This is a genomic window from Streptomyces sp. SID13666 (assembly GCF_010548325.1).
Lineage (GTDB): Bacteria > Actinomycetota > Actinomycetes > Streptomycetales > Streptomycetaceae > Actinacidiphila > Actinacidiphila fildesensis.
Window position 1 is genome coordinate 113,988 of sequence record NZ_JAAGLX010000015.1, and the last position, 57,671, is coordinate 171,658.

Genomic DNA, 57,671 nt, shown 5'->3' on the forward strand with positions numbered 1-57,671 from the left:
TGCGTTACGACCGCCGCCCTCGGCGTCACACTGTCGGAGCCGCCGTCGGCACCAGCCGCACGCCTCGGAAACGGTCCCAGGGCGCGGGCCTGGGGCGTCCGCGGATCAGATGACGATGCGGTCCAGGTTGGGGCCGGTGCCCGCCGTGTTGACGATGGCGATGGAGTTGGTGCCGGCCTTCAGGGGTACCTGGACCCTAAGGGTGACGACGGTGTTGTAGTCCCGCGTTGCCGGGAAGTTCACTGTCTGGGTGGCGCCGTTGACGGTCACGGTCGCGGTGTGGACGCTGCCGACGCTCATGAAGTAGATGGTCATCGGGTAGGTGCCGGCGGCGGGTGCGGTCACCGAGTAGGTGCTGCTGCCCAGGAAGCTGATCTTCTTACCGCCGGAGCAGTGTGCACAGTTGGTGACCGTGGTGCCGGTGCCCAGGGTCGCCTTCTCCGCCTCGTAGGACTTGCCGGGGGAAGGGGTGGTCGTCGGCGTCGTGGTCGGTGTATCCGTGGGCGTGGGCGTGGGCGTGGGCGTGTCCGTCGGGGTCGGGGTGGGCGTGCCTGTGGGTGGGATCACCGGGCCCACTGTCTTGAGGAAGAGCGACTGACCGGTGTCGGTCCGGGACGCGTCGACGCCGTGGCCGCCGGTGTAGTCCTTCTGCTCGTTCTTTGCCCAGTCGGCAATCGGCGTGCCGCCCACGTCGAGCGGGTGGTAGGCGCCGCCGGACGGGCCGGCCACGCCGAACTGGTAGATCGTGTTCTTCAGCGGGTAGTACGGCTGGTACGGACCGCCGGTGGACAGCTGCTTGGTCATCGTGTTGTCGAAGAAGACGTTCTGAGGTCCGGTTGCACCCGACCACTTGACGCCCTTCTGACCTGCGGTCCAGTAGATCGGGTACCAGTTCGAGGTGTCGGGTGTCGTGTTGGCGCCGCCGTCGTCACCGCAGTTGGACTGGCAGTTGCCGGCGCGGTGGTCGTACGGCACGGCCTGCGTGTTGAGCTCGATCAGGTTCCGGCGCTCGTACCCGCCGTGCAGGTTGAAGTCGGAGTCGATGTCGTTGCCGATCGCCACGTTGTCCGACGCCGACCACTGGAACGTAAAGTGCCGCAGGTTGCGGGTGACGTTGTTGGCGTAGAGCGAGTCCCAGACCCGTGAGCCGCGGAAGTAGCCCCGGCCGCCGGCGCCCTTGTTCCACGAACCGTCCAGGAAGTTGTCCTGGATCTGAACGTTCTTGGCCTCTTCGGTGACGATCGGGTGCGAGCCGGTCATGTAGGTCCGGACCCCCCGGACCCAGTCGTTCACCGCCCACTTGAGAACGATGCCGTTCATCTCGGCGTGCGGGTCCATGTTGCCGTAGTTCTGGACCGAGGCGGCCTGGTTGAGGTTCGACATCGGCTGGGTCATGTAGAAGTTCTCCAGGCCGACTCCGACGACCGGCTCGACCAGCGGCGATGCCTTGCTGGCGTAGACGGCGCCGTCTATCGGTGCCGAGCCGTCGGAGGTGGAGTCGATCGGCATGTCGTACTCGAGCTGCTTGTCGACCGTGACCGTGTGGTTGGTGGCGTCGACCGCACTGATCGTGAAGATCTGCTGCCGCATCTGCAGGTTCTCTTCGGGGAACGTCGCGCTGACCGCGTCCATCGACTGGTAGAACTTCTGTGAGTTGGCGGCCATCATATTCACGAATCCGCCGACCTTGAAACCGGTCATCTTGGCGCTGGTCGCCAGGTAGACGACCGTGTCGCCCTGCCGAGCGGCGAACGTGGTCTCGCCCGGCTTGGCCCGCAGTTTGGCGCCGGCCTTCCATTGCTGGTTGATGGAGCCGAGGAAGATCTCCTTGCGGTTCGCCGGCGCGGCGTTGTACTCCGCCTGGTAGGAGGGGTCGACCGTACGGGAACTGACCCGGAACAGGCCGGTGCCGGGCCACGCCCAGCCCATCTTGCCGTCGCCCGAGGTCATGTTGTCGCCGTCGGAGTCAGTGCCGTCCGAGGTGAGGGTGTCGTACAGAGTGTTGGCATCCGGCCGGTACTCGAAGGACGTACCGGTCGTCGGATCGCTGCCGGCGCCCCGCAGGATGGTGTAGTTGGCGTCCACTGCGATCTCGTGGGAGACGTTGAGGACGCCGGCCGGGAACGAGATCAGCGACAGCTTGGTGTACGAGCCGGTCGGCGAACACGTGCTCTTCAGCTTGTCGATCGCGGCCTGGATGCCGTTCGTATCATCCTTGCTGTCACTCGGCACCACACCGTAGCCGGACGCCAGTTGGGACGGTGTGATCTGGCAGGACGTCGACGGGTTGATCTCGGAGGCGCCGGGCAGTGGCTGGCCGCCGAGGTAACCGGCTTTACTCCAGTCGGGCATGCCCGGCAGCGGGGCGCGGCGGTTGGCAGCCGACAGGTCGAGTGCCCGCTGCACGGGCACGGGGGTGACGCCGGGGGACACGGCGGATGCACCGGCGGTGCCGGCAGTGACGCCGGTCCAGCCGGCCGCCGCGACGCCGGCGGCCAACAGGGCCAGGGTTCCGCCGAATGCTAGTCGGCGCTTTCTGTTCGATGGCATGGGGGCGTCCCAACGCGAGGGGGCGGAAGTAGGGGTCGGGCACCGCACGGCTGGATGCGGTGCCAGGCGCGCGGGCGGGCTGTTTCGACAGCTGCGGGACCTGCGTGTCGAGGTGGGTCCCGCCGTGTTCCGGCGGCTGAAGCAGGGGTGGAGCCGCCCGTGCCACGTGCCGATCGACCGCGCAAACGCGAGCGCTTGATGGATGGTAAGGAAACTTTCCTAACTGGTATGTCGCCCAGAGTCTTCCCGGGCCCTGCGGTAGTCAAGAGGTTGAACATATTTCATCCACATGAACGCCTTCCCTCCGAAGCAACCGCCTCGGCCGTGGATGCGGATTCCGTCGGCGGTTCCACGGCGGAATGCCGGGCGTCCGCCGATGTTGATGCGAGGCGGGAGGCCGAGCGCCTCGGTGAGGCGTCGAAACGCCCATGAAGGCAGTTGCTCGTCCGCCCCGGTCCACCCCGGGACCCAGTGGCGGTTAATTATTAGGAAACTTTCCTTCCCAACTTCTTGACGAGCGCTGCCCGGGAGGGATTGACTGCGCGCCGCGGGGTCAACTCCACAACACCCGGCCCCGCGCCGTTTCCTCCCCACTCGTCAGCTCGACTCAGCTCAAGGCGCTCTCCCGAGCTGCGCCCGCAAGCCCAACGGTTCCGTCGAGGCACCAGATATCGCAGCTCCCCCTCGCCGGGACACCGTGCTCCGTCGGCTCTCTCGGAGCATCCGCACGGCACACGTTCCGGTCCCGCGACGCCGACCGGGAGCCCGACCCCCTTGGGGGACGCCCCGTCTCGACCTCACCTGGAGGACATCCGTGACATGGTCACGACTCACCAAGGGGCTTATCGCCACCGCGCTGCCGGTGGCAGCGGTGGCCATGGGCATCAACGCGACCGCCAACGCCGGCCCCCAGGCGATGAGCACGTTCCCGGCCCACTACGCCGCGCCCTACCTGGAGCTCGCCGGCGACACAGCCGGCGACATGGCAGCTGACATGAGGGCTACAGGGCTGAAGAGCTACACCCTGGCCTTCCTGATTCCCAAGTCCGGTTGTACTCCGCAGTGGGAGGCCGGCAACAGCGCACTGGGCGCCTTCACCTCCCAGGTCAACGACCTCAAGGCCGCCGGCGGCAACGTCATCATCTCCTTCGGCGGCGCCGAGGGCGGGGAACTGGCGCAGACCTGCACCTCGGTCTCCTCACTGACCGCCGCCTACGCCAACGTCGCCAGCACTTACGGCATCACCCGCCTCGACTTCGACATCGAAGGCAGCACCCTGGGCAACACCGCGGTCAACACCCGCCGCAACCAGGCCCTGGCCGCCCTCCAGGCCCAAAACCCCAACATCGAGGTCGACTACACCCTGGCCGTGGACCCCTCCGGCCTCGAATCCGACACCCTCAACCTCCTCAAGGACGCCAAGAGCAAGGGCGTCAAGATCAACCTCGTCAACATCATGACCATGGACTTCGGCGACGGCGAGAACGCCCTCAACGACTCCCTGTCCGCAGCCAAGGGCACCGCCGCACAACTCGCAAGCCTCTACGGCATCACCACCGCACAGGCATACGGACGCATGGGCCTCACCCCCATCGCCGGCAAGAACGACGACAACGAGAACTTCACCCAGGCCGACGCCGCCACGCTGGAAGCCTTCGCTGCCACCAACGGCGTCCAGGAACTGTCCTTCTGGGAAGTCCACAGTTACGACAAGGCCAGCGGCTACGCCTACTCCCGGATCTTCAACAAGATCACCGGTGGCGGCACGCCGCCGACCGACCCGCCGACTGACCCGCCGGCCGGTGGGAACGGCTCGTACGAGGCTGAGGCGTCGACTCTGGCCGGTGGCACGACGATCACCAGCTGCGCGCACTGCTCGGGTGGGAAGAAGCTCAGCTACCTGGGCAGCGGTGGCACCGCGACGTTCAACAACGTCGCCGAGTCGGCTGCGGGTAGCTACACGATGAGTGTCTCCTTCATGAGTGTCGGCCAGTCCCGCTCCGCGGTCGTGACCGTCAACGGCGTCAACCAGACCGTCAGTTTCCCGGCGACACCCGACTACAACACCGTGGTCACCAAGGACGTCACCGTCCAGCTCAAGGCCGGAAACAACACCATCAAGTTCTCCAACCCCTCCGCCGGGGCACCCAACCTCGACCGCATCGTCGTCTGACAGCTCTACGGGAGCCGGAGCCAGGATCACCACCGCGGCCGGCGCAGGATCCATGCGAGGACCGACTCAGCTCAAGATCGCGAGTTGGTTGTCCCTCGGAAGTATCGATCTGGCATAGCCGATTGATGAGGCGAGGCAAATGCGCGACGAGAGTCGCACATGCATTGACTCGTCAAGAGGCTTTGCTGCCAAACAATGGAGGTCCCACACCGCTATGTCATCGATCCGTACGCGCCTCGTTGTGGCAGCCGCCGCAGCCACCGCGCTCACCATCCCCCTTGTCGTCGGCCATGCCGACGCCGCCACGACATCCGCAACGGTCAAGGCGGCCCCGGCTGCCGCACCGGCCGCGACCTCCTACACCGCCGCCCAGGTGCTGGCCGGCATCCAGCAGAACTCGACGGCCGCCAACAAGGTCAACACCAAGCCTCACATCAACACCATGACCCACTCCGACGTGAACGTCTTCCAGGTCGCGCCGGGAATCTACACCTACAGCTCCGGCATGGCCATCGACACCGACGGCAGTGACCCCGACCCCGACCCCGACCACCAGGGCGAGACGACCTGGGAGGACAGCAACGGCCAGGCACTGGGCGCCCACAAGGTCCCCTTCTACGTCCTCGGCGACGACTGCTGGGACCGCAAGACCCCCTGTCCGCACTTCTACTTCAAGGAACACGGCATGTCAGGGCGTCAGTTCGCGCTGATGTTCTACAACGGCAAGGTCATCGGATCGATCTTCGGCGACACCCAGACCGCCAACGGCCAGGACACCTCCGACAACGACTCCCGTGAACTCGGCGAGGCGTCCGTCAAGGCAGCCCAGCTGCTCGGCATACCCAGCAGCGGCACCACCGGTGGCGTCGACAACGGCGTGACCCTGGCGATGTTCTCGGGTCCGTCCTGGGTCGTCAATGGCACCAACGCCAACCTCAACACCAACGCCCAGGCCCTGGTCCAAAAGGCCCTGGACACCCTCGGCTCCAGCATGAACGGCGGCACGCCGCCGACCGACCCGCCGACTGACCCGCCGCCCGGTGGGAACAGCTCGTACGAGGCTGAGGCGTCGACTCTGGCCGGTGGCACGACGATCACCAGCTGCGCGCACTGCTCGGGTGGGAAGAAGCTCAGCTACCTGGGCAGCGGTGGCACCGCGACGTTCAACAACGTGGCCAAGGCGGCTGCGGGTAGCTACACGATGAGTGTCTCCTTCATGAGTGTCGGCCAGTCCCGCTCCGCGGTCGTGACCGTCAACGGCGTCAACCAGACCGTCAGTTTCCCCGCGACACCCGACTACAACACTGTGGTCACCAAGGACGTCACCGTCCAGCTCAAGGCCGGAAACAACACCATCAAGTTCTCCAACCCCTCCGCCGGGGCACCCAACCTCGACCGCATCGTCGTCTGAGGACCCACTGCCAGGTCATGACCGGCGGCAGTGCTGGCCGCCGGCCATGACCGTCACCACAGAGGTGCCGAAACCAGGTCCCGACGTCGCGGGCTGCACCCGAGGAAGAAGCACGGTGCCATCACCCTCGGCATCGGCGGTGACATCAGCATCGGCGCGGGCGCCGTGGTTCCACCTTGTTCGCCGCGTTCGATGTCTCCACCGGTCAGGTCATCAGCGCCCCGCACCGCAGACATCGGGCGGCGGAGTTCAAGAAGTTCCTGATCCGCATCGACAAGGAGGTGCCCGCGCACCTGCAGGTGCACCTGATCGTCGACAACTACGGCACGCACAAAACTCCGGCGATCAGGACGTGGCTCGGCAAACACCCCCGGTTCCAGATGCACTTCACCCCGACCGGATCCTCGTGGATCAACCAGGTCGAGCGATGGTTCGGGTTCCTGGCCGACCAGATGATCCGTCGGGGTGCCCAGAAGAACGTCCAAAACCTCGAAGCCGACATCCGCGCCTGGGTGAAGAATTGGAACGAGGACCCCAAGCCGTTCATCTGGACCAAGACAGCGGAAGAGATCCTTGACTCACCCGCCCGTTTCTGCCGACGGATCTCCGGCGCAGGACACTAGCAATCCGCGGACGCATCAAACGCTGACCCACCCAGCGCCGTGGACGTCGGTCACGCAGAGGTTCCTCCTGTTGTGGATCTTCGGTTGTCGGGCGGTGGTCACGTCTTCAGGCGGCTGCTGAAAGCGCCGTCATCGAGGGCGGTCAGCCGAAGAGGAGGTGCCGCAGTGTCCGGGTGAGGTGGTCGGTGAGCTGGTCGGGCGGCATCGAGGCGAGGGGCTCGGTCCGTGCGATGTACCTGCTGAACGCCACGCCCATCATCTGCGCCCCTACCAGCGCGACGCGGGTGTCCAAGTCGTCGTCGGGCTCGGTGGACGTACCGGGTGCAAGGACGGAGCGGTAGACGGCGGCGCTGTGCTCCTGCATCGCGTCGAGGAGGTGGGCTGCAGCGCCTTCATTGGATGCGGCACTGCGCAGCAGGATGATCAGCGGGTCGTTGACGGCATCGGTCTCCAGTCGGCGCACGAAGGCGTGGGCGATCCGGTCGGGCAACGTCGCCGCGTCACCGGCCGCGACACTCTGCAGGTCGCGATTGCCGGGCACGGCCTGGATGAAGAGTCGTTCCTTGGACCCGAAGTGACGTGTGATCAGGCCGTGCGTGACTCCGGCCCGGCGCGCGATTTCGCGCAGCGTCGTACGGGCGTAGCCGCGCTCGGCGAAGGTGTGGCGGGCCGCCTCGAGAATGGCCGCCCGGTGCCCTTCCGGATCCCGTCGCCGCCTGCGCGGCGGTTCCCCGGCCTGCTCTGTGTCGTCCACGGGACCTCCTTCATGTGATCACTCTACGGCGGCCGCAGCGCATCATCCGGACTCTGCTACGTTAATATCCACTTGGATATTAACGAACTGGGGGAGAAGCCTGTGATGAGCGTTGAAGAGCCGGAGTGCGCGGCGATCCTCGAGACCCGACTGCTGCACAAGATGCACAGGGCAGCGACGTCCCTGCTGGCGCAAGCCGCGCAGAGCCCCACCGCGCCGCCGATTGCGCTCAAGGAGTTGCGTGACTTCCTGGTGGCGGCGCTGCGGCACCACCACGAGAGCGAGGACGACGTGCTCTGGCCGCAGTTGACTGCCGCAGGTCCCACGGCACCCGACGATCTGGCCGGGCTCCACGCTGAGCACGACGCACTGGACACGGCGCTGCACGCACTGGCCGGCGCTCCCGTAGAGGACGGCCACGACCGTCCGATGCTGATCGCCGCGGCGGTGGCGGTACGCGATCTGGTGCACACGCACCTCGGCCATGAGGAAATCGTGCTCTTCCCGGCGCTGGCGTCGCAGATGTCCGACGAAGCCTGGTCGCAGTTCTCTCGCGCCGTGATCGCCTCGGCCCCTCCGGTGGGCGCCCATCTCAACATCGGATTCTTCGAGCAGGTGGGTACCTCCGCCGAACTCGCGGTGGTCGCGGCGAACCTGCCGCACGCCGCCCTGAATCTCCTTCCTGCTATGCGCCAGCAGGCCGAGGCCACCCTCAGCAGCCTGCAGGCGGCCACCGACCACACAAGGAGCGTCTCCGCATGACCAACTCCCTCATCGTCGGCGGCAGCGGCGGCCTGGGCGGCGTCATCGCCCAGCACTTCGCGAGCCGCGGCGACGACGTCATCATCACCAGCAGGGACCAGGCACGCGCCGAGGCCGTCGCCGCCCGGATCGGCAACGGCACCCGCGGACTGGCCCTCGACCTGGCCCGGCCCGAGACGATCAGCGCCTCGCTGGCGGGTGTGACCGGTGTCGACAACCTCGTGATCACGGCTGTCGGCCAGGCAGCCAACACCTTGGCGCAGTTCAGCATCACGGACGCCGTCTCCGCGGTGACCATGAAACTCGTCGGCTACGCAGAGACGGTCCGCGTACTGCACGACCGGTTCACCCCGGATGCCTCCGTGGTCCTCTTCGGCGGGCTCGCCAAGGAACGCCCCTACCCGGGTTCGACCATCGTCAGCACCTTCAACGCCGGCATCACCGGCCTGGTGAAGACGCTCGCGGTGGAAATCGCCCCGCACCGCGTCAACGCCCTTCACCCGGGCCTGATCGGCGACAGCCCCAAATGGCGCGACGTCCCCAACCCACCGCACTCGGCCCAGACACCCATCGGACGACTGGTGACCATGGCCGAAATCGCCGACGCCACCGACTTCCTGCTCCGCAACACTGGTATAAATGCCCACGACCTCCACATCGACGGCGGCCTACTGGCCACCTGACCCTGACCAGCAACCGTTTGCCCCGTGCGTGGCACCCCCGGCGCGGCCAGGGTTCTCCGCGTCAAGGGCGGACTTCATGGACGCAACCTGTAACTGCTCGGTGGTGGGGGGTGGTTCCAGTCAAGGCATTGGGCCTGAGCCGGGGCGTGGCGCGTTGACAAAGATGGCGGACGATCACTTCACGGCGCACCATAGCTGTCCGAACGCGGCATGCGGGACGGCCGATCTCACAGCAGTTGGGCGGTAGGTCTTCCAGCCGGGGCCGACGCCTCAGGAGACAGGCGCCTGCGGCGGCCACCGCCGAACCGGGGATGGGAACCACTCTGCGCCGGGGCGCCTGGCCCGCCACACTCAGTGCCAGCACGGGCGTCGTGACCTGGATTGTGGGAATGTCGCGCGAACGGCGCGGGAAACGATCTTCACGCGCACTCCGCTCGGCCTGATCAGGGCTCTTCGTCGGTGCCCCGATGGACCCGGCACCACCTGGCAAGTGATCTGGGCGTACAACTGCTCCCCCCCGCGCGGGGATGGACCCTCCGTGGTGAAGGGCTCGTGCCGCAAGATCGGTGTGAGCGGACACCGGCACTTCCCTTTCCCACGGACAGCTCGATCCCGCTCCACGGACAACGTGTCGACTGGTCCGTTCAGGTGATAGCCACGCTGCCGCCGGCGCCTGGCGTCCGCGAAGGTGGCCCAGTAGGTCACAGTCTTGCGACGAGGGGACCTGCGCGCCAAGAAGACCTTCGGCGTTTCACTGGACAGTCCATCCGGGGATCGTCGGAAGAACCTTCTCAGCGATGCCGAGGAGAGCGCGGTCGTCGGGGAGAGCTCCGGACTTGCTCCACACGGTGACTTCGCAGTAGCCGCCTCGGTCCGTCCGGTCGAGGGCCACCGCCAGATTCCTGGACGGGGGGCCTTGTGTGACCGGTCCGCTGGACCTGCCACCGCCGAGACTGATCTCGAGCTGCATGGTGTGATCCGAGTACAAGACCGCGGGCCGGCCAAGAACCGTGAGCGTCTTGATGTCCTGCTCGTCGCCGAACTGCATCAGCTTCACGTACTGGGCGGTCGACAGCTCGTTGTAGGCGGCCGAGACATTCACGGTGTAGGCGCCGAACCTGACTTCGGCCTCCGGCTGGGCGACCTTCTTGTTGGGCGAGATGTTGTTGCTACCGGAGGCCGTGGTCACGATCTCTCCAGGTGTGCCGAGCAGCTGGGCCAGGTCGGGCCGGTTGAGCGCCTTGCACAGCTCGTCACCGGTCATCGGCCGGGGCGTGGCCTGGTATGCCGTCGGCAGCTCTTTGTGCTCTCCGTCCGGACACGAGGCGGCCTGCGACTGCGTGCCCCCATCGGACGGCAGTACGCGTGGACCAACCCACAGCGCCGCCGCGAGTGCCCCGATCACGGCCACGGCCGCGATGGCCTGGCCCCACTCGTTGGGCCCCTTCTGCGGAACGTCCGGGCCGGGACGCGGCCCGGCTCCACCCTGGGCTTGGGCGCTGCCTTCGACCGCCGCCTCCTCCACGGGGGCCGCCGGACCCGGATTCCGGCGTAGGCGCAGGGCACGGAGCACCACCCAGACGCGTATCGCGGTGAACACGAGGAACACCACGCCGAGACCAGCCGCAACCCGGTCGTGATCGGTGACGGCGAGATACATGATGCGTATGCCGAGAGCAGACCCAATTGCGATGAGTAGCGGCTCGCGGACCCAGAACGGCAGGAGACGAATGAGGAAACCGAGCATCCGGTGATCTCACCATGACAAGATCACGTCCGCCGTGATGGAAGTCACAGTTCCAGGAACGTACAGGGCCTTGCCATGAAGGCCGTCGCTCAGCCTCTCGTCATCCCAGTCCTTGACACCCAGCCGAGTCCGCAGTCTGCCCTTGGCCGGGCCCGTACACCAGCAGGGGTGTGGCGAACCGGGCCCTTCCCATGGATCTCACCGAGACCGGCGGTGCCGCCGGTACGTCCGAAGGATTCGAACCCTTACCGGGGATCAGGCCGCGACGAGCTCCTGCTCGCGGTCCAGCGTCTTGACCTTGGGCTTCTTGTTCGGCAGTGAGAGCCGGAAGACCTTGTGCCACGCGGAGAACACCTGCTTGGGCAGCGGCCCGGTGACGTACTTCAGCTCGTACTTCTCGAACAACGCGCGCACCTTCACCGCGACCTCGGCGTACCGGTTGCTCGGCAGGTCCGGGAACAGGTGGTGCTCGATCTGGTGCGACAGGTTGCCGGACATGAAGTGCATGGCCTTGCTGCCGCTGATGTTCGCCGAGCCCATCATCTGGCGCAGGTACCACTGGCCGCGCGTTTCGCCCTTGATCGACCGGCGCTCGAAGACCTGCACACCCTCGGGGAAGTGCCCGCACATGATCACCGAGTGGGTCCAGATGTTGCGGACCAGGTTCGCGGTGAACGTGGCTGCCAGCGTGGTGAGGAACGACGGGCCCGACAGCAGCGGGTGGATCACGTAGTCCTTGAGCACCTGCTTGCGGATCTTGCGGCCCACGGCCTTGGCCCGCGCGCGGAACTCAGGGGTGTTGCGGCGGCGCTTGTGCAGGTTCTTGCCGAGTTCCAGGTCGTACGCCGCGATGCCGTACTCGAAGAAGCAGGCGTTGATGAAGTTCCACAGCGGCTGGCCGAGGTGGAGCGGGTGCCACTTCTGGTCCTCGTCGACGCGCATGATGCCGTAACCGAGGTCGTTGTCCTTGCCGATCACGTTGGTGTACGTGTGGTGCAGCTCGTTGTGCGAGTGCTTCCACTGCTCGGCCGGCGAGACGTGATCCCAGTCCCAGGTGGTGGAGTGGATCTTCGGGTCCCGCATCCAGTCCCACTGGCCGTGCAGGATGTTGTGGCCGATCTCCATGTTGTCCATGATCTTCGCCACGGACAGGCCGGCGGTGCCGATCAGCCACGCGGGCGGGAAGATCGAGAACAGCAGGACGCCCCTGCTGACCAGTTCGAGTTTGCGCTGTGCCGAGATGACCTTGCGGATGTAGGCGGCGTCCTTCTCGCCGCGGCCGGCGATCACCTCGTCGCGGATCGCATCCAGCTCGCGACCGAGCTCCTCGATCTGCTCCGCGGTCAGGTGGGCGGTGGGGTCGATGGCGGTCAAGGTGCTCCTAGCGTTCGATGTCGCAGGGGCCCGCCGCGGCGGACACGCAGGTTTGGATGAGGACGCCCGGCTCGGCCTCGGTGATCTCGCCGGTGCGCAGGTCGCGGACGGCGCCCGCCGTGAGCGGCGTGACGCAGCCGAAGCAGATGCCCATGCGGCACCCGGACGGCATGAGCACACCGGCCTCCTCGCCGACGTCCAGCAACGGCGTGGCGCCGTCCGCGTCGACGGTCTTGCCGGTGATGCCGAACGTGACCTCGCCACCGTCGCCGGCGACGACGATGCTGGGGCGGAAGCGTTCGGTGTGCAGGCGCTCTGGGACGCCGTGCCCGGTCCAGTGCTCCTCGGCGGCGTCGAGCAGGCCCGCGGGCCCGCAAGCCCAGGTCTCGCGCTCGGCCCAGTCGGGCACGAGTTCGTCGAGACGGGCGATGTCGAGCATGCCGTCCATGTCGGTGTGCAGCTCGGTGAGCCGCAGCTTCTTGTCCGCGACCAGGTCGTGCAGGTCGCTGCGGAAGATCACGTCGTGCGGCTGTGGTGCGGAGTGGACCATGACGACGTCGTCGAACTCGATGTCGCGCAGCATGCCCATCACCGGCGTGATGCCGCTGCCGGCCGTCAGGTAGAGCACCTTGGCGGGCTTGGCCTCCGGCAGCACGAAGTCACCGGTCGCCTGGTCGAGCTGGATCAGCGTGCCCGGTTTCGCCCTGCGGACCAGGTGATTGCTGACCTTGCCGTCCGGGATCGCCTTCACGGTGATCGTGATCCGGCCGTCCCGGCGGTCCGTCGGCGAGGTGACCGAGTAGGCACGCCACAGGCGCACCCCGTCGACGTCGACCCCGATCCGCACGTACTGACCGGCTGTGTGACCGCGCCAGCCCCGTCCCGGCCTGATCACGACGGTCGCGGCGTCACTTGTCTCGGGGTGCACGGCCTCGATGCGCCCCCGCAGGTCGGCACCCGCACGCAGCGGGCTGACCAGGTCGAGGTAGTCCGACGGCAGCAGCGGCGTCGTGAGCATCTCCAGCAGTTTCCACGCCCTACTGCGGAGGGCTGCACTCGTCATGACCCCAGCTTGATGCGCTCCTGGGGGTAAAGTCCTGTCCGTAGGATGTGAATCTGGTCGGCTGAATTGTTCGTAGGGAACAAAAACGTGAGCCATGCAATCCGGAAGGCCAGCGAACTGGTCCTGGACGAGACGACGGTCACCGCGCTTCGGGCCGCGCTGAGGACCACCGCCGACGAGGTCGTCCAGGCGATCATCGACGAGGTCCCTCCCTACGCCAACGCCCTTGCGGGCCGCATGGGCTCCACCATCCGCCGAGCCGTCCGCACCGCCCTGGGCCACTACCTGGACCTCGCGAGCGGCAACACCACGGGCGGCGACGCCAGCGACGCAGCCTACGAGCTGGGCCGCGGCGAGGTCCGCGACGGCCGTTCGATGGACGCCCTGCTCAGCGCCTACCGGGTCGGCGCCCGCGTGGCCTGGCGAGGACTGGCCGCAGGTGCCGTACCCGCAGGTCTGCCCGCCGCCGAGGTCGCCAAGTTCGCCGAGCTGACCTTCGCCTACATCGACGAGCTCTCCGCCGCGAGCGCCGCGGGCCACGCCGACGAACTGGCCGCCCGGGGCCGGGCCCACGAGCGCCACCTGGAACAACTGGCCCGCGACCTCCTCGCCGGCGCGAGCCCGGACGTGCTCCTTGCTGCTGCTCAACGGGCCGGGTGGCAGCCGCCGGTTTCGCTGACCGCAGTCCTGCTGCCCGCCGCCCAGGCCCGGCCCGCCCACCGCGCGCTCGACCCGAACACCCTCGTCCTCGACGATCTGCCGGACGCCTCCGGCGTACTGCTCGTCCCCGATGCCAACCGGGCACATCTCCTGAGGCAGCTGCCCGACCGCACCGCCGTGGTCGGCCCGGCCCGGCCATGGACGCGTGCGTCCGCCTCGTACGCACGAGCCGTACGCGCGCGCTCCCTCTCCTCCGACATCCGCGACACCGAGGACCACCTGCCCGAGCTGGTACTGAGCGCCGACGCGGAAGCGTTCGCAGACCTGCGTGCCCGAGCCCTCGCACCGTTGCTGACCTTGCCTGCCGCGACCGCGCGGCGCCTTGAGGAGACGTTGCGGGCGTGGCTGCTGCACCAGGGCAGGCGGGACGAGGCGGCGGCGGCGCTGTTCGTCCATCCCCAGACCGTCCGGTACCGGATGTCACAGCTGCGGGAGCTGTTTCCGGATCTCGGGTCCCCGCACCGGGTCCTCGAACTGACGCTGGCGGTCGGTCTTCGGGCTGGCTGACGGGCTCTTCGAGCGTCCACGACCGCGTCCTCGAACGGTCCGGGAATCGTGCCCGCCCTCGGTGTGATCAGCCGGCTCATGCGGCCCGGAGAAGAGCCGTATGAGCCGGCTGAGACTGTGTCCAATTATCGGCTCTGTCTCGCATTCGGTGGCGACGGAGCGGAGTGGTGTTATCCGAGGAGGCTGCGATGGCGGAGCAGAGTGAAGCCTGCTCGTCGGTGCATGTGGCGGGCCATGCGCTTGGTCTTGGTGTTGACCCCCTCGGTCGGGCTGTTGCTGTAGGGAAGTGTGATCGCGGCGACTCCGCTTCGCGGTACCCGCACGGCCTCCGCGGGCGAGGCCTCCCCACGTCCCAGCATGCGCCCGCGGTCGCGACGGGCGCATCCTGGGAGAAAGGTCTAGGCCCGCGTCCACCTCACGTCCAGGAGCCGCCATGAGCGTCGACCACCCGTCGATCCGGACCCGGCTGGAGGACGGCGTCCTGTTCGCCACTCTCGACGCCGGCCCCCTGAACCTCCTCGGTATCGACCTGGTCCGTGATCTGGTCTCCCTTGTCGACACGCTGTACACGGACCCTGGTGACGTGCGTGTCGTTGTCATCGACAGTGCTTCGCCGGACTATTTCTCCGCGCATGTGGACCTCACGGCGGTCCCGCAGTACACCGCGGAGGCCGCGAAGGCGGGTGGCCCTGGCGATGCGTCGCTCGGCATGTTCCTGTACAAGCTGGCGCGGGTTCCGGTGATCACCGTCGCCAAGGTGCGCGGGCGGGCCCGCGGCGGCGGCAACGAACTCGCCCTGGCATGCGACATGATCTTCGCCTCGCGCGAGAAGGCCGTCTTTGGGCAGTTCGAGTCCGGCACCGGCGCATTGCCCGGCGCGGGTGGCGTTCAGCACCTGGCCCGGCGGCTCGGCCGGACCCGCGCCATCGAAGCGATCGTCAGCGCCGACGACTTCGACGCCGACACCGCAGAGCGCTACGGCTGGATCAACCGCGCCCTGCCCGACACCGAACTGGACGGCTTCGTCGAGCGCCTGGCGAAACGCATCGCCGGCTTCCCGCCCGAAGGAGTGCGGGCAGCCAAGCGTGCCGTCAACGACCTCACGCTGGCGTCCCCCGCGCACATCCGCTCCGACGCCGCGACATTCCAGAGTTTGATCGCCCGGCCCGAAAGCCGTGAGCGCCTGGACTACCTCGCAGGGCGGGGCCTCCAGACACCTGGTGAACTCGAACGCGACCTCGGCACGGCAGTGGGGGACTTCCCCCTCACTCACCGCTGACCCGCGGGTCGGCTAGAAGCCGAACATCAGCCATGCCTGGTGGCTGACCCAGTCGGGATAGAGCTCGGTCATGGCGTCGTAGAGCTCCTGGTCGCTGCCGGTCTCCTGCTGGAGGCGGCCGAAGTCGGTGAGGTACTGCCTGGTCGCCGCGATGATGTCGGGAGTGTCGGGGGCGCCCGGCTTCTTGTGGCCGGCGACCGCGATCTTCGGGTTCAGGGCGGCGAGGCGGTCCAGCGCGGCGATCCAGTTCTCGCGGCTCTCGGGTGTGGTGGCGGCGACGAACATGTGGCAGCGGTTGTAGAGGATGTCTCCGCCGATGACGAGGTCCAGGACGGGCACGTGCAGGGAGGTGGAGTCGACGGCGTCGGTCTGGCCCTGCTCGATGATCTGCAGGTCGTGGCCCTCCAGCGAGAAGCTCTCCTCGTTCCAGGGTTCTGGCACGGTGATGGCGGCCGGGAGCCGGCCGGGCCACAGTTTGCGGTAGACCGGCAGCCGCCCGACCTGCTTGCGTGCATACTCGACCGTCTTGGCAGTGGCGATGGCGCGGGCGTCGGGGAAGTGGTGCAGCAGCACGCTGAGACCGGCGAAGTGGTCCAGGTGGCCGTGGGTGATGTAGATCGTGGTGAGGTTGCGGTGGTGCAGACCTACCCAGGCCGCCAGGGCCTCGGCCTCGGCGGCCGTGGTGAGGGCGTCGACCAGAACAGCGTCGTGCTCGCCGAAGACCAGGGTCGAGGTCATCGGATCCCAGGCCGCCGGCGGGCCGAAAGGCCGGGACCGCTCGGCCACCAGCTCCTTCTCCGGCGCCGTGAACACGTTCACGCTCAGTGAGGATGCCATACCACTCGGTTCCTCTCCGCGACGGGGTCCGCGCCGACCTCGCTGTCGTTCCGCTGGTCCGCACCGCGCACGACCTACTTCCACCTTCCAACGCATGGCAGACCTCGACAACTGCAGCACTGACAGATGAGCCACAGATGGCTGATTGGCCCGCGACCTGGGCACAGAGCGCCTGAGAAGCTACACCTCCAGTGCCGTGCTTCGAGGAGATGCCATGCAGGTAGCCGTGGTCACTTTTGACGGGTTCAACGAGCTCGACAGCTTCATCGCTTCCGCGTTGATCAACCGGTGCCGCAAGGGCGGCTTGGAGGCCTTCATCACGACGCCGACGCCGGTGGTTACCTCGATGAACGGTGTCGAGGTAACCGGGCAGCGCCCGATGGAGTTCGTGACCGAGGCCGACGTCGTGCTGATCGGTAGCGGAGTGAAGGCGCGAGACGTGGTCGCCGACGAGCAGTTGATCTCCAGGTTGCCGCTCGACCCTTCGCGACAGCTGATCGGCGCGCAGTGCTCAGGCGCGCTGGTGCTCGCCCGGCTCGGGTTGCTGGATGGCATGCCTGCCTGCACGGACATGAAGAGCCGGCCCTTTGTCGAAGCCTTCGATGTCACCGTGCTGGACGCGCCGTTCCACGCCGAGGGGAACATCGCTACGGCGGGCGGCTGCCTGGCGTCACAGTATCTCGCCACGTGGGTGATCACCCGAATGCTCGGGGAGGACGCCACGCGCGACGTCATAGGCTATGTGGCCCCAGTTGGCGAAAACCAGGAGACTGTCGAGCGCGCCATGCGGGCCGTCCACGCTGGTGAGGTTGCACTGTACTGACGTCCCGCGAATCACTACACGTACCAGGAGAAGGTGCGTGAGCTGGTGCAGGCCAAGGCCGAGCGCCGGGAGTTGAAGTCCGTGGAGTCACCCTCCCAGACCGCCAACGTGGTCGACCTGGTAGAGGCATTTCAAGGCAGTCTGGTGCGCCAGCAGAACCGGGGTGCGGCGGTAGAAGGAGCCTCAGCGTACGTCGCGGGAAGCCGCCCGCTTCCGCCCGCGTGGGCAGGAAGCCGCGGCCAGGGAAGCCCGGCTGAGGTAACCGGCCTGTTCGAGGTCGGCGACGATGGGCTGGGCCGCGCGTCCGATGACGTGGAAGTCGGCCCTCTGACCTGCTCACCCACGACGTGCTCTGCCCCATGGTCCACACCTCGACCGTACGGCCTGTCCGGCGCGGGAGGGATGCACTGCCAGCACACCTTTATTGGTAACTCGCTGCCCGCGCGGAATGGGGGTTACCTGGATGACGTGGCACTCGACGGCTGCCCGTAGAAGCGGTAAGGCGCAGCGCTCGGTCCTGGATCAGTGGGCGGCTCTTTCGTCGCCTGCGCCGGGTCCGCAACCGCATTCGGCGGTGCCCGGTACACCCATCTGTGGACCGGACGCCTCAGTACGTAAGGAACTCCCCATGCGCGGAGCAGTGATCCACGCCCCCGGCGATGTGCGTTTCGAGACCGTGGACGACGCGAAGATCCTCAAGCCGACCGACGCGGTCATCCGCACGGCCGTCACCTGCGTGTGCGGCTCGGACCTGTGGCCGTATCGCGGTCTGGAGCCGACCGAGCAGGCGCACCCGATGGGGCACGAGTACGTGGGCTTCGTGGAGGAGGTCGGCAGCGAGGTCACGGTGGTCAAGCCGGGCTAGTTCGTCGTCGGTTCGTTCGCCACCTCGGACAACACCTGTGCGAACTGCCGAAACGGCTTCCAGTCCAGTTGCGTGAACCGCGAGTTCATGAGCACCTGCCAGGCCGACTACGTACCCCGGCCGTACTTGGTGAGTACGCCGACTCATCCGGTGGTCCGTGCGGGCGGGTTGAATCGGCGCTATGAAGACGACCTTCCCGGGGCCGGCGTGGCAGCCCTCGATCATGGCGCAGCTTCGGGTCCATGCTCCGGATCATGACCGGCGTGCCTGGGTAGTGCCGACGGTCGCCTCTGTTGTTGCGGTCCCGCTTCTCGCTGTCGACGCGTTGATGTTCCTGGCCAGCCAGATTCCCCCGGACTCTTGCGACTCTGACCCTTGCGCGGCGCCTGGGTTTCACGGGTCGCTCGGTGCGCCTTGCCTGGTCTTCCTCGCGGGGGTCGCCGTTCTCCTGTGCTGGGTGCTTCCGTGGCGCCGTCGCTTTCGTACTGTTCGGATCGTGGCGGCGGTTGAGTCCGTGGTGCTGGCCGCCGCCGCCCTGTGGATCTACTACGCGTATCTGCGGAAGGCTTCGTAGGCGGTCCGCCGGGACATAGTGGCCCTAGGCCAACGAGGTTGTGCTCGATTGTGGGCGGGGCGTCGTGATCTTGGTACAGGCGGTCATTGCCTTTCAGCGGGCTGGCTTGTGAGCGATGGGACGCTGGGCGCATGATGACCGCGTGAACGACTGGATGCGTGCCCGGAACGGTTGGACGATCCTCCTGATGTCCTGGGGGCTAACGCTGACGAGCGGGCTGCTCGGGGCAGCAATGTCACGGATGTTCTTCGAACACCACCCCGCATCGGTCACTTCGAACCTGCCCTGGCTGGTGGGCGGCTCGCTGCTTGTGGCTCTTTGCGGCACCGTTGGTGCTCTGCGGCGTCGGCGGCGGCAAGGCTGACGAACACCGGCAGTGCCGGTTCCAGCAGTCGGGGACGTGGAGAAAGCCCGCTGCGAGTTGGTGTTGTTGTGACGCGATACCTGGCCCGCGCGGCCTTGTCCCATCGTATCTTCACTGGTCTCCAGCGCCGTCGACTCGGGGCGCTGGTCGCCGAGTTGGCCGACGCCTGGACGGCCTCGGAAGACGGGCGACTGCATGACCGCCGGGCCACGACCGCCTGCGCGCGGCTGGAGCAGGACCCCGTCACCAACTGGTGTTCGCCGACCGCGTCATCGCTACTTTGGTCATCCTGCGTTTGGAACTCCCACACGCAGCGCTGGCCGTGCTCTACGGCGCGGACCGCTGCACGATCACCCGGGCTGTCCACGAGGTCCGCCCGCTACTGGCTGCCCGTGGCTTCGCCGTGTCAGGCTGTCCCGATCTGCGGCTTCAAGAAGGCCACCGTCATCGCCGACGAGAAGGGCCGTACCCTGTGGGCCGGGGCGTTCCGGCCCGGTCGCATGCACGACCAGACGGCTGTGAAGACCGAGGGGATCTGCGACCTGTTTGAGCGGTACCCGCAGGTCAAGGCCAAGGTCGGTGCGGTTACCGGGGACTGGCCAAGCAGTTCCCCGACCAGGTCCAGGCCCCCACCGCTCAAGCCGAGGAAGGACGCGCCGCCCGAAGACGTCGCAGCCTGGAACACGGCCCGCCATCAGCAGTCATCGGAACGAATCTGCTTCGAGCACACCAACGCCGAACATAAGCAGTGGCGGCCCCTCCAGAGGTACATCGGTCGCCGCGAGTACTTCGCCGAGACCTACGCCGCCGTGGCCGGCCTGGTCTCCGACCGCGCCGCCGAGAGGTGATCGCCCACCAGCCGACCCACCAGGCCAGCACGGCGCGATCTCAATCGGGCACCACGTTGTAAGACTCCCATCCGCCGGTCTGGGTGGCCTGTGGGTGTGTTCCAGTGGACGGCTGCCGCCCCAGATCGGTGAGCTCCGCGTGCTGCTCGGGCTGAGCTTGTCGGCCCGCCGCCGACAGTTGTCGATGAACAGCCCCAGCTTCACAGTGGTCTGCGACCCTTCCGACTCGCTGAGCTGGACGATCACAAGGAAGTGGTGTTGTGGTCGGCGATGGTGACCTGGCCGCGCGAGCCGTAAGCGTTGGTAAGGGCTTTGGAATGGCCGTATATGCGCTGCTCCCGAGGGGGTATTCGCAAAGGTATGCAGAGGTGCATACTGGGGGCATGGCTGACACGACTGTGAAGATCGACTCGCAGACCAGGGACCGCTTCGCCGCTGTCGCTGCCGCGCAGGGCAAGAGTGTGCGTGCCTATCTGGCGGAGCTGGCGATCGAGGAGGAGAACCAGCTCGCTCTTGGCCGGGCGACCGTGGCGTTCCGAGAAGCCGTGGGTCGTCCGGGCATCGCCGAAGCCTTCGACGCCGAGTTCGGCGGCCTTTCGTCGTCAGCGACGCGCCGGGCGGCCTGACCCTTGGACCTGCACATCGACATCCGGTGGCTCCTGGACCGACAGGAGGAACTCCTGGGTAAGGACCTGGGAGTGCTGGACTACTCGGGCCTGGTCGCCGCGGTCGCCCGGCACCGGGTGAACACCCCGGCGCTGGCCGCCGACGAACCCGACGCGTACTGGCGCGCCGCAGCCCTCCTGGAGCAGATCGTGCTCCTGCGCCCGCTCCCGGCACGCAACGAGTACTTCGCCTATGGCGTCGCCGTCGCCTACATCAGAGCCTCCGGCAACGACGTGGACGACACGTTCGAGCCGTGGCGCGACCTCATCAACGACATCCGCGCCCTGCGCCTGAACGTCTACGACGTCGCGGACAAGCTCCGGTCGCTGCGCCCCGGATCCTGATGAGGGACCGGACTGCAACGAGCCGCCGGTCACCTGAGGCGGCGGTGCCAGCCGGCCCACAGTTGCCCGCCAGCAGCCGGCCGACCGGAAATATCCGCATGAGCCGATACCGCAGCGGCGCTTGCTGGGGGAGGAGCCTGTCCTCTGGCCGGTCCATCGCTGGTCATCCCAGCCATGCGCCAGCGGCCCGCGCTCCAACTCACTCCCCAGCCTGGCGATTTGCCTGTCACTCAGCCTCGGCCGTCCCGGCGAACCCTTTGACAGGACCCCGCACTCACCGCCCTCACGCCACTGCCGGCGCCAGCGTTCCACCGACCGCTCGGACACCCGTAGCGCGCCCGCGATCTCCCGGTTCTTCTCCCCGCCCTCGAAGCGTTCCACGGCCGACAGCCGGATTCGCTCCCGCACGGCCATCTCAGCGTCGGTCAACTCGCCGCCCTGCGCATACCTCACAACCCAGGACTACCGAAGCCGCCGGGTCGCTGTCAGGCGAATGGCCCCGACATCGACCAGAGCCTCCGGCTCAGTGCCGCAGGATGGAAAACCCAGCAAGGCTCCTGTGCCGCCGCATGCCTCACCCAACGTGCGCCGCAGGCTCCGAAGATGAATGCACACGCGGAACGGTTTGTCCGCACCGCGCGGGCCGAGTGCACCGACCGCCTACTTGTCCACGACGAACCGCACCTGCGCCGTGTCCTGGCGGAGTACGCCGACCACTACAATGCTGGGCGTCCGCACCGAGCCCGGGAGCTTCGGGCACCCCTGGACGACCCGACGTGATCCCATTCCCCGCCCGGCGGATCCAGCGCCACGACATCCTCGGCGGACTGATCCACGAGTACCACGACACCGCCCGAATAAGACCGCCCAGCCAGTGGAAAACCCCAGCTCAGCGCATGTGAGGACTTTTGGAACCCCACAGGGCCTGCCGGCGTCGCAGCCTCGGACCGTGCGGCCGCCGCCGTCGGGAATCCGGCCGAGCTTCTTGACATCGATGTGGATGAGTTCGCCGGGCCGTTCGCGTTCGTAGCGGCGGATGAGGGTGCCGGTGGGCCGGTCGAGCCACGCGAGGCGGTGCAGGTGGTGACGGGTCAGGATCCGGTGGACGGTCGAGGCGGGCAGGTCCAGGATCGGTCCGATCCGGGCCGGTCCCAGCTTGCGGGCCTGCCGCAGTGCACACACCCTCGCCTCGACCGCGGCCGGCGTGCGGTGCGGGGTCGTGCGCGGGCGGCTGGAGCGGTCGTGCAGCCCAGCAGCCGTCTCCCGAAGACGGTCAGCCGGGCATTACGGTGGGCACGAAGGCCTCCGGGCGTGGTTGTTCCTAGACAGCTCCACCACACCGGAGGTCTTCGCCATGTTCAAGGCCCACGACTGTCAACAACGCTCGTGAGCTGGGGGGTGAGACGTCAGGGGTGGGCGAGCATGCGGAAGTCGCGACGCGCTGGTCGCACGTCGTCGGGGCGAGCAATTCTGACCGGTTGTCAGGTGGAGGACGGGATCAGCCCGAACAGGCGCTCCTCCACTTGCTGGAGTCCGTGGCGTACGGCGCCGAGCGCGACGGATTCGTCGCCGAGGCTGGAGGCTTCGACGTCCGGCGGGAACAGGCACAGATCCGTCAGGTGTCGGCGGACGGGTGCGGTGATGTCGTCCCCGGCCCGGGAGATACCGCCGCCGACGACGACCAGCGACGGGTCGAGGGTCATCGACATGACGGCCACTCCGGTGGCCAGGTCGCGGGCGAAGCGGTCGACGAGTTCCCTGGCCCGGTCGTTGCCGTCGCGCAGGTCGGTGAAGACGCGCAGCGTCGCGTCGCCCGTCGTGCTGTCGGGGACATAGGACAGCAGTCGGCGGTAGCTGTTGCCCCAGTCCAGGAGGCCGAGGGTGCCGATCTCGCCGGCCGCGCCCCGGCGGCCGCGGTAGGGCTTGCCGTCGATGATGACCGCCGCGCCCATCCGGTGGCCCGCGTGGATGTACACCAGGTCGGGGACACCGGCGGCGACGCCCTTCCACTGTTCGGCCAGAGCGGCCAGGCGCATGTCGTTCTCGGCGCGGATCGGCCCGTCGACGCTGCCAGGGCCCAGGATCCGGGCGAGCTCCTCCGCGAGGTTCAGTCCCGTCCACTCCGGCAGCACATTGGACAGCAAAACGCGGCCTTCGGCGTCGATGATCCCCGGGGAGGCGATCACGGCCGCCAGTAGCGGGTTGCGGTCGGCGGAGGGAGCAGAGGCGGCCAGGCAGGCGGTGACCGCGTCGCCCATGGCGGCCAGCCGTTCCTTGGCGGCCAGGGCCGGATCGACCTCGGTACGCCGCACCGAAGTCACCTTGCCTCGCAGGTCAGCCACCGTCACGAGGATCTTGTGGGCGCCGACGTCCACGCCCAATACCCGGCCCGCCTGGGCGTTGAACTCGTACCGCTTGGCCGGGCGCCCCGGCTGCCGCGCTGCCGTCGGGTCCGGGGGTGCGACTTCCGTCGCCCAGCCCTGGGCCACGAGCTCTATCACGCCCTCCTCGCAGGTCGGCCGCGACAGTCCCGTGGAGCGGGCGAGTTCGGTGACCGTCTGGGCCCCCTGCCCGTACATCCTGCCCAGCATCGTCGCCAAGTTCCGCCTGCGCAGTGCCGACGGGTCCCCGCCCTTGATTCGCATCTGAACCTTTTCCTCCCGTTCGGAGCTTGTCGTGCAGCGCACCCCTTGACAACCGGTTGGAGCGCGGCGCTATGTTCATCACCCAAATGTTAAACAACTCTTGTTATCTATTCAAGCACGATGGAGGGAGAGTTCCATGAGACGCAGATTGGTCACCCTGGCCACTACGGGTCTGGCGACAGCACTGGTCCTGTCGGGCTGCGCGGCCGGCGGCGACAAGTCGTCGGGCGCGGACGGCGGCACGAAGGGGAGCATCACGCTGACGTTCCTGACGTTCGAGACCCCGAACCTGAACGCGAAGTACTGGGACGACGCGATCGCCCGAGCCTCGGCGAAGGTGCCCGGCGTCACCATCAAGAAGCTCGTCGCCCCCTCGGCGGACCGAGCCGGCTACGCCAAGCAACTCGCAGCCTCCGGCCAACTGGCGGACATCATGATCGCGGTGTCGCCGAACGGGTTCGCACAGGCCGGCCAGCTCGCGCCGTGGAGCGACCAGCAGCTCGCCGACTTCGTGTCGCCGCACTCCAACCCGATCGGCGGAAAGATCTACCAACTTCCGTACAACACCCAGCCGACGCCGCTGGTGTACTACAACAAGACCGACTTCGCCCACGCCGGGATCGGCGCACCGCCGAAGACGTACCAGGAACTGCTGAACGACTGCGCCAAGTTGAAAGCCAAGGGCATCAACCCGTTCGTGGTGGGCGGCGGCGGCAAGGACACCTGGGCCGACATGTACCCGCTGATCGGCGCGGTGGCCACCGACACGTACCAAAAGACCCCCGACTGGCTGTCGCGGAAGGAGAAGGGGTCGGCGAAGTTCACCGACCCGGCCTTCGTCAAGGCCGCGGAGAAGGTCTCGGACCTGGCGAAGAGGGGCTACGTCGACACTGCGGGCCTGTCCCGCTCCTACGCCGATGACGAACAGGCGTTCCGCGACAACAAGGGCGCGATGTACCCGATGGGTTCGTGGTTTGCCGCCTCCGCGGATGCCAAGAAGCCCGATTTCGACATCGGTGTGTTCGCCTGGCCCTCCGACGACGGCTCCCTGGTCGTTCCCGCCTACACCGGCGGCGGCATGTCCGTGTCCTCCAAGGCCGCCAATGTCGCGCTGGCCCAGAAGTGGGCGCTGGCGTTCATGCTCGACAAGACCTCGCTCGACGCCTCGGTCAGGACCGACGGCTCGATCATCGCGCTGAAGGACTACACGCCGCCGGCCGGTATGGGCCCGGTCTACGACGCCACCCTCGCCGTGTACCAGCAGGCAGTGAAGCAGAACGCGATCGTCAACGCCTTCTCGATCGAGACCGGCGACGGCTCGCTGCCGGCCGGCGTCGCGGACAAGGCCGCCGCCGGGGTCGCCGACCTGATCAACGGCAAGAAGTCGGCGGCGGACTTCGGGGCGTTCCTCGACTCCGAGTGGGCCAAGGCCAACCAGTAGCCCGAGTCCCCAGCACCCGTAAGACCAGGAACGAGGAGATGACAGACATGACCGCGACACTCGCGCCCCCGGGCGCGCCCACCCGCGGCGCCCCGGGTGCCGGTCCGACCAGGAGGCGATCCGCCCGCTGGTCCAAGGTGTGGCACTTCCTGACCTTCGGCGCCCCCGGGATTGTCGTCTACCTCGCCTTCGTGCTGGTGCCGATCGCGATGACGGTCGGCACCAGTCTGACCAACCGCAACCCGGCAAACCCGCCGACCAGGTGGGTCGGCATGCGGAACTACACCCGGTTGTTCTCCGACGCCGACTTCACCGGTGCGCTGAAGAACACCGTCACCGTGACCGTGATCATCACGGTCGCCGCCAACGTCCTCGGTCTGGTGATCGCCCAGTTGCTCGACCGGAGCGGCTGGTTCTACAACGTGCTGCGCTCGGTGTTCTTCACCCCCGTCGTGTTGTCCTCGGTGGTGGTCTCCGTGGTCTGGCAGGCCATCCTTACCGACGACGGCCTGCTGAACTCGATGCTGAAGAAGCTCGGCGTCCACCACCCGCCGGGCTGGCTGTCCGATCCCGACATCGCCCTGTACTCGGTGGCGTTCATCATCACCTGGCAGATGCTCGGATTCTGCGTGGTCGTCTATCTGGCAGGTCTCGCCGGGATACCGGCCGAACTGCACGAGGCAGCCTCGATCGACGGTGCCGGACCGTGGACGAGGTTCCGGAACGTCACCTGGCCGATGCTGGCGCCGGCGCTGACGATCAACACGGTCATGCTGCTGATCACCGGGTTCAAGGCCTACGACCAGATCCAGGTCATCACCAACGGCGGTCCGGGCAACGGCACCACCTCCACGGTCGCCTTCGAGGTCGTACAGACCACGTTCACCGGCAACCACATCGGGTACGGCGCGGCGATGGCCACCATGATGCTCGCCATCATCGCCGGCATCTCGGTGGTCGCGCTCCGCGTCCTGCAGCGGCGGGAGGTCAGCCTGTGAACGCCTCCGAGCGGTCCTCCTGGTTCCGACCGGTGGCGGCGCTGTTCGTCACGACCGTGTTCTTCCTCCCGCTCTACCTGGTCCTGGTCAATGTGTTCAAGCGGGGCTCGGACATCACCGCGCACCCCGTGAGCCTGCCGATCCCGCCGACGCTGTCCTCGATCGACCAGGTGCTGTCCCGTCCCGACCACCTGTTCTGGTACGGCCTGGTCAACAGCGTCGAGGTCACCGCCCTGTCCATCACGGTCCTGACGATCGTCTCCGCCATGCTCGGCCACTACCTGGCCCGCACCGACGGCGTCTGGGCCAAGGCGGTGCTGGCGACCCTGCTGTTCGGGCTGATGATCCCGCCCTCGGTGATCCTGGAACCGGTGACCGAAGTGCTGCGCGCACTCGGGCTCATGACCACCATCCCGGGCCTGGTGCTCGTCAACGTCGGCTACTACGTGCCCTTCGGCGTGTTCGTCTTCACGGGCTTCGTCAAGACCATCCCGATCGAACTGGAGGAAGCCGCCGCCCTGGACGGCGCCGGGCGATTCCGGATCTTCTGGCAAGTCGTGTTCCCGCTGCTGCGGCCGGCCTCCGCCTCCGTTCTGATCTTCCTCGGGGTCTGGATCTGGAACGACTTCCTCAACCCCCTCATCATCCTGGGCCCGGCGAACGGCACCACCGTCACCGTCGGCATCTACCGCGCGATCGGGGAACACCAGTCGGACTTCGGGGCGGTCTTCGCGCTGATGTTCCTGGCCACCCTCCCCATCCTCGTCTTCTATCTGACGTTCCAGCGCCACTTCGTCAAGGGCCTGACCGGCGGGGCGACCAAGGGATGACCCCCGTTGCCCCCGTCCCCTCCCTCCACCGACCAGACAGCTCAACGGGAGTAATTGTGAACCGTTCCGCCGTGCCCGCCAGTGGCGCCCAGGACTCCGCGCCGTTCCTCACCGGGAGCCTGGCCGCGCCCCTCGGCCGTCCCTTGTCGCTGGCGGTGCTCGGCGCGGGGGCCCGTGGCTCGGCCTACGCCGACCTGGCCGCCAAGCGTCCGGACCGAACCCGCGTGGTGGCCGTCGCCGAACTCCGGGACAGCGTCCGCACGGCGTTCGCCGCCCAGCACGGCCTCGACGACGAGCACTGCTTCACCGACTGGCGCCACCTGCTCGATCGTCCGCGGCTGGCCGACGTCGCGATCGTCGCGGTCCAGGACGCGGACCACGTCGAGGCGGCCGTCGCACTGGCGGACCTGGGCTATCACCTTCTGCTGGAGAAGCCGATGGCCACCACGGAAGAGGGCTGCGACGCCATCGCCCAGGCCGTACGGCGCAACGGCACAGCACTGGCCCTGTCGCACGTCATGCGCTACACCCCCTACACCGTCGCCCTGAAGCAGATCCTCCTGGAAGGCGCGATCGGCGACATCGTCTCCCTGCAACATCTGGAGCCGATCGGCTACTACCACTTCGCCCACTCCTTCGTCCGCGGCAACTGGCGGCGCGAGGACCATGCCTCTTCGCTGCTGCTGGCCAAGGCGTGCCACGACATCGACTGGCTCGCAGACATCGTCGGCCGACCGGTCCGGCGTGTGTCCTCGTTCGGGTCGCTCACCCACTTCCGTCCCGAATCCGCCCCCGCCGGCGCCACCGAACGCTGTGTCACCTGCCCGCTGGAATCCTCGTGCGCCTTCTCCGCCCCCCGGCTCTATCGGACAGGGCTGCGCAACGGCGGCACCAAGCAGTACTTCACCCGGATCACGACGGCCGGGGAGCTGACCGAAGAGGCAGTGACCGAGGCACTGACCGAAGGACCGTACGGCCGCTGCGTCTACTTCAGCGACAATGACGTCCCGGACCACCAGGTGGTGAACCTGGAGTTCGACAACGCCGTGACCGCCTCATTCGTCCTGACCGCGTTCACCCCGCTGGAGAACCGGCATACGAAGATCTTCGGCACCCGCGGGCAGCTCAGTGGCGACGGCCGCCGTATCGAGGTCTACGACTTCCTCACCGAACGCACCACTGTCATCGACACCTCACTCGACGGCTCCTCGGCGGCCGAGGGCCATGCCGGCGGCGACGAGGCGATGTTCAACGCCTACGTCGACGCCCTGCAGGACGGCCGCCCCGAACTGATCGTCTCCGGGATCGACGCCAGCCTGGCCAGCCATCGCGTGGTGTTCGCCGCTGAGCGGGCACGGCACGCCGGGACGGTCGTCGACCTCTGACCGCCGGCAGGTCCTGAAAGCGTCCGCCGAACCTCCATAACCGCGGCGGGAGACACCACCGCACCCCACACCCCGTGAAGATCACATCCTCGTCCGAGGAAGGACGCATCACGTATGACTCCGAGACGAAAACTCACCGCCCCCCTGGTGGCCACGCTCGCGGCCGCCGGCCTGATGGCCGCCGGGCTGACCGCGGCAGGCGCCGGGAGCGTGGCGGCGGCGGCCGGCCCGGGCGGTTCCGGCGGTGTCCACCTGAACGCCGGATACCTGCGCGTGGGACTGGACGGCACGGGTGCGGTCACGAGCCTGGTCGACGCCCGCAACGGCCGGGACTACCTGGTGGCCGGGCACGGCACCGCTCCCCTGGTCAGCCTGGTCATCGATGGACAGCAGGTGAAGCCGACGGCACTGCAACGATCGGGCAGCTTGCTGGCGTTCAAGAACCCGGCGGCCGGCACCGAGGTCGATGTGGCGGTGAACGACCGCGCGACGTATGCGACGTTCACCGCCACGAGAGTCAAGGCGCCGCGCACCGCTGATGTGCAGTCCCTGCTGTGGGGTCCGTTGGCGACCACGCTCACCGGCACGCTCGGGGAGTCGGTCGGCATCGCGGGCAACGGCGGATTCTCCGCGGGGATGAAGGTGCTCAACGACCGCACCGAGGGTGGCTGGCCACGCGAGGACACGGGCATGGGCTGGCAGAGCGAGGTGTCGAACAATCCCTCCAACCTGCAGGTGGCCCCGCTGGAGCAGTGGAGCGTCGGCGGCCGCACCCCGTGGGGGAGCCTGCTGCGCGCCTTCACCTTCGACTACACCAAGCAGCGCCTACGGCTGAACGATTCCGGCTACCGGATACCGGTCGGGCCGTTGCCCCGCGGAGGCGGGATCGTCGGGTCGAGGATCGCGCTGTTCGGCACCACACCGGATCTCGCGCCGACCGTGCTGTCGGCGATCGCCCAGGACCAGAACCTGCCCTACCCGACGATCAACGGGCAGTGGCAGAAGGCGGCGCAGGCGACCTCCAAGTCCATCTTCGTCCTGTCGGACCTGAACACCGGCAACGTCGGGACGGCCGACCAGTTCGCCAAGTCCGCCGGCATCGACATGATCTACTCCCTGCCCGGGTCCGACGGCCCCTGGCGGGCGGCCGGGCACTACCAGTTCAACTCCAGCTTCGGTGGCAGCGACGCGGCCGCGACCACCTTGGTGAACACTTCCAGGTCCAACGGCGTGGCAGTGGGCGCGCACACGCTGTCGAACTTCATCGACACCAACGATCTTTATGTCAGGCCGTCGCCCAGCCCGGATCTCGCACGCGGGCAGAGCGCCACGCTGACCCGGCCCCTGGCCTCCGGCGACACGTCGCTCTCCATGGCGAACTGCGCCCCGCTGGCCGGGGGCCTGCAGGGCAAGCGGCTGCTGGTCGACAACGAGTTCCTGACCTACACCGGGTCCAGCACGGTCGGCGGCGAGTGCCAGGTGACCGGGCTGGCCCGTGCCCAGTGGTCGTCGGCCGCGGTCTCCCATTCCACGGCCGCCACCGTCCACCGGGTACAGATGAACGGCTACGGCGGGGCCTACGGCGATCTGAACATGATCGACGCGATCGCCACCCGGTTCGCCACCATCTGGAACACCACCGGCATCACGGCGACCTCTTTCGACGGGCTGGAGTCCGCCTCGGATTCCGGCTGGGGCCAGTACGGCATGGCCCGCATGGTGAACGGGGCCTTCGCGCAGCGGCATGCCCAGGACGGCTTCATCTCCGAGACCAGCCGGATGGGCTCCAACATCTGGGACGGGCTGTCCCGGGCCAGTTGGGGCGAGGTCGGGGCCACCAGCATGAACCAGGTGTTCCTCAACAACGCCTACTACCAGGCGAACCACCTGCCCGGGATGCTCGGCTGGATCGCCCTGCCGGGCAACGCCGGTCTGCGCGCCGTCGAGGACACCCTCGCGCGGGGCGCGGGCCTTAACGCCGGCGCCGGATTCGAGACCTCCGTGTCCAGCCTGACCGCCGGCGGGCAGAACACATCGCTGCTGCTGGACGCGGTCAAGCAATGGGAGGCGGCCCGTAACAGCGGAGCCTTCACCGACTCCCAACGTGCGCAGTTCCGGGACCAGTCCACACACTGGCACCTGAGCGTCATCACGCCGGGCACGTCCTGGTCGCTGCAGCAGCGCAACGCCTCCGGCAACGACATCGGCGCGCCGCGGACCGTCTCCGTCCCCACGCCGGGCTTTCCGAATACCACCCTGCCGGGTATGAAGGCCGGAAAACTGTACGAGGCGCGGCCGGCCGCGAACGTCCCCTCGATCATCCGCTACGAGATCACCGGGGGCCGCCTGCCCTGCGGCCTGCGGCTGAACGCCGACACCGGCGGTATCACCGGCATCCCGACCACCAGCGCGACCTCCAGGTTCACCCTCACCGGCATCGGTGCCCCCGGAACACCGAACGCGCGGCAGACCTTCACCATCGGCGCCGCGACGCCGCCGTCCCCGCCCACCGCAGGGACGCTGAGTCTGACGTCGGCCTTCGACAACGTCGGCGTCACCTCGCAGACCGACGTCGCGACCGGCAACTTCGACGGATCCGGCAACAGTTTCTCTGCCGAGCAGCTCGCCGCGGCCGGTGTCACGGCCGGGGCCACCGTGACCGTGCAGGGCACGGCGTTCGCCTGGCCGGACGTGGCCGCGGGCACGCCCGACAACGTCGCCGGCTCTGCGATGATCCCGGGCTCTGGTCACGGCGGCAGCACCCTGGCCTTCCTCGGATCCGAGGCCGGCGACGTGACCGACGATGTCACGGTCACCTACACCGACGGCACCACCGCCACGGCGTCCGTCGGCTTCCCGAACTGGCTGGATTCCAGCCCTACCGAGTTCGGCGCGACCCTGGCCTTCTCCACCCAGGGACGCAACACGCCCGGCGGGTACGGCAACACCAGCGGCTCCTACCGGGTCTTCTTCAACCAGATACCCCTCGACCCCACCAAGACCATCGCGACCGTCCAACTTCCCGCCACCACGAAGATCCACATCTTCGCGCTGACCGCACGCTAGCCACAACGGCTCGACCCGGCCTTCGCCTTCAGTAAAGGCGAAGGCCGGTGGCCCCGTACCAGGCTGGACCGGTACGGGGCCTGCTCTCGGCGTACGGGTCGCTCCGAGCGCCGCAATGATCCGCCGGGTCATCGGACTGGCCTGCCCGGGCGGACTCGCTGATCTGACCGGCGCCGAGTCCGCCCGGTCGGACAGCGTGGCAGTGGACGGCAAAGCCGCCCGCGGTTCCCGTCACGGAACTCTGCCCGCCGCGCATCTCCTGGCAGCGCTGACCGGCGACGGCCGAACTGTCACCCAGTTGTGCGTCCCCGACAAAACCAACGACATCACCTGTTTCACCGCGCTCCTGGAGCCCTACAACCTGGCTGGGGTCACCGTGACGGCCTGGCGTGGTGCAGTTCCAGGATCTGGCCCGCGATGGCCGGCTCCAGTGCGGCGTAGTCGTACGGCAGGTCGAGAAGCGTGTGGTGCCGGTATCTGATGCCGATAATGCCAAGGGGTGGTGTCCCGCGAATCAACGACCAGGATTCCAACTACCGAACCAGGACAAGGCTGTTGGAGAGAACTGGGCGACGGTGATGCGCTTGCCCAAGTGTCTGGTCCACAGCTGGCGGGTTGTTCAGACGGACGACGGGCAGAATGAGTCCGAGCCGGTGGGCGCAGCGGTGCGGTTCTTGGCGCTAGGGTGTCATTTCCCACGGGTCGTAGGGGTAACAGCGGCGATAGGCTGCTGACGATTTCCTGGCAGGGCCCTTTCTGTGGTGTTCGGGTGGCCTGCTCCGGGTCGGTTCGATGCGTGCTTCGACAATGGTGGCCTATCGGCGGCGGGGGCCGCTGGGCTGTCGGCGCACACGGCGAGTCTTCGGGGGTGCCGGTGCATCGAGGAGCCCGGTTACCTATGTGATGCGAGTGAAGAATGATTCTCCGTGCATCTGGCCGAGGATTGTGATGCGTACTTACTGGGCTGAAGGTGCACATTGAGGCAGCGCATAGTCCCTTTTGGATCCACCGCCCACAGAACGTCGGAGGCTGCTCCGCGGCGGGCCATACGGACAATGGCCCTGCGGCCATTGGGGACGGCGACTGTCCGCCCCACCCACATCTCCCACGCGGGGTCCGAGTTAGTAAGAATCGATCTCGCCTGCCCTTGTCCTCGAGCGCCGGGGCGGAATTTCCACCATCTGGCAGCCGGCTTCCTGAATGTGCCGCACCACCGCACGGGCTTCCCTGTCGTCGAGAGAGAACACAAACGGGCCGGGCACGAAAATCACGTTGTAGACGCCGCCGTCAATCAATCCGATCAGGCGTTCCAGGGCAGGCAGCGGCCGCGTGGAGGGGTGGCCGTTGTCCATTAACACAGCGGGCTCGGGAAGCCCCAGCCTGTAGGCTTGGTACATCAGGGCGCCCTGATGGGAACTCATCTCCCACTTGTCGTACGGGTAGCACCGCAGATACATTGCCGTCCGGGGAATCCCATTGGCATTCATCGTCTCTCACCCATTACCTGGAGATATCCGGAATGCCATCAGGTGGACTTATTGAGACATTCCCTGTCTTTGTCGCTCTTTCAGCTAAGAACAGAGCACCGATCAGATCCAGGCGAAACCGGGGCCACTTCCGTTACAGCTCGTACCGATGTTGCGGCATTTATGGGTAGTGACCGAGCAGACCATAGGTAGTGCATAGGGGGTGGACTAGGTAGTCCGCGCACCTTTCTGCTGCAACTTTCTGTCTCCGGCGAAGTGAAAGACTTTTTCGTCCCGCTGTTCCCAGTGATGGATCCACTGGGCCCATTGGTATCTACCAGCGCTCCGACATCAAAATCTGGCCAGCGGGGTCCTCTTCCTGACCTGGAGCCGACGGGTCCGGCCCGGAAGTGTCACGTGCAACTGGGCCACTGCGATGGCCCGTGAGCCACGAGCCATCGCAGCGCTGGCGACAGACACGGACGCGTCAACCCGGGCCCTTGGGGCCGCGATTTCAGCAGGGGCGGTCCGGCGTACGGGGGAACTACGCAAAGGGCCGCAGCAGCAGAGGCATGCGGCCTCTGATCAGGCTCCCTCTGCGGTGGGGTAACGCTCTGAACGGCGCTCGGAGAACGAGTGGGGTGAGCAGGCCCGACCTATAATTGGCGGTGGGGGATTGTCCCGAGGTGGACCGGCGGTAGTGGCATTGGCTCATGGTGTTGCGGGGTTCGGTTTTGTCGGGCGTGGGCGTGAGCTGCGCGCGCTGCTGGATGTCGTGCGCACCGGACCTGCGGTGGTATTCGTCGAGGGTGAGGCAGGCATCGGGAAGTCCCGTCTGGTCACCGAAGCGGTCGCCGCTCTGGCCGGGGGCGAAGTCCTGGTGCTGCAGGGATGGTGCCATCCGCTGCGTGAGCCGCTGCCCATCGAGCCGGTCATCGAGGCCCTGCGAGACAGATCACCCCACCTTTCCCATGACGCGCAGCTGAGCCCGGCAGTTCGGGCGCTCGTCCCATACCTCCCCGAGCTCGCTGACCGCCTCCCACCTGACGGAGCCGCCGATCTCGGCGAGGTGCAGGGTGGTTTGATGCGCGCTGCGCATGAGGTACTGGCGGCAATGGGCTCACTGGTGCTGGTGATCGAGGACGTGCACTGGGCCGACGAGGCGACCTGTGAACTCCTGCGGCTGCTGGCGACGAACCCGCCCCAGGGGCTGCGGCTGGTGATCACCTATCGCGGACAGGACCTTCCTGCGGGTAGATCCGTGCTGGGTGCGCCCTATCGGCGTCCGGTCGGGGTGGGCGGCAGGGACATCAGGCTCGGGCCGCTGGACGAGGCCCAGGTACGTGACCTCACCATCTCCGCGCTGGGCCGGACTGCGGGATCGACCCTGGGCCGGCAGGTGTTCGAGCGCAGCGGCGGCCTGCCCCTGGCCGTTGAGGAGGACCTGCTGGCGTTGTCCGATCGCTTGTCGCGCCCGGGCCGAGGAGAGGTGTCGGCGGTATTTGAGGGCGTCGGGGTGCCGCGGGCGGTGCGGGAGGCGGTCAATCTGCGGCTCTCGGGCTTGGAGGCGGGTGCGTTGGCGGTAGTGCACGCGGCGGCGGTGCTTGCCGTGCCGGCCCCCCAGGAGCTGCTCGCGGCGCTGGCCGGGCTGGAGGAGAAGGACGCGGAAGTGGGGCTGACCGCGGCACTGAAGGCCGCGGTCCTTCAGGAGTCGTCAGCCGGTCAGTACGGGTTCCGGCACACGTTGGCGCGCCAGGCCGTCTACGAAGGAATTCTGGGGCCACGGCGTCAGCGGCTGCATCTGCGTGCATCGGACGTTCTGATCGCCAGGGAACCGCCTCCGTTGGTGCAGATCGCCCACCACACCCGCCAGCATGGTGACGTCCAGGCGTGGCTACCACGGGCGCAGGCCGCCGCCGAGCAGGCGATCAAACTTGGGGACGACGGCATCGCCACAGACCTGCTGCAGCAGCTCCTGGCAGAACCAGCACTGCCGCCCGGTCAACGCAGCCATGTCGCCCTGGCCCTCGGCCGCATCGCCGACCACAGGATCGAGCAAGCCGCCAGTGTGAGCGCTCTGCGCCGGATCCTGGCGGATCCGGTGCTGCCCATCGCGACCCGCGGCGAGATCCGTCTTCTCCTCGCGCGCACCCTGCTGAGCCAGACCAATGTCCCCGAGTTCAACCGCGAGACAGAGCGGGCGATCGGCGAGCTGGACAGCCGGCCGGACCTCGCCGCCGTGGCAATGGCCCAACTCGGCATGGGCAACAGCTCCTCGCCAGTCGCCCAGGATGTGATGTGGATGGACAAGGCCGTGCACACCATCACCCGCAGCAGCGACCCGGGGGCCCAGGCGACCGTGCTGGCCAGCCGGATCACCCTGCTGGAGACTCTCGGAGACCCCTCGGCCCGGGAGCTGCTCGCCATGCTTCCCCGTCTCAGCCAGGACCGAGAGGTTCAGCGTCAACGCTTTCGGGCCGTGCACAATGCCGCCGACGAGGCGTTCTGGCGCGGCGACGACGAGCGGGCCCGTGCTCTGCTGGACGAAGCGGAGAGACTCGCGAGCCAGACGCGGACCCAGAGCAGGTTGCATTCGTGCCGGGTCATCCGTTTGAACCTGGAGTTCGTCAGCGGTGCCTGGGACGGCCTGGAGGGGCGCCTGGAGCGCATCGCACCGGTGGACGGCCGGGACGAGGGCGTCTTCCATGTGGAACCCTTTCTGATTCGCGCGCTCCTGGAGATTGCCCGTGGGAGTTGGGTCCGGGCGCGCGAGCGGCTCACCGCACTGGCCGGGCTCACGAACCAGGCGTTTCCCCCGTGGGAAATGGTGCGCTCTGCGGCGACAGGCCGGCTCGACCTTGCCGAGGGCCGGGGCGAGAACGCATGGGAGACGATGCAGCCCGCCTTGGAACTCCTGCGGCACAAGGGGGTGTGGGGGTGGGCGGTGGACCTGGTGCCCACGGCGGTACAGGTGGCTCTCGCCGGCGGCCTCGAGGAGGAGGCCGACCGGCTCATCAGGGAGGCCACGCATGGCATCGAGGGGCGCGATGCACCGGGAGCAGCAGCGGAACTGTGGTGGTGCCAGGGTCTGGTTGCTGCCCGGACCGACCCGCCGGCGGCGCTCAAGTGCTTGGAGCGGGCGCGGGCCCGGTTCCAGGCCCTGGGCCGCGTCCACCGCGCCGCCCGCATCACCGAAGGTGTCGGCACCACGATGCTGACCGCACATCTAGGCCATGCAGGCCGGGCAGCCGGGTACTTCCAGGAGGCCACCGACGTCTACAGGCGCCTGGGGGCAACCGCCGATGAAGCACGCTGCTCCCGTGCCCTGCGCGAGATCGGCCAGGAACGCCCTGTCCCACGCGGACGCCACAGCTACGGGGAGGAACTCTCCCCCCGTGAACGACAAGTGGCCCAACTCCTCGCCACCGGCGCCACCAACCAAGACATCGCCGGAGCCCTGTCCCTGTCCGTCCGCACCGTCGAACACCATGTCGCCAAGGCCCTGAAGAAACTTCACGTCACAAGGAGCGACGTCGGCACAGCCCTATGAAGCCCGCGTCAGCGCAACCCTCCAAGGACGTCGGCGGCGGCAGGCAGCAAACGGCAGTGTTGCCTGTGCCTTGGTAACCATCCGGAGGCCTCCGTGTGCCGGCCAGCGTCACGGGAGCCTCGGGCGAGCTGCTGATGGAGGGTCGCCGGCGACGCGGTGACCCCTTCCGTCGGCGGGGCCGGCCACGGGCAGGCAGTGGATGATGGAGTGATCGAGGACCAGGCTCGACGGTCCCCGTTCAAAGAGCTGCGGAAAGAAGGGGTTCGCGGCATGCGCCCCGGGCCGCGTCGGCGGCCGTGGCACTCGTCGATCAGCCCCTGTCGTCGTCGGCGCCGTAAGACGGCGTAAGCCGCCACCCAGACAGGGAAGCCGGTCGGAGTCCCCGCCACTTCACTCCGTTGTCCAGCAGGTACCGCACCGTGTCGAGCACGTGGTGGGGGCCAGCAGCGCTCCGGCTGCCCGCCACCGCCTCCAGCCAGGCACACGCGGAACGCATCACCAAAGGGAGGCTGAGCCCCTGCCCCGGTTGCGGGGTAGCGTGGAAGCAAGCCGTCTGGTCGGGAGGCTGGCTACATGCATGCTGATCTGGGCTTTAAGGCCGCCGACTCAGGGCATGGGTTTGCGCTGGTCGGCCGGCGTGGGGAGCTGAAGCTGCTGTCGGCCGGGTTGTCGCGGTTGCCTGCGGTGGTGCTGGTGGAGGGCGAGGCCGGGGTCGGCAAATCCCGCTTGGTCCACGAATCGGCCCGCGCCGTGGCAGCGCGCGGGGTGCGCGTGCTCACCGGTTACTGCCATCCGCTGCGCGAGCCTCTGCCCTTCGGCCCAGTGCTGGACGCCCTTGCCACCGCTGCCGACTGGCTGCCGGAGCCGGGCCTGCTCAATCCGCAGACCGGGGCGCTGGCCCCACTGCTGCCCCAGCTCGCAGACCGCCTGCCCCCTGCTCCCCAGGCCCCGGCTGACCCACGCGCGGGCCGCTTCCAGCTTCTGGGGGCGGTGCGCGGAATCCTGGAAGCGCTGGGCCCGGTGGTGCTCGTGGTCGAAGACCTGCACTGGGCCGACGAGACCACACGTGAGCTCCTCCTGGTGCTGGCCCGAAATCCGCCCAAGAACCTGGGACTTGTGTTCACCTACCGTACAGAGGACCTTGCGCACAGCACCCCGGTACTCGGCGCGCCCTACCACCGCCCCGCGGGAACCAGCGGCGCGGAGATCCATCTCGACGCACTGAGTGAACAGGACGTGCAGGACCTGGTCACCGCCGTCATGGGGCCGCGGTCCACCAGGGCTCTGGGTCAAGCGATCTACGAACGAAGCGCGGGGTTGCCGCTCGTCGCGGAGGAGGATCTGCTCACCCTCACCGACTGGGGCCGCCAGCCAAGGCCGCCCAACGCGGATGCGACGACCGTGGTCGAGACGCTCCAAGACATCGAAGTACCCCGGGCATTGCGGGAGGCGATCGTCAGCCGGATGACGGGCCTGTCCGCACCGGCGGTGGCCATGGTCGAGGCCGCTGCCGTACTGGCCGTGCCATCATCCGGCCGGCTGTTGGCCGATATCGCTGATCTCGACGCCGATCAAGCCGAAGCTGCGCTGGTGGAGGCTCTGCAGGCGGCAGTGCTCCGCGAGAGCGCACCTGCGCTGTACGGGTTCCGTCATGCACTGGCTCAGCAAGCCGTCTATCGCGAGATCCTCGGCCCTCTGCGCAGTGCGCTGCACCGTCGGGCCCACCGGGTTCTGCAAGGACAGTCCAGCCCCCCATTGGTGCAGATCGCGCACCATACCCTCGCGCTCGGCGATATGCAGACCTGGCTGCGTGAGGCTGAGGAAGCCGCCGATCAGGCGGTCGCCCGAGGCGACGACGGCACCGCGATCAGCCTCATCCACGACATCCTCAGGCAGCCGCATCTACCTCCGGATCTACGCAACCGCGCGGCCCTGGCCCTGGCGCGGATTGCCCACTACAGCGTCGACTACAGCGCCAGTGCCGCCGCGCTGCGCCGGATCGTGGTCGATCCCCAGCTTGCAGCCGAGGCTCGTGGGGAGATTCGCCTGGCGCTGGGCCTGTTCATGATCAACCAGTGTGGGGACCATGCGGGTCACCGTGAGCTGCAGCTGGCTGTGCCGGAGCTGGCCGACCGGCCCGATCTGGCCGTGCGTGCCATGGTCGCCCTCGCACGGGGCGAGCCTGATCTCTCCCGTCGGGAGGCGATGGCATGGATGGACCAGGCCGAACGCACTGCCCAGGGCGTTTCTTCCCCGAAATCGCGGGCGGCGGTGTGGGCCACCAGACTGGATCTGATGGCTTTGGACGGGGACCCACGGGTGTGGGAGCTGGTCGAGCAATTGTCCCGGCACACCGGGGACCGCGAGGTCTTGCGGCAGAATCTGCGTGCCGTGCACAACGTGGGCGTTGCCGGGATGGAGCGGGGCTACGACGAGCGCGCTGCCGGCCTGTTGAGGGAGTGTCGGGACGTCAGTCGGCAATCGGGCTTCTCTACCATGGAGGCCTTCAGTCGCATTGGGCTGCTGACGATGGACTGGTTGGCCGGCCGGTGGGCGGGGCTGGAGGATGAATTCGCGGCGCTCACGGCGGATGCTCCCGACATGCTCCCCATCACCAAGGCCGCCGCGCAGATCGGCGGGAATCTGGCCGCCGCTCGCGGACAGTGGACACGTGCCCTGGGCGCGTTCGGTCGCGCGGCCGTCATGGAGGACCGATTCTCCGAGGCAGGCGAGGTGCTGTCCGCGACGGCCGGCATCGCTCAGGTACGCCTGGCCCAGGGAGACCCGCAAGCTGCTTGGGCCACCGTGGCGCCGAGGCTGGATCCCATGCCTACCGCGCCGCGGCCCTGGGCGAACGGTCTGCTGGTGGTGGGGGTCCGGGCCGCCCTGGCCTGCGGCGACCATGAGAGGGCCCGGCACCTGATCGTTTCAGCTGAGGAGAGCATCCTCAACAAGGGCTCACCCGCGATCACCGCCGTCGTCCATCTCCTCAAGGGCATGCTTCTTCAGCAGGCCGGGGACATCGACGGCGCGGGTGAGCACTTCGATCGCGCGCATGTGACCTACAAGGCGATCGGACGGCCCTACCCTGCCGCACAGGCCGCCGAATGTCTCGCCCATACCCGCGCCCCCACAACTGAACACGACGCCGCGCAGCAGCTGGCCGAGACCGCAAACGCCTACAACGATCTCGGGGCCACCGCCGACGCCGCCCGCTGCGAGCAGGCTGCACGCAAACTCGGCCTCACTCGCCCCGCGCCCCGCGCCCCGCGCCGTTACGACACCGATTTGTCGCCCCGCGAACAACAAGTGGCGCGCCTCCTCACCGACGGAGCCACCAATCAGGACGTCGCCCACGCCCTGTCCCTGTCCGTCCGCACCGTCGAGCACCACGTCGCCCGCGTCCTCAAGAAACTCGACATCAGCAGGGAAGAGCTCCGCGGCGCCGCATCCGCGCTCCCCCCTGAAGGCCCGTGAAGCACGCAGCGCCGCCGGTGGCCTGAAAGAGCGTTTTGTCTCGCCGAGGTTGTTTGGGGCAGGTGCAGGGCAGAGCTGTTCCATGCCGTGGCCCCGGACACGGTGTCCGGCCACGGATACGCGCTATCGCGTTCATCCGAGTGCGCACCCGCCGACGAGAACGTACCGAGCCAAAGGGAAGTGAGCCTCGCATCCTCGTGGGTGCAGGTCGCAGGGTTGGTCCGCGCCACCCCGGGGTATCGCTCAGGCCGCTTTGGCCGGAATGAGGCGGCTGGTGCCCCGGCCGTAGCGGCGCTCGATGAAGTACTGCCCGATCATCAGCAGCGAGGTAAAGGCCAGGTACCAGATACTGACGGCGATCAGCGCCGGCATGTTCTCAAACGTCCTGGAGGCAATGTCCTGCCCGGCCCGGGTGACATCGACCAGGGAGATCGCGCTGACCAGTGAGGTGATCTTGAGCATGGCGATGGCCTCGTTGCCGGTCGGTGGCACGATCACCCTCATCGCCTGAGGCAGCATGATCCGGCGCATGGTCTGTCTGCGGGTCATTCCCAGGGACGCCGCTGCGTCGGATTGCCCCTCGCCCACGGAGAGGATGCCCGCCCGGACGATCTCGGCCATGTAGGCGGCCTCGTTCAGGCCCAGGCACAGTACGGCCGCGGTAGGCAGCGACACCAGGTCGTTGTAGGCCCAGGAATGGAATTCGGGGCCGAACGGGATGCCGATGGAGATCCTGGGCCACAGCGCGCCCAGGAAGTTCCATATGAACAGTTGGACCAGCACCGGTGTGCCGCGGAAGACCCAGATGAACAGCCAGGCCGGACCGGAGAGCAGCGGGTTGTGGGATAGCCGCATCACGGTCAGGAAGAGCCCGCCGATGGAGCCGATGACCATGGCCAGAACCGTCAGGAGCAGTGTCGTCTGCAGGCCCATGAGCACAGTGGGGTCCCACAGGATGTCCCAGACCCGGTGCCACTGCAGCTTGGGGTTGGTCACGATCGCGTGGCCGAGCATCGCCAGGAGGACTCCGACGGCGCCGACGGCGGCCCAGCGGCCCGGATGGCGCACGGCAACGGCGCGGATACTCTCCGGCCGAGGACTACTGTTGACCTGCTGTTCCTCCGCATGGGTGTGCATGATCATCCCCTGTTTCGCGGTGGTGTCAGGAAGTGGCGCCGTTGACGACGGACGTGGTGACGGCGTTGGACTCAAGGTCCCATTTGTCGAGGATCCGTCCGTACGTTCCGTCGTCGATCAGTGCCTGGACGGCACGCTGGACGGCTTGGGCGAGCTTGCCGTCGCCTTTGGGGATCACAATCGCGGAGGGGGAAACGTTGTAGGACCCACCCAGCTGTTCGATCTGGCCGGATGCCTTGACCGCGTAGTTGACGGCGACGTTGTCGGCGATCATGGCGGAGACGCGACCTGCGAGCAGGGCGGCGGCGACCTGGGTCTGCAGGTCGAACTTGTCGCCGTCCCCGGGAATCGGCGGCTTCCCCTCCGCCCGGCATTTGGGATTGCGGGTGTTCTTGACGTCTTCGGCCTGGATGGAGCCGGCCTGCACCGCCACCCTGACCCCGCACAGCAGGGCGGCGTCCAACCGGTCGGGATTGCCTGACCGCACGGCGACCGCACTGCCGGAGGTGAAGTACGTGACCATGTCGACCGCCTTTTGGCGCTCCTGGGTCGCGGCGAAGTCCGACATGGCCAGGTCGTACTTGCCTGCTTGGACGCCGCCGATGATCCCGTCGAACTTGGCGTCCTTGAATTCCGCATCGAGCCCCAGCCTGTCAGCGACGGCCTCACCCAGGTCCACGTCCACGCCGACGATCCTCCCCTGGGCATCCTTGAACTCCATCGGGGCGTAAGAGGCATCCGTTGCGATGACGACCTTGCCCTTCGCCTTCAGATGCGCCGGAACAAGAGCTGCCAAGGCGGCGTCGACGGACGGAGCAGTCGCTGAGACGCGTGGCTGCGAGCCGCCCCCACCATCACAACCCGTAACCGCTAGGCCGCCGATGGCGATTGCGGCTGCGGCTGCGCGCCTCCAGGTGGCTGCTGCCGTCATGACCGCCTCCCAAGGCGCTCCGGGCGCCTTTCAAGCGAGGCTCTTGACGTCAGCGACGCAAGAAGATCTTGCGGCCTGGGCGCCGGAGCGAAGATGACCAACCTCCCCTCCCATAGTCACCCCACATTCAGGAGGACGCCTCCCGTCTGACAGTGACCGCGCTGCGCAGGACGGGAGCCGGCGCGCCAGCGGCCGCCAGGTCGATCCGGCGGTGGTGTTATGGCGCGGCCGCGGCCCGGACGTCCGGAGCCGTACACGGCCCGTCACCTGACCATGATCCGCCCGGACCAGCCCCCGGCTGCTCACCCCTGGGCGCCCGCGCGTTGGGCCGGCGGATGCGACAGGGTGTGAGTTCATCGGGCGGGCGCACCAAACGGGCCAATCCGACTGGCGGATGTGGGTCGCCAACACCGTCCCTCCAGCATGATCCGCGTGTTGCTGGCGGCGGCGGCGATGGTACGAGCGATCTGGAGTGGTGTCCTGACGTTCGGGCTGGTCACCGTGCCTGTCGCGCTCGTCACCGCCACCGATGACCACATGGTGCACTTCCATAGGTTTCAGCGTGGCACCGGCGACCGCGTCCGCATGAAGAAGATCAACGAACGCACGGGGGACGAGGTCGAGAACGGCGACATCGTCAAGGGCTATGACCTGGGAGGGGGCGGGTACGTCGTCGTCGAACCTCAGGAGCTGGACGAGATCGCCCCGGGTAAGTCCCAGACCTCCCCTTGAGGCGGGCCCGCCGGCATCCCCCCTCCTACGCCGTGTTCGACATCATCGCCACGGCTGAGCACGGGGACGTCCGCACCGAACGTACCCCTCAGCCCCGCTCTCCCCATCGAGGACAGAGGGGTGCGACCGGCCGGCCGATCGGATAGCGCGAAATGTCCAAGCGCGCCGAACTGCTTGTCCATATACGGGAGTTCGGCCGGTCCGCAGACTGTGCGCACACGCAGAGCGCCCCACCGCTCCTACGGGCACGCGGACCGCACGGCGTTCCCTGGGTCCCGCGCGTCCCGTTCACGAGAAGGAGCATCATGCACGACAACGACCCGAGAATCCATCGAGCCCCCGAGGGACAGCCCTCGGGCGTGAGCCGCCGCACGCTCCTGGTCGGCACCGCCACCACCGGACTGCTGGCCGCCACCGCCCTCCCTGCGGCCGCCACGGACCGCACGACCGAGTTGCTCTCCGACAACCTCGCCGTCACGGTGGACACAGCCTTCCCCCGGGTCATCGGCTACCGGTGGCTCGCGACCGGGGACACCCTGGGCGGTGCGCTGGACGCCGGGCGGACTGTGCGGATCAACGGCGAGAACCACACCCCGGAGGTCACGGCGGAGTTCACCCGCACCAGGGCTGCCTACCGGCTGGCCTTCCCCGCACTGGACGTCGTCGTCGACCTTCGGCTGACGCTCAAGGGCGCGGTCCTGCGCCTCAAGGCGGCGAAGATCATGGAAAGGGGCTCCGTGAAGGTCTCGGCCTTCGCCCTGCCCGGTCTGGGACTCGTCTCCGCGTCCGCCACCCAGAATGCCGGCATCGCGCAGGTGGCACTGGGGTACGGGCTGGGCGCTCCCGTCCAGGAGGCCTTCGTCAAGGTCGCCGACGCCCCGGCGGACGGAAGATGGCGGCGGGCCTCGTACGCCATCCTTCACACCGGCTCACTGGCCGCCGCCGTCGAGTCGTTCACCTGCGCCGACGACCGGCTATTGGTGCGCACCAGCACCGTCGACGGCGCCCGACACACGGAAATCGCGAGCGGGGAGTGGATCCACCGGGGCGCGGACGGCAAGGTCTTCGACCTGCCGGAGGCTGCGGTCGTCGTCACCGGCGACCGCAACGGAGACGGCGTCGCGGACTGGCAGGACGGTGCCATCGCCTTCCGTACGATCATGCGCGAGCCGCCGGCCGCCGAATGGAGCCGCGGACGGGTGGTCCAGGGCGTCGCGATGAACATCGCGAGCAACGCCAACACCCCCTTCCTGACCGCCCTGGACGAGATCCGGCGAACCTACCTGTACACGGACGGACTGCCGCAGGCGATCCTGGTGAAGGGGTACCAGTCCGAGGGCCATGACAGCGGGCACATGGACTACACCGACTACAACGAGCGGGCCGGCGGCCTGAAGGCGCTCCGAACCCTGACCAGGGACGCGCGCCGCTACGAGGCCGCCGTCGGAGTGCACATCAACGCCTGGGAACAGTACCCGGAGGCGGAGAGTTTCCGCTGGGACCGCAGCAACGGGGCCACCGACCTCGGCTGGCGGTGGATGGATCAGGCATGGCACTCGGACACCGTCAGGGACCAGGCGACGGGTGCATTCGCGAAGCGCTTCGCCGGGCTGGTCCGGGATCTGCCTGACCTCGGTTTCGTCTACTCCGACACCTACTGGACAGGCGGCTGGGCGGCGGCCCGCCAGGCGCGGGTGATCACCGGCGCGGGTCTGCCGCTGGGCGGCGAGGCGGACGGACAGTTCGAACGGGACGGCGTCTTCACCTACGCCGGCCAGACGGACGGCGGCCTGAAGTCGCGGATCATCCGCTTCATCCGCAACCACCAGCGCGACGCCTGGAAGCGAGACCCGCTGTTGCGCGGTGCGGACAACACGCACTTCATGGGCTGGCAGGGTCAGCGGAACATGCGGAACTGGCTGCGGGCGACGTTCACCACGAACCTGCCCACCAAGTTCCTTCAGCACTTCGAGATCACGCGCATGACGGATCACCAGGTCGACCTGACCGGCGGGGTCACAGTCAGCGACGCGTCCGGAACCGTCAGGATCACCCACAACGGGCGTCTGGTGGCCGACGGTTCGAGCATGTTCATCCCCTGGGAGCCCACCGACGGGACGGATCCGGACAAGATCTACCATTGGAACCCGACCGGCGGAACGACCACCTGGCAGCTGCCCGCGAGGTGGGCGCGCGCGCAGAGCATTGACCTCTACCGACTGGGCGAGAACGGCCGTACGCACGTGGCCGGGCTGCCCGTGACGCGCGGTGCCGTCACTGTCACCGCGACAGCGGAGACCCCCTACGTCCTGTACCGCAAGCCGGCTCCGTCGCCGCGCGAGGCCGCGTACGGCCGGGGCGGAATCGTCGCGAACCCGTCTTTCACCGGCCGTACCACCGACGGCTGGACCGTCCCCGATCCGGAGCAGGTCACCGTCACGGACGACGGCAACGGGCTGACCTACCTGCGGATCGCCGCCACCGGCTCGCGCACCGTGTCGCAGCGGCTGCGCCGGCTCTCGCCCGGCACGTACTCCGCGTCGGTCTGGGTAAGGATCACCGGCACCCGTAAGGCCGCGCTGACCATCTCCGGCCACGGCGGGCCGGAGGCCGTCAACTGGGCCACCAGCTCGCCGCTGACCAACAAGATCGGCAACGGGCGCCGCACCGGCACCACCTTCCAGCGCATGCGGGTGCTGTTCACCGTTCCGCGCGGCGGCGGGAGCGACCGTTCGGCACTGCTCACCTTGTCCGCCGAGGCGGGTGGAGCGGGTACACAGGTGGACTTCGCAGATGTGCGGGTCGTCGAGGCTCCGGGGGCCGACCCGAATCACGGCGCCCACTGGTTCACCGAGGACTTCGAGCATGTCGACGAGGGCTGGGGGCCCTTCGTCTACACCGGGACGGGCGGCGCCGACCGAACCCACCTGTCGAGGACGCACGAGGGCTACACCCGGGACACGGTCAGCGGGCGGTTCTCGCTCAAGACCCTCGCGGACAGCACCGGGCTCGTCTACCGGACGATGCCGCAGACCCTGCGCTTCGCGCCCGGACGCGCGTACCGGATCCGCTTCTCCTACCAGGCCGACCCTGGCTCGGACTTCCGTGCTGTCATCGGCCGGGACGGCGGTCCCGCCCTCACCGAGGACACTCTGCCGCCCACCACGAGCAGACCCATGGACAGCGCCCCGCCCCGCTCCCTGCCGGTGCCGGAGGGCTGGGACGACAGCCTGCCGCCCCAGCCGTCCGCCCCGCACCGGGTGTACGAGCAGACGATCGTCACGGGTGCGGCGGGCTGCGGTGACGTCTGGCTGGGCGTCAAGCGTGCCGCCGGGGACGCCTTCGTCCTGGACGACCTGGTGGTGGATGATCTCGGGCCGGCCGGACCGGACACCGGGTGCCCCACGGCTCCACCGGTCAAGGTCGCCGTCGATGCTGCACTCTACACCCGGGGGACAGCCACCGCGGTCACGGTGCGGCTGACCAACGGCAGCGGGAGTGAACTGACCGGGGCCGTCCTGACCCTGGACGCCCCCGACGGCTGGCGCGTCACCCCGGAGCGGGTCGCCTTGGACCCGGTGGCCGCCGGCAAGGCCGCCACCGCCGCCTTCTCGGTCGTGCCGCCCCTCTCTGACAGCGCGGAGACCGAGGGCGCCGTACGGGCCCGCGCCACGTACCCACTCGGCTCGGGCACGGCGGTCACCACCGCCGCCGTACTCGCCGGCCTGCCGCTGCCGAGGATCTCCGCCGCCTACAACAGCACCATGATCGCACGCGACAGCAACCCCTCGGACGGCTCCTTCGCCGAAGGCAACAGCTACTCCGCCGACGCCCTCAACGCTGCGGGAGCCGCCCCCGGCGCCCGGATCACGGTGGACGGACTGGAGTTCACCATGCCGCGGTACGGTCCCGGCGAGCGCGACAACGCGGCGGGCGGGGGCGGCGTGATCGCCCTGAGCGGGCACGCCCGCGAACTCGGCTTCCTCGGTGCCTCGGTAGGCGGGGTCACCGGCACGGTAACCATCCGGTACACCGACGGAAGCTCGGCCACCGCGAACCTCTTCCTGCCCAACTGGCTCTCGGACCAACCTACCGCGAACGGCGCCCGGATCGCCGTCACCACCGACCACCGGGTCACCCCGGCCGGACCCGCAAATTTCGGCCTGCCGTACCGCCTCTACGTCAACACCGTTCCCACCGACCCGACCAGGGAACTGCGCTCAGTCACCCTGCCCACCAACTCCGCCCTCCACATCGTTGACCTGGCGACCCGCCCGGTCACCTAGCACCCGCACACGTCACACCGACCGGGCGTGCGGGCCCGGCTCCCCAAGCCGGGCCCGCACGCCCAACACACCGGCATTCATCAAGTGATTCACCGGCGTGGCCGTGATGTGCCGCATGTAGCGCTGCGCGGTCGATCGTTCCCCAACACGGGTTGTATGCCGAACCTGACAAGGGTTGTCCGATCTCCGGCTGTCAGCACCCTCCTCGCCTAGGGTCGTCCGTGTGACTGAACCCTCCTACCTTGCCGCGGTCCGGGAGTCGTACGACACCGTCGCCGCCGACTACGCGGAGATCGTCAAGAGCCCTGCGGAGCTTGATCCGTTGTCCCGCGCCATGCTGACCGCCTTCGCCGACGTCGCGCGGGCGGCCGCCGCCCTCGGGCCGGTCGCCGACCTCGGGTGCGGCCCGGGCAAGGTCACCGCATACCTGGCGGAGCTGGGGGTGTCCACCTTCGGTATCGACCTGTCCCCGAAGATGATCGAGCTCGCCCGGCGGGCCTGTCCGGGGCTGCGGTTCGCGGTGGGGTCGATGACCGCCCTTCCCGTCCGGGACGACGAGCTCGGCGGCATCCTGGCCCACTACTCCACCCATCACACGCCACCGGAGTGGTTGCCCGTCGTGTTCGCCGAGTTCCGGCGCACGCTCGCGCCGGGCGGCCGTCTGATGATGGCCGGCTATGTGGGAGACGACGAGGAGGAGCTACGGCCGACGCAAGCGTTCGGCGGCCATCCGGTGTCCTACGCCTCCCACTTGCTGCCGGTGGACCGGATCGCCCGGCTGTTGGGCCGGGCCGGACTCATCGTCACCGCACGCCTGATGCAGGAGCCCGACGAAGGGGCCAAGCGAACGATCGCCACTTTTCTGGCCAGAAGACCCGAGCGGCCATGAGCGCCAACGCATCAGCACCCGGTCTCCGACCTGTGGACGTCGCTCACCACGGGGGATCACTCGCAGGAGGTGCCCTGAACGGCGGCCGGGCCGGGCGCGATACCGACTCAGGCACCGGCGTCGGTCTGCGATCCGGCAGCCCGGTCCCCCGGCAGCCCGCGGAGTGCTGGCGCGCGGTTGAGCACGCCGATCCGCCCCGGTCCGTGCACAGGGTCCATGCGGCGTGGTTCACGGCGGCGCTGAAAACCTCATCGCGGCGGGCCCACCCGTAAATCCGGACTGCTGTGACGCCAACGATTTCTGCTGCGTCTTTGACCGGGTTACCGGCCTCGACAAGATCAAGGACCTTCTGACGCAACACGTCGGGGAACATCTGGGCGGCCTCGCCTCGTCGGCGCTCGCGGGATGCCATGTCGTGCGCTTCCAGGCAGTCGTCACAGCGGCATCCGAATCGCCACAACTGGAAGGGGCGTACGCGTCGTGATCCAGCCCCGGAAAGTCCTCGGCGCGTCCCGGCGCCGCCAGAAGGGCCGCGCCCGTCCATGCCCAACGTGTGCGAGCTCCGACAGTTTGCTGTTCGCCACCCGGAAGACAGCCGGCGTTCTTGAGCGTGTAGACGCTGCTGAGGACGACGCCGAGCAGGTTGGCGACATCAGCAGCCGAGTAGACACGCCGCGGCTCGATGCGGTCGGCGACGTGTAGGACCGGATGATCCATGGTGGGTGACCCTCCGGGAGGTCGCGTCATGCCCGCGTGCGCGGCAGGTGACCGGTATGCGCAACTGGCGGGACAAGTTCCCCGGCGTCGAGGTGATCGAAGAAGCTGTGACGGGACGGCCCGCGGAGCGGCTTCTGGAAGCAGCAGGTGACACCTCTCTGCTGATTGTCGGCCGGCGCATCAGTCACCTGCCTACCGGCAGGTACATCGGCCCCACCACCCTCGCCCTGCTCCACCATTCCTCTGCGCCGGTCGCCGTCGTTCCGTACACGTGAGCATCCGGACAAGTGAGCCGCCGGCGTCGGCACTCGGTTCGCCGCCCCATGATGTCCGCCGAGCACTCCCGCACGACGGCCTGACCCGGGCCCTGAAGTGAGGGCCAGGGTCAGGCATGGGACGGCGTCCTTGTCCCGCCCGTACTGAACGGCTGCCACCGGGTCACCCTCGTGCCCGCCTCAGGCGGGAGAGCCGTAGTACGCCTGGCGCATGAGTTGCCGCATGTCAGCGAGCATCGGCATGCGGGGGTTGGCGGGGGCGCACTGGTCCTCGTAGGCGTTCATCGCCTGTTGGGGCAGGGCTTCGAGGAACGTTTTCTCGTCCACGCCCGCGGCCTTGAAGGACGGCGGGATGCCGACGGCGTCGCGCAGTCGCTCGACGGCGGATGCGAGGGATTCGACGCCCTGTTCCGGTGTGGACGCCGGCAGGCCGAGGGTCTGGGCGATGGCCTGGTAGCGCTCGGGGGCGATGTAGTTGCGGTACTTGGGCCATGAGGTGACCTTCGCCGGTGCGCTTCCGTTGTAGCGGATGGCATGCGGCAGCAGCAGTGCGTTGGTGCGTCCGTGCGCGACGCCGAAGGTCCCGCCCAGGGTGTGAGCCATCGCGTGGACGACACCGAGGAAGGCCGAACCGAACGCCATGCCGGCGATGGTGCCCGCGTTGTGCATCTTTTCCCGGGCGATCAGGTCGTGCGTGCCGGCGGCGACGGCGCGCTCCAGGTGGTCGAAGATCAGCCGGATCCCCTGGAGGGCCAGCCCGTCGGTGAAGTCGTTGGCATAGACAGAAACGTAGGCCTCGATGCAGTGCGTCAGGGCGTCGAATCCGGTGTCGGCTGTGACGGCCTTCGGCAGGTGGGTGGTGAGCGCCGGGTCGCAGATGGCGATGCTCGGGGTGAGGGCGTAGTCCGCCAGCGGGTACTTCTGACCGGTGGCGGTGTCGGTGATCACCGCGAAGGGCGTCACCTCGCTGCCGGTCCCGGACGTCGTCGGGATGCACACCAGCTGGGCCTTCTCGCCGAGGTCGGGGAAGGTGAACGCGCGCTTGCGGATGTCGAAGAACTTCTCCTTCAGGTCCGCGAAGTCGATGTCCGGGTGCTCGTACATCAGCCACATCACCTTGGCCGCGTCCATCGGCGATCCGCCGCCCAGCGCGATGATGGCGTCCGGCTGGAAGCCGTGCATCAGCTCGGCCCCCTTGGTGACGGTGTCGATGCTGGGGTTGGGTTCGACGTAGTCGATGACGCGGATCTCGCAGGGCGTCGTGCGCCGGTCGAGGATGCCGCGGATCCGCTGGAGATGGCCGATGTCCACCATGGTCCGGTCGGTGACGATGACGACCTTGCGGGCACCGCGCATGTCGGCCAGATAGGTGATGGAGTTGCGCTCGAAGAAGATCTTCGAGGGGACCTTGAACCACTGCAGGTTCGTGTTGCGCCGCCCGATCCGCTTGATGTTCAGCAGGTTGAAGGCGGTGACGTTCCCGGAGACGGAGTTGTGGCCGTAGCTCCCGCAGCCCAGGGTGAGCGAGGGCAGGAAGGCGTTGTAGACGTCGCCGATGCCGCCCTGCGAGCTGGGGGCGTTCCAGATCACCCGGCAGGCCTTCACCGCGTGCCCGAACTCCTCGGCGAACGCGGCGTCCTCGGTGTGGACGGCGGCGCTGTGCCCGAGACCGTGGAACTCCACCATCTCCGCCGCCAGCCGTATCCCCTCGGAACGGTCGGCCGCACGCAGCACGGCCAGCACCGGACAGAGCTTCTCGCGCGTCAGTGGCTCGCCTTCGCCGACGAAGGAGACCGGTGCCAGGATGATGGAGGTGTCCTGCGGGACGGTGAAGCCGGCTGCCTGTGCGATCTCGGCCGCGGAACGGCCGACCACGGCGGCGTTCAACACCGCACCTGCGCAGTCGAGGTCATGAGCGGTACCGACTCCGAAGACGTACTGCTCCAGTGCCGCCTTCTCCTGCGGGTTCACGACGTACGCCTTGAGCGTCCGGAACTCCCCCAGTGCCGCCTCGTACACCTCGTCGTCGAGGATCACGGCCTGTTCGGACGCGCAGATCATGCCGTTGTCGAACGATTTGGACAGCACGATGTCGTTCACCGCGCGCTTGAGGTCCGCGCTCTTCTCGATGTACGCGGGGACGTTGCCCGCCCCGACGCCCAGCGCCGGCTTGCCGCACGAATAGGCGGCCTTCACCATCGCGTTGCCACCGGTCGCCAGGATCGTCGCGACGCCGGGATGATGCATCAGCGCTGCCGTCGCCCGCATCGAGGGCTCCTCGATCCACTGCACGCAGTTCGCAGGCGCTCCGGCCTTGACGGCTGCGTCGCGCACGATGCGGGCCGCAGCCGCGGAGCAGCGCTGAGCGGCGGGGTGGAAGGCGAACACGATCGGGTTGCGGGTCTTGAGAGCCATGAGAGCTTTGAAGATGGTCGTCGAGGTCGGGTTGGTCACCGGTGTGACCCCGGCGACGACACCGATGGGTTCGGCGATTTCGACGATGCCGGTGATCTCGTCGCGGCTCACCACCCCGACAGTTTTCATTCCCGCCATCGAGTGGGTGACGTTCTCACAGGCGAAGACGTTCTTGACGGCTTTGTCCTCGAAGACGCCCCGGCCGGTCTCCTCGACCGCCAGGGCGGCCAGGCCGGTGTGTTCGGCCAGGGCCGCCAGGGACGCCTTCCTGACAATGAGGTCGATCTGCTCCTGGGTGAAGTCCGCGTACTCCTCCAACGCCTGGAGGGCCCCTTCGACGAGGCTGTTCACAGCCCGATCGGTCTCGGGGCTGCCGTTTGTCGACGACTTCGCGTCGTGGTGGGCAGCCGCGAGGTGGGCGCCGGCGATCGGCTTCGACCTGGTCATGGAACCGCTCCTCGGAGCAAAGATGGTGACGGGTCGCGAAGGAGGCGGCCCCTGGCTTCACTGGCGTTCTCAGCCTGCGCCGACGAGCCTCGCCGCACAGGTGGCCATTCGGCCCTCGTCACAGGGTTGAAGGTCACCACCTTGGACCGGGGGAGGAACGAACCCGTCATCGGTCTCCCACAACTGTGCCGATCCGCAGCCTCATGGGTAGGGACAAGCGTGGCCCTCTCGGTCCCGAGGAGGGGGCCGTCCGGCCCGTTGGCGGGCGCCTTTCAGCGGAGCGAAGGTGAGGTGACGGGAAAATCGTGGCCGTGACTGACGAGGTCGCCATGTGGCTGCTCGGCGGAATCGCGCTCGTGGCGTGGGGAGTCCTGAAGATCGTTGGTGTGCGCAGTCCGCTGGTGCCGTGGCCGTCGGTCGGTCTGGGAGTGCTCGTCATCGCGGCGGCGGGCAGCCCCTTCGTGCCGCACCTGTTGAGATCCGGTCGCCGGGACGGCATCCGAGGCGGCACGTTGTCGGGGATGCCGACGCGACGGGGGGACGGGGACATGACGGGTCCCTGAACCTCTGAGTTCTCTCTGAATCTCTCACGCCGCCCTTCCTCGCTTCTGCTCCCGGCGTGCCGGCTGTGGAAGGACGACCCGGGCAAATGCGCCCGCTGAGCTGCGCCGACACGGATGCGCCAGGGTTCACCCCAGGGGAGGGGGCGGGACGGCGGGCCTTCGGATCGTGAACGATGTGCTCTGAGTGTCTACATGCGTGTAGTAGCTTCGGCGCCCTCGACCGATCCTTCTGGAAGGTGCTTGTTCATGGGGCCGACTGTCATCAATGGGCTGCCCGCTCATGTTCTTCTGGTCCACGTGGTGGTGGTGCTGGTGCCGCTCACGGCTCTCGCCCTGGTGGTCTGTGCCGTATGGCCTGCCTGGATCAGCAGGCTCGGCCTCGTTCTTCCCGTGCTGGCGCTGGTGTCCCTGGTCAGCGTGCCGCTGACCACACACGCGGGTGAGTGGTTGGAGCACCGCGTGAATCGCACTGCTCTCGTACGCCGGCATGCCGAGCTGGGCGACGGGCTGCTGCCCTGGGCCGTCGGGCTCTTTCTTCTCGCCGTGGCGTTCTGGTGGTTCGGACGCAAGGGGACCGGCCGAGCGGCCCCTGATGCCGATATGCCCCGGGGCGTTGTAACGGTGAGTCTGCCGGTGCGGGTGACGGCGATGGCGCTGACCCTCATCGTCGGGGCAGGGGCAGTGGTGCAGGTCTACCGGATCGGGGATTCCGGGGCCAAGGCCGCATGGGGAGACGGATATTCGGCCGCGAGCGGCCATGTCGCCGGCTGACTAACCCAGGGGTTCGGGCTGTTTCAGGGGCAACGTGAACCAGACGGTCTTGCCGTCGTCCGTGGGGCGGGTGCCCCAGTCGGTGGCCAGGGTGTCGACGAGGAGAAGTCCCCGGCCCGACTCGTCGCCCGATTCTGCGTGCCGGAGCTGGGGGATGTGGGTGCTGCTGTCGGTGACTTCGACGGTCATCTCCCGTGCGGTGTGGTGCAGTCGCAGGTCCAGAGTTCCTCGGGGGTGGCTGTGGCTGATCGCATTGGTGAGGACCTCGGATGCCAGCAAGCAGGCTGACTCCGTCGCTTCCTCGCAACCCCAACTGCGCAGTGTGGTCATCACGAAGCGGCGTCCGGCGGAGACGGAGGCGGGGTCGGCGGGTACCTTCATCGAGGCCGCGGCGACCGGCGCCGCCGGGATCCGGGCCAGGAGCAGCGTCACGTCGTCCGCATGCCCGTCCGCGTCCGGGCGGAGCGCCGCCAGCACCCTGTCCGAAACCTCTTCCAGGCACACCCCGGACAGGAACGCGCTCTGGAGCTCCACCGCGAGGAGTTTGAGTTGGACGTCGATGTCGGAGCGAGGCGTCTCCACGAGTCCATCGGTGTAGAGCACCAGAGTGGAGCCGGCCATGACCGGAATGCAGGCCTGCTGGTAAGGGATGCCGCCGACGCCGAGCGGCACGCAGACCGGTGCGGGAAGGTGCTCGACCGAGGTGTCGGGCTGCACGAGCAGGACGGGCAGATGTCCGGCCGAACAGATCGTCACCTCGCCGGCGTCCGGATCCACGACCAGATAGCAGCAGGTGACGAGCTGATCGGGCAGGTCGGCGACGAACGCGTCGAGGGCTTTCATCAATTGCCGCGGCGTGATGCCGGTCTTGGCCAGTGCCCGAGCGGCCGAGCGCAGTTGGCCCATGACGGCGGCGGCGTCCAGGCCGCGTCCCATGACATCACCGATGAGCACGCCGACCTGGCCGCCGCCGAGCGGAATGATGTCGAACCAGTCGCCGCCGACTCCCGCACCTTGCGTCGCCGGGAAATAGCGGCTGGCCACCTGCATTTCGGGAAGCGCGGGGGGAGAGCCCATCAGACTGTGCTGCAGGGTCAACGCGATGTGGCGCTGCTGCCGGTAGAGCTCGGTGAGTTCTTCCTCGGCCCGTTTGCGGTCGGCGATATCCCGCACGATCGAGCAGGAGCCGACGATCGCTCCGTCGCGTCCCTTGATCGGCCAGAGGGTGATGTCGACGTCGAGCAGGCGTCCGGACTGGGTGACCCGGAACATCTCGAAGTGTTCGACGCGCTCTCCCCGGCCCAGCCTTGCCAGGAGGCTCGCGATCTCGTCCTTGCAGTCGGCAGGGGCGAGCATCGCAATGGAGTTCCCGATCGCGTCCTCCGCCGCGTACCCGTAGAGGCGATGGGCGGCGGCGTTCCAGTAGGTGATGATGCCGTCGAGGGTCTTGGCGAGGATCGCGTCCTGCGATGACTCGACGAGCACGGCGAGTTCGTTGATGCGCTCCTCGGCGGACTTGCGTTCACTGACATCCCGCACTGCTGCCGATACGAGCAGTCCGTCCGACGTCTGGAGCGGGCTGAGACTGATCTCCACGGGGAATTCACGGCCGTCCTTGCGCCGTCCGTAGAGTTCGAGCCCTGCGCCCATGGGGCGTACCTGCTGGTTCGCGGCATATCCGTGGCGGTGCCTGGGGTGATTCCCGTGGAATCTCTCGGGGACCAGGATCTCGACCGGGTGCCCGAGGAGCTCCCGCCGGGAGTAGCCGAACATCGACTCGGTCTGGGCATTGACGAGTCGGATGGTTCCGGCGTCATCAATGATGACCATGGCGTCGGGTGCGGATTCCAGCAAGGCCCGGAACATCACTTCCGCCGGACTCCCGCCATGGACAGACGTCGGCATCGCAGTCCCTCCTGTTGCCCGAACCAGTTGGTACGGGATTTGTCGGACGATAGCCGTCTTCCTCCAGGGCCATCGGAAGGGACTGAATCTGGCCTTGATCGGTCAGAATTGTTCATTTGCCTGGGGACTATGCCGCGATATGTCGTCGGACAGGTATGCCCATCAGATCAGTGGTGGTTGCTGACAACGGTCAGTTCGGCTGCGATGCTCCGGCCCCAGGCGCAGACCTGTTCGCGGTCGCGGAAGTCGCCTCCCTTTCCCTGCTTCCGGAGCCCGCGGGCGATGAATCCACGGGCCCCATCGGTGAGCCGGCCACCGAAGGTGACGTGGCCGTGGGCATCCAGCTTGGCGGCGATGCGGGCGACGGCGGGCACAGCCGGGATGGCGCGCTCAGTGGCGGAACCGTCGAGCGGTCCGCTGCTGAAGAGCCAGACGTCCTGTTCTGTCAGTGCCTGGCGGTGGCGGCGGACGAAGCGGACGGCCTCTCCCGGCCACCGGCCCGCGTACAGGCCGGCTCCGAGGACCACGGCGTCGTACGCCGCGACGCTGGAGACATCGCGGATGGGAGCGACCTCGGCATCGATGTGCTGTTCGCGCAGTTCCTCGCCGATCCACCGGGCGATCTCGGCGGTCGACCCGTTCTTGCTGCTGTAGGCGACGAGCGTGCGCCGGGGCTTCGTTGCGGTCATCGGAGGTTCCTCCTCGGCTGGTGCATCGTGTGGTGGGCGGTGCTCGCGGGTGGTGCGGGTCGGCTGTTCCTCAGCGGAGCCGGCGCAGATACGGGTCGTGCGTCTGCTGGGGGACCAGGCGGATACGGACGTCGAGGGCGGAGACGGCGTCCGGCCGTGCGAGCACCGGATTGAGGTCGGCCTCGACGAGTTGCGGCAGGTCGCCTGCCATCTTCGACAGCCGGTGCAGCAGCTGTTCGATCCCTTCCAGGTCGACCGGTCCGGCGCCGCGGTATCCGAACAGCAGCGGGGCGCAGCGCAGAGCGGTGATCAGTTCGTGTGTGTCGCGGTCGGTGAGCGGCGCGAGCCGGGCGGCGTGGTCGGCGAGCAGGTCGGTGGCGGTGCCGCCGAGGCCGAACAGCACCAACGGGCCGAAGACCTCGTCCTGTACCACTCCGGTGACCAGTTCGATGCCGCGTTCGGCCATGGGCTGGACGAGGACGCCGGTCATGGTGTCGCCGAAGCGGGCGGTGAAATCGCGGTGGGCGGCCCGCACCGCGAGCTCGCCCTCCAGGTCCAGCAGGACCGCTCCCTGGTCGCTCTTGTGCACCTGGCCGGGCCAGTAGGCCTTGAGAGCTACACGCTGACCCGGGCCGCCCAGGCGGTCCGCCGCGTCGACCGCTTCCTGTTCGTTCCGGGCCCAGGCATACGGCAGATGCGGTATGCCGTAGCAGTCGAGCAGTTCCGCACAGCCACGTGGGTCGAGCCAGCCGCCCTCGGGGTGTTCGGTGAGGAAGTCGCCGACCAGCGCGCGGGCGGCTTCCGGGTCGGTACCGATGAGCTCGGGGACGGACCCGGCCGGTTGAGCCAGCCACCGGGCGCGGTCGGCCGCGTACGCCAGAGCCCTGGCGGCGGCCTGCGGGTCGGCGTAGGCCGGGACCCTGCCCCCGGCCGGGGCCTCCAGCAGGCGGACCCGTTCGTCCTGGTCGAGGAGGACCGCGGCGACCGTTCGGGAACGACGACCCGGGGCGGCGTGGGTGAGTGCCCGGATCGGATCGTCGCCGGTCGCCGCGGCCAGTGCGGTGGGTACCAGGGCGACGAGGACCGCGTCGACCGCGCCGTGCGCGGTGAGCCGGTCGATGCAGTCGCCCAGTTCCCGTTCGCCCACGGCGGCGGTGGCGTCCACGGGATTGGTGGCGGATGCCCCTTCGGGAAGCAACCGGAGCAGTTCGGTGATCAGATCCGCGGGCAGTTCGGGGACGGTCAGTCCCGCTTCCGCGCAGGCATCGGCGGCGAGCACGGCCGCGCCGCCCGCGTTGGACACGATGGCCACCCGGCCGCCCGCGGGAAGTGGCTGGGACTTCAGGAGGGCCGCGGTGTCGAGGAGTTCGCCGATGGTACGGGTGGCGGTGATGCCGGCCTGGCGGAACAGCGCCTGCCGCGTCATCGTGGGGGTCGCGGCCGCCGCGGTGTGTGAGGCGGCGGCGCGCCGGCCCGCCGCGGACCGGCCCGCGTCGACGGTCAGGACCGGCATCCTGCGGGCGACCCGGCGGGCGGTCCGCGAGAACGCCGGGGGATTACCGAACGATTCCACGTGCAGCAGGGCCAGGTCGGTGCGGCCGTCGCCCTCCCACCACTGCAGGAGGTCATTGGCGCTGACGTCGTACTTGTCGCCGAGGGAGGCGAAGCTCGACACACCGATCCCGAGCCGGGCCAGCCCGCTGAGCAGGGCGATTCCGACACCGCCGGACTGTACGGCCACTCCCGCGGATCCGGGCCGCGGACGGTCGGCGGCAAAGGTGGCGTCTAGCCGGACCTCGTCCTCGGTGTTCGCGATGCCCAGGCAGTTCGGGCCGACCAACCGCATGTCGTAGCGGCGGCAGGCGCTGAGCAGACCGGCCGACTGGTGGACGTCCAGGCCGGAGGTGAGCACGACCAGCGCCCGCACGCCACTCGTTCCGCACTGCTCGGCGGTCTCCGGTACGACGTGCGCGGGTACGGCGAGCACCGCGAGGTCCGGCGGGTGGGGGAGAGCGGTCACCGTCGGATAGCAGGGAACGCGCAGGATGGCATGGGCGTGGGGATTGACCGCGAAGAGCCGGCCGGGATA

42 protein-coding genes and 6 pseudogenes (1 of these 48 only partly in view) are annotated in these 57,671 nt (G+C 68.1%); 30 read left to right on the forward strand and 18 right to left on the reverse strand.

Translation table 11 applies throughout. The features are described 5' to 3' along the window. Nucleotides 1–105: 105 nt before the first annotated feature. Nucleotides 106–2,550 carry a CBM35 domain-containing protein gene (locus tag G3I60_RS20870; protein WP_164607620.1) on the reverse strand — a complete coding sequence of 815 codons (2,445 nt, stop codon included), beginning with the start codon at nucleotides 2,548–2,550 and terminating at the stop codon, nucleotides 106–108. An 814-nt stretch (nucleotides 2,551–3,364) separates the two neighbouring features. Between G3I60_RS20870 and G3I60_RS20875 the strand changes: the two genes are divergently transcribed. The 3 genes and pseudogenes from G3I60_RS20875 to G3I60_RS20885 form a co-directional block, all read left to right on the forward strand. Continuing rightward, entirely contained in the window at nucleotides 3,365–4,723 is a 1,359-nt protein-coding gene (locus tag G3I60_RS20875; protein ID WP_164294495.1) for a CBM35 domain-containing protein, read from the forward strand. A 241-nt stretch (nucleotides 4,724–4,964) separates the two neighbouring features. Next, nucleotides 4,965–6,134, forward strand: a complete 1,170-nt coding sequence (locus G3I60_RS20880) for a glycoside hydrolase family 75 protein (protein ID WP_343241072.1) — start codon at nucleotides 4,965–4,967, stop codon at nucleotides 6,132–6,134. Between the two features lie 161 nt (nucleotides 6,135–6,295). Beyond that, nucleotides 6,296–6,757: pseudogene (locus G3I60_RS20885) on the forward strand (IS630 family transposase); the annotation flags it as partial. Between the two features lie 142 nt (nucleotides 6,758–6,899). Here G3I60_RS20885 and G3I60_RS46830 read toward each other — a convergent pair. Continuing rightward, entirely contained in the window at nucleotides 6,900–7,511 is a 612-nt protein-coding gene (locus G3I60_RS46830; RefSeq protein ID WP_164294497.1) for a TetR family transcriptional regulator, read from the reverse strand. Between the two features lie 105 nt (nucleotides 7,512–7,616). Between G3I60_RS46830 and G3I60_RS20895 the strand changes: the two genes are divergently transcribed. Next, entirely contained in the window at nucleotides 7,617–8,273 is a 657-nt protein-coding gene (locus G3I60_RS20895) for a hemerythrin domain-containing protein (protein WP_164294498.1), read from the forward strand. Next, nucleotides 8,270–8,956: an SDR family oxidoreductase gene (locus tag G3I60_RS20900; RefSeq protein ID WP_164294499.1), complete on the forward strand. Its 687-nt coding sequence runs from the start codon at nucleotides 8,270–8,272 to the stop codon at nucleotides 8,954–8,956. The genes G3I60_RS20895 and G3I60_RS20900 overlap by 4 nt, the downstream gene beginning before the upstream one ends. 751 nt (nucleotides 8,957–9,707) lie before the next feature. On the opposite strand, the gene G3I60_RS20905 is transcribed toward G3I60_RS20900, so the two are convergent. The 3 genes from G3I60_RS20905 to G3I60_RS20915 form a co-directional block, all read right to left on the reverse strand. Continuing rightward, nucleotides 9,708–10,616, reverse strand: coding sequence for a DUF6215 domain-containing protein (locus G3I60_RS20905; RefSeq protein WP_343241074.1), 909 nt, complete (start codon nucleotides 10,614–10,616; stop codon nucleotides 9,708–9,710). A gap of 342 nt (nucleotides 10,617–10,958) precedes the next feature. Then, entirely contained in the window at nucleotides 10,959–12,077 is a 1,119-nt protein-coding gene (locus tag G3I60_RS20910; RefSeq protein ID WP_164294501.1) for an acyl-CoA desaturase, read from the reverse strand. Nucleotides 12,078–12,084: 7 nt separating this feature from the next. Further along, nucleotides 12,085–13,140, reverse strand: coding sequence for a ferredoxin reductase (locus tag G3I60_RS20915; protein WP_164294502.1), 1,056 nt, complete (start codon nucleotides 13,138–13,140; stop codon nucleotides 12,085–12,087). Between the two features lie 87 nt (nucleotides 13,141–13,227). On the opposite strand from G3I60_RS20915, the gene G3I60_RS20920 reads away from it, so the two are divergent. Further along, nucleotides 13,228–14,367, forward strand: coding sequence for a CdaR family transcriptional regulator (locus tag G3I60_RS20920; protein WP_138357826.1), 1,140 nt, complete (start codon nucleotides 13,228–13,230; stop codon nucleotides 14,365–14,367). Nucleotides 14,368–14,800: 433 nt separating this feature from the next. Next, nucleotides 14,801–15,646 carry an enoyl-CoA hydratase/isomerase family protein gene (locus G3I60_RS20930; RefSeq protein ID WP_164294503.1) on the forward strand — a complete coding sequence of 282 codons (846 nt, stop codon included), beginning with the start codon at nucleotides 14,801–14,803 and terminating at the stop codon, nucleotides 15,644–15,646. Nucleotides 15,647–15,658: 12 nt separating this feature from the next. On the opposite strand, the gene G3I60_RS20935 is transcribed toward G3I60_RS20930, so the two are convergent. Next, complete coding sequence (locus G3I60_RS20935) at nucleotides 15,659–16,483, reverse strand: MBL fold metallo-hydrolase (RefSeq protein WP_164294504.1); 825 nt, start codon at nucleotides 16,481–16,483, stop codon at nucleotides 15,659–15,661. A 214-nt stretch (nucleotides 16,484–16,697) separates the two neighbouring features. Here G3I60_RS20935 and G3I60_RS20940 point away from each other — a divergent pair, with 214 nt between their 5' ends. From G3I60_RS20940 to G3I60_RS20970, 8 genes and pseudogenes are all read left to right on the forward strand, one after another. Continuing rightward, nucleotides 16,698–17,306 (forward strand): DJ-1/PfpI family protein, encoded by a 609-nt coding sequence (locus G3I60_RS20940; RefSeq protein WP_164294505.1) that lies wholly within the window; start codon nucleotides 16,698–16,700, stop codon nucleotides 17,304–17,306. Nucleotides 17,307–17,934: 628 nt separating this feature from the next. Continuing rightward, nucleotides 17,935–18,285: pseudogene (locus tag G3I60_RS20945) on the forward strand (alcohol dehydrogenase catalytic domain-containing protein); the annotation flags it as partial. Nucleotides 18,286–18,352: 67 nt separating this feature from the next. Beyond that, nucleotides 18,353–18,745, forward strand: a complete 393-nt coding sequence (locus G3I60_RS20950; RefSeq protein WP_164607601.1) for a hypothetical protein — start codon at nucleotides 18,353–18,355, stop codon at nucleotides 18,743–18,745. Between the two features lie 142 nt (nucleotides 18,746–18,887). After that, entirely contained in the window at nucleotides 18,888–19,109 is a 222-nt protein-coding gene (locus tag G3I60_RS20955; protein WP_164294506.1) for a hypothetical protein, read from the forward strand. Between the two features lie 253 nt (nucleotides 19,110–19,362). Beyond that, nucleotides 19,363–19,446: pseudogene (locus G3I60_RS46835) on the forward strand (hypothetical protein); the annotation flags it as partial. 55 nt (nucleotides 19,447–19,501) lie between these two features. After that, on the forward strand, nucleotides 19,502–19,957 hold the full coding sequence (locus G3I60_RS45565; RefSeq protein ID WP_343241107.1) for a transposase: 456 nt from the start codon (nucleotides 19,502–19,504) through the stop codon (nucleotides 19,955–19,957). 383 nt (nucleotides 19,958–20,340) lie between these two features. After that, nucleotides 20,341–20,583 (forward strand): antitoxin MazE7, encoded by a 243-nt coding sequence (locus G3I60_RS20965; protein WP_164294507.1) that lies wholly within the window; start codon nucleotides 20,341–20,343, stop codon nucleotides 20,581–20,583. A 3-nt stretch (nucleotides 20,584–20,586) separates the two neighbouring features. Further along, nucleotides 20,587–20,967, forward strand: a complete 381-nt coding sequence (locus tag G3I60_RS20970; RefSeq protein WP_164294508.1) for a toxin Doc — start codon at nucleotides 20,587–20,589, stop codon at nucleotides 20,965–20,967. 225 nt (nucleotides 20,968–21,192) lie between these two features. Here the strand turns inward: G3I60_RS20970 and G3I60_RS45570 are convergent. After that, nucleotides 21,193–21,381: pseudogene (locus G3I60_RS45570) on the reverse strand (helix-turn-helix domain-containing protein); the annotation flags it as partial. Between the two features lie 189 nt (nucleotides 21,382–21,570). On the opposite strand from G3I60_RS45570, the gene G3I60_RS20980 reads away from it, so the two are divergent. Further along, nucleotides 21,571–21,747: an integrase core domain-containing protein gene (locus tag G3I60_RS20980; RefSeq protein ID WP_164294509.1), complete on the forward strand. Its 177-nt coding sequence runs from the start codon at nucleotides 21,571–21,573 to the stop codon at nucleotides 21,745–21,747. A 174-nt stretch (nucleotides 21,748–21,921) separates the two neighbouring features. Here G3I60_RS20980 and G3I60_RS20985 read toward each other — a convergent pair. Then, nucleotides 21,922–22,218, reverse strand: a pseudogene (locus G3I60_RS20985) (IS481 family transposase); the annotation flags it as partial. Between the two features lie 230 nt (nucleotides 22,219–22,448). Continuing rightward, nucleotides 22,449–23,612 (reverse strand): ROK family protein, encoded by a 1,164-nt coding sequence (locus G3I60_RS20990; protein ID WP_164294510.1) that lies wholly within the window; start codon nucleotides 23,610–23,612, stop codon nucleotides 22,449–22,451. Between the two features lie 136 nt (nucleotides 23,613–23,748). Here G3I60_RS20990 and G3I60_RS20995 point away from each other — a divergent pair, with 136 nt between their 5' ends. From G3I60_RS20995 to G3I60_RS21015, 5 genes are all read left to right on the forward strand, one after another. Beyond that, a complete protein-coding gene (locus G3I60_RS20995) occupies nucleotides 23,749–25,053 on the forward strand; it encodes an ABC transporter substrate-binding protein (protein WP_164294511.1) in 1,305 nt (434 codons plus the stop codon). A 47-nt stretch (nucleotides 25,054–25,100) separates the two neighbouring features. Further along, nucleotides 25,101–26,051: a carbohydrate ABC transporter permease gene (locus tag G3I60_RS21000; RefSeq protein WP_203673412.1), complete on the forward strand. Its 951-nt coding sequence runs from the start codon at nucleotides 25,101–25,103 to the stop codon at nucleotides 26,049–26,051. Continuing rightward, nucleotides 26,048–26,881 (forward strand): carbohydrate ABC transporter permease, encoded by an 834-nt coding sequence (locus G3I60_RS21005; RefSeq protein WP_164294513.1) that lies wholly within the window; start codon nucleotides 26,048–26,050, stop codon nucleotides 26,879–26,881. Before G3I60_RS21000 ends, G3I60_RS21005 begins: the two co-directional genes overlap by 4 nt. 56 nt (nucleotides 26,882–26,937) lie before the next feature. Next, complete coding sequence (locus G3I60_RS21010) at nucleotides 26,938–28,266, forward strand: Gfo/Idh/MocA family oxidoreductase (RefSeq protein ID WP_343241077.1); 1,329 nt, start codon at nucleotides 26,938–26,940, stop codon at nucleotides 28,264–28,266. A gap of 114 nt (nucleotides 28,267–28,380) precedes the next feature. Next, the gene (locus G3I60_RS21015) at nucleotides 28,381–31,332 is read left to right on the forward strand and encodes a putative Ig domain-containing protein (protein ID WP_164607622.1); all 2,952 of its coding nucleotides are present in this window, start codon (nucleotides 28,381–28,383) and stop codon (nucleotides 31,330–31,332) included. Nucleotides 31,333–31,703: 371 nt separating this feature from the next. Here G3I60_RS21015 and G3I60_RS47090 read toward each other — a convergent pair whose 3' ends face one another. Together G3I60_RS47090 and G3I60_RS21025 are read right to left on the reverse strand one after the other, a co-directional pair. Continuing rightward, the gene (locus tag G3I60_RS47090) at nucleotides 31,704–31,865 is read right to left on the reverse strand and encodes a hypothetical protein (protein WP_369334866.1); all 162 of its coding nucleotides are present in this window, start codon (nucleotides 31,863–31,865) and stop codon (nucleotides 31,704–31,706) included. A 588-nt stretch (nucleotides 31,866–32,453) separates the two neighbouring features. Then, the gene (locus G3I60_RS21025) at nucleotides 32,454–32,819 is read right to left on the reverse strand and encodes a hypothetical protein (RefSeq protein WP_164294516.1); all 366 of its coding nucleotides are present in this window, start codon (nucleotides 32,817–32,819) and stop codon (nucleotides 32,454–32,456) included. Nucleotides 32,820–33,498: 679 nt separating this feature from the next. Between G3I60_RS21025 and G3I60_RS21030 the strand changes: the two genes are divergently transcribed. Together G3I60_RS21030 and G3I60_RS21035 are read left to right on the forward strand one after the other, a co-directional pair. Next, nucleotides 33,499–36,348: a LuxR family transcriptional regulator gene (locus G3I60_RS21030; protein WP_164294517.1), complete on the forward strand. Its 2,850-nt coding sequence runs from the start codon at nucleotides 33,499–33,501 to the stop codon at nucleotides 36,346–36,348. A gap of 573 nt (nucleotides 36,349–36,921) precedes the next feature. Further along, complete coding sequence (locus tag G3I60_RS21035; protein ID WP_164294518.1) at nucleotides 36,922–39,825, forward strand: AAA family ATPase; 2,904 nt, start codon at nucleotides 36,922–36,924, stop codon at nucleotides 39,823–39,825. Nucleotides 39,826–40,068: 243 nt separating this feature from the next. Here G3I60_RS21035 and G3I60_RS21040 read toward each other — a convergent pair whose 3' ends face one another. Both G3I60_RS21040 and G3I60_RS21045 read right to left on the reverse strand, forming a co-directional pair. Continuing rightward, a complete protein-coding gene (locus G3I60_RS21040; protein WP_164294519.1) occupies nucleotides 40,069–40,962 on the reverse strand; it encodes an amino acid ABC transporter permease in 894 nt (297 codons plus the stop codon). A 25-nt stretch (nucleotides 40,963–40,987) separates the two neighbouring features. Next, nucleotides 40,988–41,893 (reverse strand): ABC transporter substrate-binding protein, encoded by a 906-nt coding sequence (locus tag G3I60_RS21045; RefSeq protein WP_164607624.1) that lies wholly within the window; start codon nucleotides 41,891–41,893, stop codon nucleotides 40,988–40,990. 453 nt (nucleotides 41,894–42,346) lie between these two features. On the opposite strand from G3I60_RS21045, the pseudogene G3I60_RS21050 reads away from it, so the two are divergent. The 3 genes and pseudogenes from G3I60_RS21050 to G3I60_RS21060 all read left to right on the forward strand — a co-directional run. Continuing rightward, nucleotides 42,347–42,613, forward strand: a pseudogene (locus G3I60_RS21050) (Ku protein); the annotation flags it as partial. Between the two features lie 317 nt (nucleotides 42,614–42,930). Beyond that, nucleotides 42,931–46,911 (forward strand): endo-alpha-N-acetylgalactosaminidase family protein, encoded by a 3,981-nt coding sequence (locus tag G3I60_RS21055; RefSeq protein ID WP_164294521.1) that lies wholly within the window; start codon nucleotides 42,931–42,933, stop codon nucleotides 46,909–46,911. Between the two features lie 223 nt (nucleotides 46,912–47,134). Beyond that, nucleotides 47,135–47,800 (forward strand): class I SAM-dependent methyltransferase, encoded by a 666-nt coding sequence (locus G3I60_RS21060; RefSeq protein WP_164607627.1) that lies wholly within the window; start codon nucleotides 47,135–47,137, stop codon nucleotides 47,798–47,800. A 43-nt stretch (nucleotides 47,801–47,843) separates the two neighbouring features. Here G3I60_RS21060 and G3I60_RS47095 read toward each other — a convergent pair whose 3' ends face one another. Continuing rightward, nucleotides 47,844–48,098 carry a hypothetical protein gene (locus G3I60_RS47095; RefSeq protein WP_369334868.1) on the reverse strand — a complete coding sequence of 85 codons (255 nt, stop codon included), beginning with the start codon at nucleotides 48,096–48,098 and terminating at the stop codon, nucleotides 47,844–47,846. Between G3I60_RS47095 and G3I60_RS45575 the strand changes: the two genes are divergently transcribed. Both G3I60_RS45575 and G3I60_RS21070 read left to right on the forward strand, forming a co-directional pair. After that, nucleotides 48,024–48,284 carry a hypothetical protein gene (locus G3I60_RS45575; RefSeq protein WP_239070044.1) on the forward strand — a complete coding sequence of 87 codons (261 nt, stop codon included), beginning with the start codon at nucleotides 48,024–48,026 and terminating at the stop codon, nucleotides 48,282–48,284. The genes G3I60_RS47095 and G3I60_RS45575 overlap by 75 nt on opposite strands. A gap of 289 nt (nucleotides 48,285–48,573) precedes the next feature. After that, nucleotides 48,574–48,792 (forward strand): universal stress protein, encoded by a 219-nt coding sequence (locus tag G3I60_RS21070; protein ID WP_164294524.1) that lies wholly within the window; start codon nucleotides 48,574–48,576, stop codon nucleotides 48,790–48,792. 180 nt (nucleotides 48,793–48,972) lie between these two features. On the opposite strand, the gene adhE is transcribed toward G3I60_RS21070, so the two are convergent. Beyond that, nucleotides 48,973–51,654: a bifunctional acetaldehyde-CoA/alcohol dehydrogenase gene (gene adhE / locus G3I60_RS21075; protein ID WP_164607629.1), complete on the reverse strand. Its 2,682-nt coding sequence runs from the start codon at nucleotides 51,652–51,654 to the stop codon at nucleotides 48,973–48,975. Between the two features lie 311 nt (nucleotides 51,655–51,965). On the opposite strand from adhE, the gene G3I60_RS21080 reads away from it, so the two are divergent. Both G3I60_RS21080 and G3I60_RS21085 read left to right on the forward strand, forming a co-directional pair. Next, nucleotides 51,966–52,217, forward strand: a complete 252-nt coding sequence (locus G3I60_RS21080; protein WP_164294526.1) for a hypothetical protein — start codon at nucleotides 51,966–51,968, stop codon at nucleotides 52,215–52,217. Nucleotides 52,218–52,463: 246 nt separating this feature from the next. Then, nucleotides 52,464–52,988 (forward strand): DUF2231 domain-containing protein, encoded by a 525-nt coding sequence (locus G3I60_RS21085; RefSeq protein ID WP_164294527.1) that lies wholly within the window; start codon nucleotides 52,464–52,466, stop codon nucleotides 52,986–52,988. On the opposite strand, the gene G3I60_RS21090 is transcribed toward G3I60_RS21085, so the two are convergent. The 3 genes from G3I60_RS21090 to G3I60_RS21100 all read right to left on the reverse strand — a co-directional run. Beyond that, nucleotides 52,989–54,893, reverse strand: coding sequence for a PAS domain S-box protein (locus tag G3I60_RS21090; protein ID WP_203673414.1), 1,905 nt, complete (start codon nucleotides 54,891–54,893; stop codon nucleotides 52,989–52,991). It lies immediately after the preceding gene. A 167-nt stretch (nucleotides 54,894–55,060) separates the two neighbouring features. Next, nucleotides 55,061–55,582: a flavodoxin domain-containing protein gene (locus tag G3I60_RS21095; protein WP_164294528.1), complete on the reverse strand. Its 522-nt coding sequence runs from the start codon at nucleotides 55,580–55,582 to the stop codon at nucleotides 55,061–55,063. A gap of 70 nt (nucleotides 55,583–55,652) precedes the next feature. Beyond that, nucleotides 55,653–57,671 carry the 3' portion of a bifunctional GNAT family N-acetyltransferase/acetate--CoA ligase family protein gene (locus tag G3I60_RS21100; protein WP_164607631.1) on the reverse strand. Its footprint extends 678 nt past the window's final position, so the window shows 2,019 of its 2,697 coding nt (coding positions 679–2,697); its start codon lies off the right edge, out of view; the stop codon is at nucleotides 55,653–55,655.

What these genes read in the sequence shown, in the direction of transcription:
- G3I60_RS20870 (WP_164607620.1), bottom strand. Translation starts at nt 2,550, where the DNA reads ATGCCATCGAACAGAAAGCGCCGACTAGCATTCGGCGGAACCCTGGCC.
- G3I60_RS20895 (WP_164294498.1), top strand. Translation starts at nt 7,617, where the DNA reads ATGAGCGTTGAAGAGCCGGAGTGCGCGGCGATCCTCGAGACCCGACTG.
- G3I60_RS20900 (WP_164294499.1), top strand. Translation starts at nt 8,270, where the DNA reads ATGACCAACTCCCTCATCGTCGGCGGCAGCGGCGGCCTGGGCGGCGTC.
- G3I60_RS20905 (WP_343241074.1), bottom strand. Translation starts at nt 10,616, where the DNA reads ATGTATCTCGCCGTCACCGATCACGACCGGGTTGCGGCTGGTCTCGGC.
- G3I60_RS20915 (WP_164294502.1), bottom strand. Translation starts at nt 13,140, where the DNA reads ATGACGAGTGCAGCCCTCCGCAGTAGGGCGTGGAAACTGCTGGAGATG.
- G3I60_RS20930 (WP_164294503.1), top strand. Translation starts at nt 14,801, where the DNA reads ATGAGCGTCGACCACCCGTCGATCCGGACCCGGCTGGAGGACGGCGTC.
- G3I60_RS20935 (WP_164294504.1), bottom strand. Translation starts at nt 16,483, where the DNA reads ATGGCATCCTCACTGAGCGTGAACGTGTTCACGGCGCCGGAGAAGGAG.
- G3I60_RS20940 (WP_164294505.1), top strand. Translation starts at nt 16,698, where the DNA reads ATGCAGGTAGCCGTGGTCACTTTTGACGGGTTCAACGAGCTCGACAGC.
- G3I60_RS20950 (WP_164607601.1), top strand. Translation starts at nt 18,353, where the DNA reads ATGAAGACGACCTTCCCGGGGCCGGCGTGGCAGCCCTCGATCATGGCG.
- G3I60_RS20965 (WP_164294507.1), top strand. Translation starts at nt 20,341, where the DNA reads ATGGCTGACACGACTGTGAAGATCGACTCGCAGACCAGGGACCGCTTC.
- G3I60_RS20980 (WP_164294509.1), top strand. Translation starts at nt 21,571, where the DNA reads ATGAATGCACACGCGGAACGGTTTGTCCGCACCGCGCGGGCCGAGTGC.
- G3I60_RS20990 (WP_164294510.1), bottom strand. Translation starts at nt 23,612, where the DNA reads ATGCGAATCAAGGGCGGGGACCCGTCGGCACTGCGCAGGCGGAACTTG.
- G3I60_RS20995 (WP_164294511.1), top strand. Translation starts at nt 23,749, where the DNA reads ATGAGACGCAGATTGGTCACCCTGGCCACTACGGGTCTGGCGACAGCA.
- G3I60_RS21000 (WP_203673412.1), top strand. Translation starts at nt 25,101, where the DNA reads ATGACCGCGACACTCGCGCCCCCGGGCGCGCCCACCCGCGGCGCCCCG.
- G3I60_RS21015 (WP_164607622.1), top strand. Translation starts at nt 28,381, where the DNA reads ATGACTCCGAGACGAAAACTCACCGCCCCCCTGGTGGCCACGCTCGCG.
- G3I60_RS21025 (WP_164294516.1), bottom strand. Translation starts at nt 32,819, where the DNA reads ATGAATGCCAATGGGATTCCCCGGACGGCAATGTATCTGCGGTGCTAC.
- G3I60_RS21035 (WP_164294518.1), top strand. Translation starts at nt 36,922, where the DNA reads ATGCATGCTGATCTGGGCTTTAAGGCCGCCGACTCAGGGCATGGGTTT.
- G3I60_RS21040 (WP_164294519.1), bottom strand. Translation starts at nt 40,962, where the DNA reads ATGCACACCCATGCGGAGGAACAGCAGGTCAACAGTAGTCCTCGGCCG.
- G3I60_RS21045 (WP_164607624.1), bottom strand. Translation starts at nt 41,893, where the DNA reads ATGACGGCAGCAGCCACCTGGAGGCGCGCAGCCGCAGCCGCAATCGCC.
- G3I60_RS21055 (WP_164294521.1), top strand. Translation starts at nt 42,931, where the DNA reads ATGCACGACAACGACCCGAGAATCCATCGAGCCCCCGAGGGACAGCCC.
- G3I60_RS21070 (WP_164294524.1), top strand. Translation starts at nt 48,574, where the DNA reads ATGCGCAACTGGCGGGACAAGTTCCCCGGCGTCGAGGTGATCGAAGAA.
- adhE (WP_164607629.1), bottom strand. Translation starts at nt 51,654, where the DNA reads ATGACCAGGTCGAAGCCGATCGCCGGCGCCCACCTCGCGGCTGCCCAC.
- G3I60_RS21085 (WP_164294527.1), top strand. Translation starts at nt 52,464, where the DNA reads ATGGGGCCGACTGTCATCAATGGGCTGCCCGCTCATGTTCTTCTGGTC.
- G3I60_RS21090 (WP_203673414.1), bottom strand. Translation starts at nt 54,893, where the DNA reads ATGCCGACGTCTGTCCATGGCGGGAGTCCGGCGGAAGTGATGTTCCGG.
- G3I60_RS21095 (WP_164294528.1), bottom strand. Translation starts at nt 55,582, where the DNA reads ATGACCGCAACGAAGCCCCGGCGCACGCTCGTCGCCTACAGCAGCAAG.